The organism is Microbacterium rhizosphaerae (assembly GCF_034120055.1).
GTDB classification, from domain to species: domain Bacteria; phylum Actinomycetota; class Actinomycetes; order Actinomycetales; family Microbacteriaceae; genus Microbacterium; species Microbacterium rhizosphaerae.
Window position 1 is genome coordinate 3,704,312 of the sequence record NZ_CP139368.1, and the last position, 57,671, is coordinate 3,761,982.

A 57,671-nucleotide genomic window follows, 5' to 3' on the forward strand; every position below is an offset into this window, starting at 1 on the left:
CCGCACGTGCGGCGGGCGACGGATGCCGCGTACCTCCTCGAGTTCGAGTCGTACGCGCTGCGCTACCGGCGGCTCGGCATCCCCATCCATCGCCCCGCCGAGCTCCAGCCCGTCTATCCGTGGTCGATCGTGTGGCGCGAGGACCCGAATCCACCCGCCGTGGCCGACTTCCTCGACGTCGCCGCGGAGCAGGCGCGGGAGCGCGACTGGCTGACGCCGGAGTCGGCGGCGCCGCTGTGGCAGCCCTCGTCGGGGTGAGCCGTCGCCGGAAACCGACCGGCGTGTTTCGGCGGCGCGTATCGTCGGGGTCATGACTGCGCTTCGACTCCTCTTCCTCGGCGGCACCGGCACCATCAGCCACGCCTGCGTCACCGCGGCTTCCGCCGCCGGCCACGACGTCACCGTCCTCCACCGCGGGCGCAGCGACCGCCCGCTGCCCGACGGCGTGCGCACCGTCCTCGGCGATGTGCGGGACGCGACCTCGATGCGCGCGGCCGTCGGCGGCGAGCGGTTCGACGTCGTCCTCGACTTCCTGTCGTTCGTGCCCGCACACGTCGAGACGGTGCTCTCCGTGTTCGAGGGCCACGTCGGGCAGTACGTCTTCATCAGCTCCGCATCTGCGTACCAGAAGCCGCCCCGCTCCCTCCCCGTCACCGAGTCGACACCGCTGCGCAACCCGTTCTGGCAGTACTCGCGAGACAAGATCGCCTGCGAAGACCTCCTGGTGGGCGCCTACCGCGAGCGCGCGCTGCCGGTGACGATCGTGCGTCCCTCGCACACCTACGACGAGCGGCTGATCCCGACCACCGGCGGCTGGACAGACATCGCGCGCCTGCGCGACGGCAAGCCGGTGGTCGTGCACGGCGACGGCACGACCCAGTGGACGCTGACGCACGCCGACGACTTCGCCGTCGCCTTCACGGGACTGCTCGGCAACCCCGCCGCCATCGGCGAGGCGTATACGATCACCGGCTCGCACGCGCCGACGTGGAACGAGATCTACGGCTGGCTGGCCGAGGCGGCGGGCGTCGACGACCCGCAGTTCGTCCACATCGCGAGCGAGACGATCGCCGCCTTCGCCCCCGACGCCGGGCCCGGCCTCATCGGCGACAAGGCCCACTCGATGGTCTTCGATGCATCGAAAGTCACGCGTCTCGTCCCCGAGTTCCGCACGACCATCACCTTCGACGAGGGCGCCCGACGCATCCTCGCCTTCTACGATGCGCATCCCGAATCGCGGCGAGTGGATGCCGACGTGGATGCCGCGTTCGACCGGATGATCGCCCACGCCCGCGCAGCGGGCGCTTGACCAGGAAGTGGAGATCACAGCCATGCCCGACGACATCGATCTGAAGCTCGAGGCCATCGTCATCCCGGTCGCCGACGTCGACCGTTCCAAGGCGTTCTACGCACAGCTCGGGTGGCGTCTCGACGCCGACTTCGCGTTCGACAACGGCTTCCGGGTCGTGCAGTTCACCCCGCCGGGGTCGCCCGCCTCGATCCAGTTCGGGACGCGGATCACGCAGCAGCGGCCAGGGACGGCCGAGGGCGTCTACCTCGTCGTCAACGATGCGCAAGCGGCGCACGAGCGCCTCGCGGCGCTCGGCGCCGAGGTCGAGGATGTCTTCCACCCGACCGCACCCGGTGCGCAGTTCGGCCACGTCGACGGGCGCGAGGCGGGCGCCGGCGAGCGGGCCAGCTACGGCACCTTCGCGTCCTTCCGGGATCCCGACGGCAACACGTTCCTGCTGCAGGAGGTCACCACGCGCCTGCCGGGCCGCATCGACGCGCACGAGACTACCTACGCCTCGCAGGCCGACCTCGAAGCCGCGCTGGTGCGCGCGGCAGCCGCGCACGGCGTGCACGAGGCCGCCGACCTCGGCGGAGTCCGCGACGAGCAGTGGCCGCAGTGGTACGCGGCCTACATGGTCGCCGAGCAGCACGGCACCGACCTCCCCTGACCCGATCGGAACAGAGCATGCGCACGCTCGTGGTGTACGAACTCGTCTCGCTGGACGGCTTCGCCGACGACCCCGACCGGTTCGTGACCGACTGGGACGTCGAGATGGACGCGAATCTCGCCGCCGTGATCGGGGCTCAGGATGCCGTCATCCTCGGACGCCGCAGCTACGACGAGTGGTCGCGGTATTGGCCGACGAGCACGATCGAGCCCTTCGCGACCTTCATCAACACCGTGCCGAAGTATGTCGCCACGACGTCGCCGCTCGCGACCCCGTGGACGGATTCGCATACGCTCGACGGCGACCTCGTCGAATCGGTGCGAGGACTGAAGGAGAAGCCGGGCGGCGACATCGGCGTGCACGGGAGCATCTCCGTCGCCCGCGCCCTCCTGGATGCCGGTCTCGTCGACGAGCTGCGGCTCGTCATCGCTCCGCACATCATCGGCGAGGGCCGTCGGCTGCTCGACGGGCTGCCGGCGATGCGCCTCCAGACGATCCGGAGCTCGACCTCGCCGACGGGCTACCTCTTGGTGGACTACCTCGTCACGACGTGAACAGGTCGCGGTGCTGCCGCGGCTGCGATCGCAGGTACTGCGGCGCGACGCGCACCTGAGCCCCGAGCTCGGCCGCCGCGTGCCACGGCCAGCGCGGGTCGTAGAGGGCGGTGCGGGCGAGCGCGACGAGGTCTGCGTCGCCCGTGGCGACGATGGCCTCGGCCTGCTCATACCCCGTGATGAGCCCGACCGCGACCACGGGGATGTCGACGCCCTCCTTGACCGCACGCGCGAGAGGCACCTGGTAGCCCGGTCCGACCGGGATGACCTGCTGCGGGCTGAGGCCGCCGCTCGACACATGGACGGCGTCGCATCCGGACGCCTCCAGAGCCTGTGCGAACTCGACCGTCTGCGCGATGTCCCATCCCCCCGGCACCCAGTCCGTGCCCGAGACGCGCACCGACACCGGCAGCTCCGGCACGGCCTGCTTCACGGCGTCGAGCACCTCGAGCGGGAACCGCATCCGGTTCTCGAGCGAACCGCCGTACTCGTCGGTGCGCCGGTTCGACAGCGGCGAGAGGAACTCGTGGAGCAGGTAGCCGTGCGCTGCGTGCAGCTGCACGGCGTCGATGCCGATCCTCGCCGCACGCGCCGCGGCGTGCGCAAAGCCGTCGCGCACGCGCGAGAGGCCCTCGCGATCGAGCGCGTGCGGCGCGACCTCGCCCTCGAGGAACGGGATCGCGGACGGTGCGACGGTCTGCCACCCGTTCGGGTCGCGAGGCGGGAGCTGCGCGCCGCCCCGCCAGGGAACCTCGGTCGACGCCTTGCGGCCGGCGTGGGCGAGCTGCACGGCGATCGGCGTCTGCGACCATCGGCGGATGCGCTCGATCGTCGATCCCATCGCCGCCGCGGTCCGGTCGTCCCACAGCCCCGTGTCGGCGTAACTGATGCGACCCTCCGGGACCACGGCGGTCGCCTCGATCGTCAGCAGCGCCGCCCCGGACTGCGCGAGCTGGCCGAGGTGGATGAGATGCCAGTCGGTCATCTCGCCGTCCTCGGCGGAGTACTGGCACATGGGCGCGATCACGATGCGGTTGGCGAGCTCCAGCGAGCCGACGCGGATGGGCTCGAACAGCACGGGGTGTGGCACGGGGACTCCTCAGGGGTGCGCGGGCCCGATCGACGATACGCCGCTGCCGCAGGTGCGGGACGCGCGGGGCGCCCGGATGACGGATCCTTGCGGCGCCGCCCGCGGAGTGGGATCATTCCATTAATTCATCGAACGATGAATTAATGGAGCCCGAAGGCAGTCAGATGGATGCATCAGCACCGAACCTCATCCTCGATCTCGCGCGGGTCTCGGCCGCCGACCTGCCCGACGTGGGCGGGAAGGCCGCGAACCTCGGAGAGCTGATCGCCGCCGGATTCGATGTGCCACCCGGCTTCTGCGTCACGACCGAGGCCTACCGGCTCGCCGTGCGGGGGACGCCCGTCGAGTCCGGGAGGGAGGCGGATGCCGGGGCGGCCCGCGCGGCGATCATGGCCGCCCCCGTCCCGGCGGCGGTGGCCGACGCGGTCCGCGAGGCATACGCGCAGCTCGGCGCGGGCCCGGTCGCCGTGCGCTCGTCCGCCACCGCGGAGGACCTGCCGGGGGCGAGCTTCGCCGGCCAGCAGGACACCTACCTCGGCATCGACGGCATCGACGAGGTGCTCGACGCGGTGCACCGCTGCTGGGCGTCACTCTGGACCGACCGCGCCGTCGCCTATCGCGCCGCGCAGGACATCCCGGGCGCCGGCGTCGCCCTGGCCGTGGTGGTGCAGCGGATGGTGGATGCCGCGTCGGCGGGCGTCCTGTTCACCGCCGACCCCGTGACCGGTCGGCGGCGGCAGGCGGTCATCGACGCCGCGCACGGTCTCGGCGACGCCGTCGTGTCGGGCGCCGTGGACCCGGATCAGGTCGTCATCGACACTCGGAGCAGCCGCATCCTGGATCGTCGCCCGGGGGGCCCGGGCGACGGCGGGCCGGTGCTCACGGATGCCGAGGCCCGGGCGCTCGCCGCGCTCGGGGATCGGGTCGAGCGGCACTTCGGGGCCCCGCAGGACATCGAATGGGCCATCGACGCCGGCGGACACCTCTGGCTGACCCAGTCCCGCCCGATCACGACCCTCTACCCCGTGCCGGTGCGGGACGCGCCGCGGCGCGGCGACGAGACGCGCGTCTACTTCTGCATCACGCTCGCGCAGGGCCTGCACCGACCGATCACGCCGCTCGGGATCGCCGCGTTCCGGATCGTCGGGGCGGGCGGCCTGGACCTCATCGGCCGCCGGCCCCCGCGCATCGTCGACGGTCCGGGCGGCTTCGCCATCGGCGGGGACCGCATCTTCCTCGATGCCACTCCGATCGTGCGCTCCGCCTTCGGCCGCGAGATCTTCCCGCGCGCCCTCCAGGTCATGGAGACGCGATCGGCGGTGGTGCTGCGCGGACTGTTCGACGACCCGCGGTTCTCGGTGCTGCCCGGGTCGCGTCGCCGCTTCGCCGTCCCTGCGCTGCGGCTCGCGCTGCGCATCCGGCTGCCCCTGCTCGCCGTGCAGGCGGTCGCGAGTCCGCCGGCCGCGCACCGGCGCCTGCGTCGCCTGGCCGACGACATCCGGACCCGCAGCATCCCGGCCGGCGACATCCCGTCCCGCGTCGACGCGACCGTCGACCTGCTGTTCCACGCGACGCCCCTCGCGCCGCGCAGTCTGCCCGGAGCCGCCGTCGGCTTCGGGATGCTGGGACTCGCGGGGCGCCTGCTCGGGGATGCGGTGCGCCCCGGCGACCTTCAAGCGGTGCTCCGCAGCGTGCCCGACAACGTGACCACCGAGATGGATCTCGATCTGTGGCGCATCGCGGTGCGGACTCGCACGGATGCCGAGTCGGCCGCCGCCCTGCGCGACCTCTCGGCGCGCGACCTCGCCGACCGCTATCTCGGCGGTGGCCTGCCCGCGGGTCTGCAGCACGAGATGGCGCGGTTCCTGGAGCTGTACGGGCACCGCGCGGTCGCCGAGATCGATCTCGGGATGCCGCGCTGGGCCGATGACCCGGCGCACCTTTTCGGCGTGCTGTCGGGCTACGTGCGGCTGGACCCGGATGCCGAGTCCCCCGAGCAGCACTTCGCGGAGGGCGCTCGCGATGCCCGCGCCATGATGAACGAGCTGATCGGGCGGGCACGTCGGCGCAGCCGACTGCGCGCCGCGGCCGTGAGCTTCTGTCTCCGCCGCGCCCGGGCACTCATCGGCATCCGCGAGATGCCGAAGTTCCTCGTGGTCATCGCGCTGCGGACGGCGCGGACGGCGATGCTCGGCATCGGCGCGGAACTGGCGGAAGCCGGCCGGATCGAGACTGCCGACGACATCGCCTTCCTCGATTTCGACGACGCCAAGCGGGCCGCCGCGGGCGAGGACCTTCGCGCCGTGGTCGCCGAACGCAGAGCGCGTTACGACGCGGAACTGCGCCGCCGGCACGTTCCGCGCGTGCTGCTGTCGGACGGGACGGAGCTGGAGGCCCTCGCATCCCACGGCGAGACGGACGAGCCGGGCACGCTGCGCGGCACCCCCGCGTCGGCGGGCGCCGTGACGGCACGCGCGCGCGTGATCCTCGACCCCGTCGGCGCGCAGCTCGAACCCGGCGAGATCCTCGTCGCCCCCTCCACCGACCCGGGGTGGACGCCGCTGTTCCTCACCGCCGGCGGCCTCGTGATGGAGATGGGCGGCGCGAACAGCCACGGCGCCGTCGTCGCGCGGGAGTACGGCATCCCCGCCGTCGTCGGCGTCGCCCGCGCCACCGAGGCCATCCGCACCGGCGACGAGGTCACGGTCGACGGAGCCGGCGGTGTCGTGTCGATCACCGCCGGGGCCGAGGTGACGACGCCGGCGTGATCGCCGCATCCCGAGCCCCTGTCGGGAACCGATCGCACCACGTACAGTGAGCCTGTGAAGCGGAGCTGGCCTTACCTCGTGCCGGGCGTGATCCTCGCCCTCATCGGCCTGGTGTGGACCCTGCAGGGCATGAACGTGCTGCGAGGGTCGGTGATGAGCGGGTCGCCGCTGTGGGGCACGATCGGCCCGATCGTGCTCGTGATCGGCGTCGTGCTGATCGTCATCGGCATCGTCGTCGCCGCGCGGCGACGGCGCGCCGGGTCGTAAGTCAGCCTCGCGACCGAGAGCCGCTCATGCGGCGAGGTTCGGGCTTTCGGAGCGGCGATCCCGATCGGGGCCGCCGGTCGTAGCATCGGCGCCGTACACGTGTCACGACGCGGATTCGACCTCGAACCCGTCGGCGCCCGGATCGGGCCAGCCCGTCGGGAAGCCGTCGATGCTGTACCCGTTCTTCTCGTGCTGATATCGTCGCAGGCCGTCCGGGCCCTTGTGAGCGGCCCACGAGTCCATGAGCGTCCGCTGCTCCTGGTAGTCGAAGAGCGGCACGCCGAAGCCGCACGAGGTCTGAACGAGATCGATGTCGACGTCGAAGATGTTCCGCGCGCCCCGCATGGGCGGGAGGAGCCCGACGAGCTCCTCCCACTCCGTGTCGCCCTCGTGGATCGCGCGCGCCGTGCCGTAGAGGCGCAGGATGAGCGGCTTGCCCGACAGCGCACAGAACATCAGCGTCATCCGCGGCGAATCGAGGATGTGCGCTGCGGACTCATTGCCGCTGCCCGTGCCGTTGAGCCACACGACGCGGTTCGGCCCGAGGACGCGCAGCGAGTCCAATCCCTTCGGCGACACGTTGACCCGCCCGTCGCGGGCGGCGGTCGCGACGAAGAACATGTGCTGCGCCGCGATGAACCGGCCGAGCCGATCGCTGATCTCGCCGAACTGAGTCGCGACGGGTCCATTCTCGCAGTCGGCGGTGCGCCGGCGCATCGGCGCCTCGGCGTCCGTCAGTCGATGGCGCTGATCGTCCAGCCCGCCTCGAAGGACTGCCCGGGCTCGATCACGACGAGGCCGGTGTCGAACGGGTACACGGGCGCGTTGAACGCATCGGGGGCACAGGTCATGGGCTCGACGGCCAGGCCGGCGCGGTGCGCCGGGTTCGCCGGATCGAGGTCGGCGGTGTGGATCTGCACCCAGGGGCACGCCGCATCCCAGCGCATCGCCACACCGCGGCCGTCGGCATCCGTCAGCCGGACCGTCGCGATCCCCGCGTCATCCCGCTGCAGGTCGGTGTAGGCATGATCGATCGCGGCACCGGCGATCGTCCGCGGAATGCGGAAGTCGAACCGCTGCGGGTCGCCGTCGTCGACGGGACGCAGGACGGTCGGCGCGAGCCGCTCGTCGACGTGCAGGACGGATGCGGCGGGCAGGTCGAGCGTCCAGTCGTCGACGCGGCCCGCCCCGGCGACGAGGTAGGGATGCGGGCCGGTGCCGAACGGTGCCGGCTCGTCGCTCAGGTTCGTGGCGCGAACGGTCTGCACGAGACCGTCGGCGCTCAGCGTGAACGTCGTCTCGATCCCGACGCGGTACGGGTAGCCGGTCTGGGCCTCGACAACGGCCTCGAGCCGCACCCGATCCTCGCCGACGGACACGGCGCGGTAGTCGAGCCACACGGCGAGGCCGTGCAGGGAGTGGCCGCGCGCGGGCTCGGTCAGCGGAAGCTGCTCCTCCTGCCCGCCGAACGTGTACCGCCCGTCGACAACGCGGTTGGGCCAGGGCACCAGCGTCACGCCGCGGTAGCCCGGGCGCAGCGCGTCTGCCTCGTACGGCACGACGAGATCGCGTCCGTTGTGCTGGAACGAGCGCAGCGAGGCGCCGATGCTCGCCACGACGGCCGTGTCGGCGCCGCGGGTCAGCGTGAACTGCGTGCCCGAGAGCGGCGCGGGCATCAGCGGCCCCGCCCTTCGGCTCGAGCCGTCGGGACGACCATCGACGTCGGTCGGGGGTGAAGGAGACGCATGACAGCATCCTCTCGCACCCGCCGCCGCCCGATTCGCCACGTTGCGGACGACGGGTTCACCCACCCAGGCGATCGAGCGCGGTCCGCGCGGCCTCGAGGTCACGCTGCGCCCCGGCGACCGCGTCGCCCGCGGCCGTCCGGCGCTCGTCGAGCTCGGGGGCGCGGGACTTCGCCTCCCCGAGCTCCTCGCGGGTCGCGTCGAGCTGCGCCTGCAGGTCGCGCTCGCGCGCGGCCAGGTCGTCGACGCGGCGGGCGAGATTGCGCACCTCGCTCTCGACTTTCGTCTCGTCGCGCTGCGCGCGGAGCACCTCCTGCTCGGCGTTGTGCACCGCCGCCTCGGCCTCGCGGCGTTCGCGCCGCGCCTTCACCTCGTCGGTCGGCGGCGGCGCGACCTCCAGCGGCTCGGGACGACCGCCGCCGACTGCGACGTCGAGATCGACGGGGGTGGATGCCTCGAGCTCGCGGACCAGGCGCCCGGAGGCGACGGCGGCCGCCGCATCCGCGTCGAAGAAGGCGGCCGTGATGGTCTGCTGCACCGCCTCGCCGGTGGCCGGCGTGACCCGCTCGCCGCGCGAGGACGCCAGCCCGACGGCCTCGCGAGCGAGTTGCGCGGTGAGTGCACGGCGCTGGCGCCCCAGCTGCGCGAGGGTCGCGGCATCCAGGTCGTCCTGCGCCTCGCGCAGCTCCTGCGCCAGCTGCAGTGCCTGGCCGAGCTGCACGGTCCGCTCCTGCGCGAAGACGTTCACGACCCACGCGGCGATCGAGGGCTTGCGCAGCGCCTTGATCTGCGCCGCGAGCGCAGAATCCGCGACCTCCGTGGCGCGCGCATTGCGGGCCGCGACGAACGCGTCCGGCGGGCCCGCGTAGAGCTCCGCGGCGATGTCCGCCAGCGATGCGTCGGCCATCGCGTCCTCCCGGCCGTCAGGCGAGCGCCGGTCGCGCGCGCATGAAGAGGCTAACGGGATGCCGCGCCGCCCGCACCGGCATCCCTCCTCCGCCTCTGCGCTAGCCCCAGATCGTGTACCAGGTGCCGTAGACGCCCGCGACGCACATCACCGCCGTCGTGATCCAGCCGAGCCACTGCGCCAGAGGGCCGTTGCGGTACCGGCCCATGATGCCGCGATCGCGGGAGATCAGCATCATGATCACCAGGAACGGGCCGGCCGCGATCCCGTTGACAGTGGCGGACAGCACGAGGATCTGGATCGGGTTGTGGATGAAGACCGCGAGCAGCGTGCCCGCGACGATCCCGACGCCGAGCAGGATGTAGAACAGCGGAGCCTGTTGCGGCGACTTCTCGAGCCCCCACTGCTTGTCGAGCAGGCCGGCCATTCCGGCGGCGCCGGCCGCGGCGAGCACCGGCACGGCCAGGACGCCAGAGCCGATGAAGCCGACCGCGAAGAGCAGACTGGCGTAGCTGCCCGCGATCGGCTGCAGCGCCTTCGCCGCCTCGGCGGCACTGCTGACCGACGTGTGGTGCGCGCCGAGCGTGGCGGCGCTCGCGGCCATGATCGCGAACATGATCAGCGCCGAGAAGACCATGCCCGTGAAGACGTCGATCCTGCCCGTCTTCAGGCGACGCCGAGCGCCCTGCTGCGAGCGGTCGTCGAGCGCCGGAGCGTGGTCGCCGCCGAGGTCCTCGTCCCGCAGCTCCTCGATCCGCTGGGCGGTCTGCCAGAAGAACATGTACGGACTGATCGTCGTGCCGAGCACGGCCACGACCAGAGCCCAGTAGGCGGGCGAGCCCGCGATACTCGCGCCGACCAGGCCTCTGAGTACGTCCGCCCAGTGGACGTGCGTCACGAACAGGACGGCCACGTAGACGAGCAGGACGAGGCAGAGCCACTTGAAGATCCGGCCGATCCACTCGAACGAGCCCGCGACGACCGCGACGCCGATCGCGACCCCCGCGATCGCGGACCACAGCGCCGCGGGGCCGGCGTGGAGCAGCCGCATCCCCTGCCCGATGGCCATCAGATCGGCCCCGAGGTTCAGCGTGTTGGCCACGATGAGCGCGGCGATCAGCACCGCGATGATCGTGCGCGTCCCGTCGTGGAAGCGCCGACGGATCAGCTTGCCGAAGCTGTCGCCGGTCGCGAGCGTCATCCGGTCGCAGATCTCCTGCGTCGCCATCATCATCGGCAGGGTGGCCGGCACGGTCCACAGCATGCTGTTGCCATAGGTCGCACCGGCTTGGGAGTACGTCGCGATCCCCGACGGGTCGTCGTCGGCCGCGCCCGTCACCAGGCCCGGGCCGAGGAGGCCGAAGAAGCGCATCACGGGGTTCCTGCGCTTCTGCGGGCCCTCGTCATCCGTCGGACCCGCTCCGGTTCCTGGTCGTGCCACGACTCCTCCTCTCCCGGAAGCGAAAGTAGTCGCGGGAAAGGGCGGACACAGAGGGCATTGCGTCTGCATCCATCACGCGCTACTGGACGCAGCTGCAGCCCATGGATCGCGTCATCCGCCGTTCGCAACCCCCTGCGGAAACACCGGGCTCGGCGGATAGCCTGCGGTGTCGGATGAATTGGGGAGGCGAGGGCAGCCATGACCGACGACGAGAGCGGCGATGTGGCCCCGGACGGCCGCGACGAGACCGCGGCTCAGCGTGCGGACCGCAATTGGACGGAGATCCTGCAGGAGCTGCGGGTGACCCAGACCGGCACTCAGGTGCTCGCCGGATTCCTGCTGACCGTGGCGTTCCAGGCCAGGTTCCCGCAGCTGCTTGCCTACCAGCAGGTCGTCTACCTGGCCCTTGTCGTCCTTGCGGCGGCGACCACGACCGTGGGGCTCGTGACCGTGAGCCTCCACCGGCGGATGTTCCGGCGGCGACAGAAGCCGGAGCTCGTGCGCCGGGGCGACTTCCACCTCAAGCTCAACCTGGCGCTGCTGAGCCTGCTCAGCGCCGGAGTCGTGTTCTTCCTCTTCGACGTGGTGACGACGCTCCCGATCGCCGTCGTCGCGGGCATCATCGTGGCGCTCGGGATGCTCGGCGGCATGCTGGTCTACCCCTTGGTCACCGTGCGGGGCGGTCCGAGGCAGCGGGGCTGAGGTCGGCACCTCCGGTCAGACGGCGGAATTCTTCCGCCATGGCGCGAGCGAAGTCGTCTCCGGGCACGGTGTCCGCATCGAAATGGACACCGCAGCAGAGCCGCTGGTCGTACGAGACCGCAGCGACCCCCAGCCGGACATTCGCGGCCAACACCGCCACGGGCCACAGCGCGGCTATCGGGGCGCCGGCAAGGCGAAGGGTCCCGGGCGGTCCGGGAACGTTCGTGACGAACCCCGCGACCAGGTGCTGCCGGTGCGCAAGGTGATCCATCATCCGCGCACCGGCGGGACCCCGCATAAGCTCGAGCGTTCCCTGTCCGCGCGCCCGCTCCTTCTCGGACCGGGTCTGGGCGGCGATGAGGCGTAGCCGCACATCGGGGTCCGCCTCCCCTAGCGGCAGGCGCACCAGCATCACTCCGACCCGGTTCGCGACGGTCCCTCGCCGCGGCAGCGCCACGGGCACCGAGACCGGCAGGCGATCGGGGATGGACTCGCCCGCGCGCGAGAGCGCCTTTCGATATCCCGAGGACACGGCGGCAAGGAGGGCATCGTTGATCGTCGCTCCCGCGTCTCGGCTCCGAGCCTCGAGCATGCCGAGATCCGTACTGAGAAAGCGCACACTGCGGTGGGGACTGCGCTCTCCCAGCAGCACCGTCTCGCCGACTTCACGGCCGAAGAGAGTCATCCGCACCCGCTCGAGTCCGTATCCGATCCGAGCCCGGCCATCCGGTCGCTCTCGCCCGCCCGTCAGCGGCGGTGGCGGCGGGTCCGGCCCGACCGGTCCGGCGTGATCGAACAGCCGTTGGATGATCCCGACGGCAGCCATGCCGTCGGCGATGGCATGGTGGATGCGGAGAATCAGACCGACGCCACGGGGGCTCGCTCCGGGAACCAGGAGCAGCTCCCACAACGGACGATCGCGAGGCAGCGGCACGGTCATGAGCTCTCCGCACACTCGCTCGAACCCTGCTGGTCCGTCCACACGGGCGATGCTGCGCACGTGATGATCGAGATCCGGCGTGGCATCGCGCCAGCGATGTCGACGGCCGTGACCGACGGGCACACACCGGAGTTGAGGCAGCTCAACGATCCGCTCGGCGATCACCGTGCGGAGCAGATCCAGATCGGCCTCGCCGTGGCCGAGGAATCCGCCCTCCTCCGGGACGAGCACACCGGCGACAAGGAACACATTGGTCTGACCGGCGTGATCGAGCACGAGATTGGCTTCGTCGACCGGTGCGAGCCGCTGCTCCTGCCGCGACGGCATCTCACGCCACCAGCGCGAGCGCGATGAAGACGAAGATGACGACATCGCTGAGGAAGTGGATCCACCACGCCCAGAAGAGGCCACGCGTCTCCAGCATGGCCTTGCCGAGCATCCACCCCATGAAGATCGAGAGCATCACGCCGAGCGGTCCGCCGGGAGTGCCGAAGTAGTGCGCGGCGCCGAACAGGACGGCCGACTGCCACAGCGCCTGGCTGCTTCCGACGGCCGGTTCGAGCGTCGCCAGCATAGGCGCCCGATAGATCATCTCCTCGCTGAAGGCGTTGAGCGCTGCGTACATGATGATCGACGGGATCATCGGAACGAGGGCGGCGAACTCGGTTGCTGTGGGTCGGACCGCGAGATACTGCGCGACGCCGAGCGCACCCGCGATCCCGAACCCCCAGATCAGTCCGAAACGGCGCCAGGAGTCCGCATGCGGGAAGCCGAGCAGCGGAACCGGACGGATGGGGGCGGTGATGTTGCCGAGACGCAGGAAGAGGTCCCGCGATCGCAGTCCCGTGAGCAGCAGCGAGACGATCATCACGAGCGCGACAAGGAGCTTCGCGGTCTGCTCCGCCTGCATGCGGCCGTCGAAGGAAGTGGCACCGAGCAGCGACTGCAACGGCGCGATCGTCAGATCCACGAGCGGCAGGACATCGATGAGGATGAGCAGCAGGCACATCGTCAGGCCGAATCGCCAGAGCGGCCGCAATCGGCGAGAGAGGATCGTCGCGACGAGGAGGGCGGACGGGACGGCGATCTGCGCGATGGTCAGCCATGCCGGTACCCGCCCGACGAACTCCGTCCACAGGATGGCCGGGACGGTGCCGGCCAGCAGAGTCGTCGCCCACGATGCCCACACCGCCCAGGTTGCAGGCGCCGGTCGGGGCTTCCACGCCTCCGCTGCTCCGGCTCGTGAGCGTAGGACCCCGAGGTCGCGCCTGTCACTCATCTTCGGCCGCTCCTCGTGATCGCCCGGCGGGGCGAGTAAGGCGTCACGCCGATGTTCCACGGCCGTACTCGCACCGCTGCCCGGATGGTGCGAGCACCAGCTTCCGGCAGGCGCGGTCCGCAGCAGAAGGTCGAAGGTCCCGCCGGCCGACGCCCCAGCCACGCCATCGCCCGTCATGGACGAGCTCTGCGCGTAGCGATCGTCAGCGGCGATATCCCCACGAACCGCGATTGTCAACGGTTCGGCTCGTGTGGCGGGTTGCGGGTACGGTCGTCCGTATGAGCAAGCGCCAGGAGCCCGGCCGGAGCATGTCGAAGGGACCGATCCGCGTCACCCGCCGTGAGGCATCGGCATCGGCTGCCGTCGTCTCGGTCGCCTGGACGTACGACAACGAACGCGGTCGGACCGTGTGGCTGCGCCCCGCGAGCGGGATCGAGATCGCCGGTCGTCCCCATCCGTCGCTTCGGTGACCTCGGCCGTCATCTGTTCGCCGGTCCGTGATCGCCCGGGATACCATCATCCACTCGGTCGCGGGGCCCCGGATGCCAGCGCTCGGTGCTGGCCCGCCGGAATCAGCGCGGGCTCGATGACGACGTGCCGATGGATGTGACCGACGCCCTCGTCGATCTCGCTCAACAAGAGTCTGACGGCGTGCTCGCCCACGACCTCGCCCATCTGGTCGACGGTGGTGAGGGGGACTCGGCTGTTCCATGCCGCCCGATTGTCGTCGTAGCCCGTGATCGCGATCTCGGCGGGGACGCCGACGCCTTCGGTCTCCAGAGCTTGCACCAGCCCCATCGCCAACAGGTCCGCCGCGCCGACGATCCCGTCGGGACGGGCCTCTGGCGGCCGCGCGGCGATGGCGACGCCGAGCCGGCGGCCGTCCTCCACCTCGACGTCCGCTGAGGGCAGGATCTCGAGGGTCGAAGCGCCGTTCGCCTCCCGCACCGCGCGCACGACTCCCCGCAGCCGGTCGTGCACCACAGGCGCGATGCCCTCGCCCCCGGCGAATGCGAGGCGTCGCCGCCCGCGTTCGAGCAGGTGTCGGGCAGCGAGGTAGCCGCCACGTTCGTTGTCGGTGGTGACGTTGCAGAAGTCGCCGCCGGCATCGTGATTGACCACCACGACGCATCGCCCGGGCGCGCGGAACTGCCGAAGGTCGTCCAGCGTGCCCCGCACGGGGGCCACGAGCATCCCCGAGACGTGCTCGGTACCGAGCAGCCGCAGATAGCCGCGCTGGGTGACTGCGGTGTTGTCCGAGTTGGCCAGGAGGAGCCGTGTCCCGACCGCTTCGCCATACGTCTGCGCCCCTCGCGCGATATCCAGGAAGAAGGAGTTCTCCAGATCCTCGACGACGAACCCCACCGTCGCGGTCAGTCCCGTCACGAGGGTTCGGGCGGCGCGGTTGGGCACGAAGCCCGGCGCGAGGATCGCTCGCTCTACCCGTTCGCGCGTCTGCAACGCGACCAGGGCAGGCCTGTTCAGCACGTTCGACACGGTGCCCGTCGACACCCGTGCCATCGTCGCCACATCCAAGACGGTGGGGCGACCCCCTCCGCTGCGCTGGGCAGTCGCTCGCATCCTCGTCTCCCGTATGCGTCGGCGTTCGTGAAGTCCGAAGAGCTCCCGCGAGCCGGATGATCCGCAGATCACCCGGTTCGCGGGAGCCCGGATGTCCCGCTTGGGCCACCACGGCCCTGCCGGTCGTCCTAGCTCTGCGGTGCGCCCGCCGCGTTGAGGAAGAGCACGAGCTGCTGCGCGCTGCTCACGATTCGACCGGCCTCGGGTGAGGAGACGATCCCCGCTTGGCCGAACCCGGCGACCTGGGTGATGAAGTCTCCCAGTACGACCGCCGCTTCGGACGGCTGGTCGCTCGCCTGCAGCTTCTTCACGTGATCGAGCTTCACGGTCAACGCGGTGGCGCGTCCCTGGTTCAGCCCCAGCCCGGCCACCGTGGAGCGGAGGTCGGCCAACTCGGACGCGAAGCCCGAGAAGTACCAGCCGTCGCCCCCGCCGACACCCGTCTTGCCGCCGGTGATCGTGTTGTAGCCGCCCCAGTAGTAGTCGTACGGGTTCTGCGTCTGCCCGTCCGACACCTTCAGCGAATACGGGTCGGTGTTCAGGCGTGCCGACTCTTCGGCGGTCAGCGTCTTCGTGCCGTAGAGCAGATCGCTGAGGTAGTGGCCCTCCGGCGTCGCGCTCGCCGCACCGTGCGGGTCGCCCGACGACACGTAGTTGCCGCTGTTGAACTTCACGAAGTCGGATCCGTTGACGCCCATGTTGTCGTAGACGCTCTTGGCGATCTCGAGGCTCATGTTGTCGGTGACGGCGCCGTCGTTGTAGTCGTTCAGGTTCGTGTCGATGATGATCGCTCGATCCGGAGCGAGGGTGGCCACCAGATCCGCCTGGTCGAACGGGAGCCGGCTGTAGTCGCCGTACCCGTACGAGCCGTCCTGGTGGTCGTACTCGTGGCCATAGGGAAGGAAGTGACGGAACAGCTCCGTCTCACGGACGCGGTTGTGCCGGTAGCTGTTGCCCGGACCCTCCGTACCGTGGGAGACGATGTTCTGCGCGCCCGGGTTGTCGTACGCGGTTCCGCTGAAATCGAACTCCTGCCCTTGGGCGTTGTACCGCCAGTTGGCCGGACCTGTCGCGCCCGCACCCCCCGCGACCACGGCCTTCACCCGGTCGTCGAAGACCGCGGCGACGAACGCCTCCTTCCCGTTGATCGAGAAGCCTTTCGTCACGGCGGTGGCCGGGTCGATCTTGGCTGCGAGCGCCGCGTTGGCGGCGACGGCTGCCTGCAGCGCATCGAGATAGACCGAGACCGCCGTCGCGTTCGCGATCAGGATGCTCGAGTCCGCCGACGTGCTGTTCCGCTGGTACGGGAAGAGCGTGTAGAACGTGCCCACCCGGTTCGGGTTGCCCCAGGCGCCCGCGTCGGTGCGATTGTCGCCGCCCCAGTTCGGGAAGGTGACGTTCGCGATGCCGTTCGCCGTGAAGTTCGTGCTGAAGCCCACCGCCGCCTCTCCTCCGCCGGGGACCGACGCCGGAAGCGTGATCGGGATGGAGATGTTGACCGGGACGCCACCGGCGAAGTTGGCGTTCGTGGGTACGACCTGCGCCGTCACGACGGGATTGCCGGTGCCGTTGTACGCGTTGCCCGTCACGTTGATCGTGTAGTCCACGCCGAGCTGCGGCTTGTACCCGTACTCGTAGAACTGCGCGAGGTCGAGGATCTCCTTCTTGCGCTTCTGCCATTGCGCCGCGTTCGTCACCTGACCGTTCGTGCCCTTGGTGGGGTCGAAGAACGTGTAGGCGCTCGGCAGCGTCTGCAGCTGCGGCAGATCGTGCGGATCCGGATACTTCGTGTCCGCCCAGCGCAGCCCGTCGAAGGCATCCGTCACCGCCGTGACTGCGGCCTCCTTGTCCGCACGGGATGCCGTCGCGGAGTCCTTGATCGCGAGGTACGCATTCTTCGCGCTGACGAACGCGTTCTTGGATGCGGGCGTCCACACCGCGCTGCCGTCACCGTTCGCGCCCGGCTGGGTGCCGTTGCCCGAACCGCCCGGGTTGCTCTTGGAATTCCAGAACCGGATGTCCTCGTCCGCGCTCCACCCGCTGTAGGCGAACGGGGTCTTCTTGTCCCAGCCGTCGAGGGTGACGACGCCCCAGTCGCGGTTCGGCGTCCGCTGGGCGTCCGGCAGGTTGGAGCCGTCCTCCAGGCCCGTGTAGTACTGGCTCTTGCTCCAGTAGGTGAAGGAGTTGCCCTGGTCGTAGGCCCCCACCTCGAGGCCCACCTTCGTGCCGTCCGTCAGCTGACGGTTCGGCTCATCTCCCCAGCCTTCGATCTGCAGCGCGAACTCGTAGGTGTAGTTGACGCCGTCGCCCGGGGTGTACCCCGACGACTTGAACGCCTTCAGCCGCGTCGAGTAGTCCTGATTGGTGGGATTGAAGAACGACCCCAGCGAGGGAATCGTCGGGTTGTTGTACGACGTCACCGAGGTGAGGTTCGGGTTCGCGCTCAGGAAGAACGTGCCCTGGGTGTCGGTCTCGAGTCCCCACTGGTCGTTGTAGACGTCCATCGACACGTAGATGCCGTCCGTGTTCGCGGCATAGCTCGGGGTGTTCCAGTTCGGCGTAGCACTGTCGGACTCCGTGCTGTCGCCGCTCACCTGCACGAGCCCGTAGAGCACGGGGCCGTCCCACATGAGACGCACGGTGCCCGTGGTCGTGGCGCTGGGGTCGTCGCCGGTCATTCCGGCGTTGAACTTGTGCTCGATCGGATAGCTCTGCGCGTCGTTCCACGAGGCGTCCTTCACGCCGTCGACCGTGGGCGCCTGCGTCGCGAACGCCGCGTCGGCCTGCGCGCGATCGGCCACGACCTTGTAGCTCTGGTTGTTGCCGCCGTCGGGCGAGAAGCGCTCGAGCACATCCGTGTTCGTCACGTAGTTCTTGTCGCCCGGCTGGTCGTAACCGTATTGTCCGGGCGTGTCCGCGGCGTTGGCCGGGGTGACGATTCCGAACAGCAGCACGGCGGGCGCGATGATCGCTAGCGATCGTGAGATCGTCTTCACGCTTAGTCCTTCACTGTCGATGTCCTCGGACCGTGCCACGCCCCCGATCGGACCGGGGTTTCGTTCGTCCGCGCTTCATGAGCGCACTGAAGCGTCGGCGCGCGCCGGACTCGTGCTCCGTCGCCATCGTCGTGCGTGCCTGCCGGGGCGACCTTCTCGGTCCCGCCCCGCGGGGTCCAGCGGTGGGATTGAATGAGTGTGAAACCGCTTTCTCGCAAAGTAGCACCGCGCGCCGGAAAGTGTCAACGGCTGATCGTGCGCCATGCGCCATTGTGCTGAACTAGCACGAGAAACCGCTTTCTTGCTACGGTAGGCAGGCCTCGGCGTCGCCCGGCATTGCAGCCGCGTCGTCGATCAGATGCCGAGAGGAGAGGACGGATCGTGTCGCAGTGCGATGAGCCCGTGCACCAGCGTCAATGGATGCTGCACATCCGCCCCTTCACTGAGAGCCCCGCGTACTCGAACATCTTCCGCACGACGATGATGCAGTCGGCGACGCCGGACGAGATGCGCGGGCGCCTGCAGGGCATCTTCACGCTCGTGCTCGCCGCGGGACCGCGTCTGGGCGATGTGCTCGCGGGCTTCACCGCGGCCCTCATCGCCCTGTGGTTCCCCCCGATCGCCGGTGGGATCCTCATCCTTGTCGTCGTGGGGGCGCTGTATGCGACTCGCCGCCGATTCCGCCACTACGACGCACTGGAGCCCGTCCCGTGATCATCGCATCCGACCGACCCCAGAAGATCGCGCGCCTCGTCGCTCTCATGGACGAGCGCTGCGCGCCCGCCGTCTCGCTGACGACGGCGGAGTCCTTGTCTTGGCTCTTCGACGGTGCGCGTGTCACGGTCCCTTACGGCGGCGCCCCCGTCTGCTCGGCGATCGTCGACAGCGACGGCAGCTGCCTGGTGACCGCATACGCGAACGAGGCCGAGCGGCTTCTCGCCGAGGAGCTCGGTCCCGGCGTCGAGGTGCGCGCCGTCCCGTGGCATCGCCCGCTGCCTGCTCCGGGGCGCGGGGTCCTTCGCGAGGACGAACATCTCGCGACGATGCGACGGCTCCGGGCATCGCTCCTGCCGGGTGAGCGGGCGCGATATGCGAGCCTCGGCCGTGATGTCGCGCGGTCGGTGAGCGCCCAGCTGCGCGAGGTCTCGCCCCATGAGAGCGAGCACGATCTCGCCGCGCGCCTGCTCCACGCGATCGCCGCCGCGGGCGCCGAGCCCGTGGTCGTCCTCGCAGCGGGCGAAGCCCGAGGCGAGGTGCCGCATCCGCTCCCCACCGCAGCCGCTCTGGGGCGGCGGGCGATGGCGGTCGTCGGCGCACGACGCCAGGGGCTCGTCGCGAATCTGACGCGATGGGTCTCGTTCGACGGTCCCCCGAGCGCCGACGTCGAGGCACGGCTGCGCGAGGTCGAAGCGGACGCGTTCGCGGCGACCCGACCCGGGCGGCCGCTCGGCGAGGTGCTCGCCGACATCGCGGCCGCATACGAACAGCACGGCTTCGGCGCGGATGCGTGGCAGGCCCACCACCAGGGCGGCCCGACCGGCTACCTGGGGCGCGATCCGAAGGCGACCCCGGGCGCAACCGACCGCGTGCAGTCCGGTCAGGCCTTCGCCTGGAACCCGTGGGTGCCGGGGGCCAAGCTCGAGGACACGGTGATCGTCGATCGATCCGGCATCGAGGTGCTCACGTCGGACCCGGAGTGGCCTGCCGCCGAGGTGCACGGCATCCCGCGCCCGCTGACCCTTCTCAGAGCCTGAACGAATTCCTGTCGAGAGAGGACGAACATGACAGACCTTCCCTGGCTGCGAGTCTCCGGAGCCCACATCGTCGACGAGAGCGACCGGACGGTCCGCCTCACGGGCGTCGGTCTCGGCGGCTGGATGAACATGGAGAACTTCATCACCGGCTACCCCGGCAATGAGGAGAACATCCGGCGTGTGCTGCGCGACCGGATGGGCGACGACGCGTACGAGGCGTTCTTCGACGAGTTCTACACCGCCTTCTTCGACGATGCGGATGCCGCGTTCGTGGCTTCGCTCGGGATGAATTCGGTACGGATCCCGGTCAACTACCGCCACTTCGAGGACGACGCCCGCCCGTTCGAGTTGAAGGAGGAGGGGTTCGCCCGCCTCGATCGCGTGATCACCGCGCTCGCACGCCACGGCGTGTACTCGATCATCGATCTGCACGCCCTCCCGGGCCGGCAGAACCAGCACTGGCACAGTGACAATCCGACGCACATCGCCCAGTTCTGGGACCACCCGCACTTCCAGGACCGCGTCGTCCACCTCTGGGAGGCGCTCGCGGACCGTTACAAGGATCGCCCGGAGGTGGCCGGGTACAACCCCATCAACGAACCCGCGGACCCCACCGGCGAGGTGCTTCCGGTGTTCTACGACCGGCTCGAGAAGGTGATCCGGGCCATCGACCCCCGGCACATCCTGTTCCTCGACGGCAACAAGTACTCGACGGACTTCAGCTTCCTCGACCGGCGGTCGGAGCCCCTGCCCAACAGCGTCTACACCGCCCACGACTACGCGCTCCCGGGCATCACCAGCGCAACCGAGTACCCGGGAACGACCAGGGGCGAGTACTTCGACCGTGGCGTCGTGGAGCAGACGTTCCTGCGGCGCACGGAGTACATGCGACGCACCGGGACGCCGATCTGGATCGGGGAGTTCGGACCCGTGTACTCGCAGGATCGCACTCAGGATGCCTGGCGGTACCGGCTCCTGCGCGACCAGCTCGAGATCTACCGGGAGCATGGCGCGAGCTGGGCGCTGTGGACGTACAAGGACATCGGCCTGCAGGGGCTCCTGTTCGCCGACCCGGCGAGTGACTACATGATCCTGACCGCAGAGGACCGGGCGACGAAGACGCGTCTGGGCGTCGACTCGTGGGGCGGATCGGATGCGGGGGTGCGCGACATCCTCGATCCGATCGATGCCGTGTTCGACGCCGAGTTCCCCGGATACGCACCGTGGCCGTGGGGGCGTCAGCCGCACATCGCGGTCTTGGTGCGGCACATCCTGCTCGCCGAGCCGCTGGCGGAGCGCTTCGGGGACCGCTTTCGCGGAGTCTCCCCGGAGCGAGCCCGGGCGCTCGCATCGGCGTTCCGGCGCGAAGCCTCCATCGAGCGCACGGGTCTCACCTCATTGCTGCGCGAGCATCTCACCGGGCGATGAGTCCCGCTCGTGGCTCGTCGCCGCGCTCAGGCGTGCGGGGCGACGAACCCGGGCGCGCTCCGCGACACGACGTCCAGTCCGCGCACGTCCACCCGTTCGTTGGGTGAGAGCGTCAGCGGGATGGATTCGCTCCCCCGGAGCAGCTGTCCGCTCACGGCGCCCGCGGCCACGCACACGACGGAGCGGAGTTCGCCGGACCGGTCGGTCACGACACGCCAGCCGCGCGGGAAGCGCACGTGGACGGCGCCGTCGCGCAGCACGACGACCTCGTCGTCGTCGGCCGCCGATTCGAAGTGCACGCCGTCGATCGTCCGCGAACTCGCGACGGCGCGAGCGGCGGCGCCGTGATCGAGCCGCGTGGGCGACAGGCACGTGAACCACAGGTCGCCGTCCGGCCTCGGAAGGATTCCCGTCCACCGCTCGATCGCGTCCAGGAACCACAGGATCGACGGCGAGTAGACCTCGGTGAAGCCGGCTTCGCCGCTCCAGGGATCCAGACACTGCGGAAACCGATCCGCGAGCGCGACCGCGCTGAGAACCGGCATCGAGGCGACACCCAGCTCGGCGACGCGTCCGTGCGCCTCGAAGGCCTGCGGAACCCGCAGCAGGGCGAGGAAGTTGACCGGACCGGCCCAGGAGTTGCGACGGAAATCGTGGTCGAAGCGCGGATCGTCCATGGCGAGCGATGTGAAGCCGTAGTGCGCGAGGAACCTGCCCGTGTGCATCAGGTACCGCTCGAGCGCACGACCGAACACGTCGTCGTCGCCGACCTCGCACGCGAGCACCCGTAGCAGCACGTCGGAGACGATGCGGACCGGCGCGCCGTCCTTGGCCCGGTCGTAGAAGGTCTCGTCCGCCGCATCCCAGCACTCCCGCCAGAGCGCGGTGAGAGATGCGTCGGCCTTCCGCCGCCACGGCTCCGGATCGTCGCCCAGCTCCTCGGCGATGAGCGCGAGATATGCGCGCTGACACGCGATGTTCGCGGTCAGATCGGGAGCGATGTACGGAAGAACAGGGGATGCCGGGTCCACCCGCGCCGCGTCACCGCGATAGCAGCGATCAGGGGCGAACCAGAACCGCGGCGATAGATCGTGCCCGGTGTCGAAGGTGCAGAACGCCTCGACACCGCCCGTTCCCCGCGTGTCGCGATGGACGGCGAGCCAGGTGTCGTTGCGGCTCATCGCGCCGTACATCGCGGCGAGGAAGCCGCGATCCCGTCCGGAGAGCAGATAGTGGTTCCAGACGCTGCGCGCCAACGGCGTCACGATCTGGATCTGGGTGAACGCCTCGCCGTCCGCGGTCACTTTGTAGGGGATCAGCCCGTCGTCCCTCTGATGTCGGGCGAACTGCAGGAACGTCTCCCGCGCGACCGTCGGAGCGAATCGCGTCAGCACCTCGGCGCTGATGGTCCCGGTGCTCTCGATCCAGCTCCCCCGGTACACGCCTCCCTCGCTGAGCACGGGGGCGTCCCCGTCCCCCAGCGCTCCCACGCAGGCTCCGAGCTCTGCCACGGCCTGATCCCACCGGGCCTCGAGCGGCCCTCCGATGGCCGCGAAGCCGATCCCGTGGGACCGGAACTCCTCGCCGATCGGACCCGGAGCCTCCGCTCGTCCCTGTCTCAGCCGCGTCAGGGCCTCATCGATCACCGTCATCCGCTTCTCCGCATCTCCTCGGCACAGTCGATCGGCGGGCGACCCCTCGAGGGCCGCCCGCCGATGGACGATGGGCTTCTCAGCCCTGGCTCTGCGCCAGGTCCGTCGACAGCTTCTGGATGAAGTCGTCCGCAGCCTGCTGAGGCGTCTGCTTGCCGAACAGCACCTGCGTCTCTCCGTCCTGCGCGTACTTGTTGAAGTTCGCGCCCCCGTTGGGCTGCGGCGGGGCGACCGTGCCGCTCTTCAGCGTCTGGGCGACGTACTCGGCAGCCACCTTGTTGGGCCCCTGGAGCAGCGGGGTGACGATCTTGGCCTGTTCCGGGTTGAACGGCACGCCGCGGGTGTCGAGGATGAGCTTCGCGGTCTCGGGGTCGTTCAGGAACCAGTTCATGAGCTCCGCGGCCGCGGCAGGGTGCTTGGTCTGCGCGTTGATCGCCCAGAACGCGGAGGGCAGCAGTGCAACGCCGTTCTTCTTCGTGTCGGTGGGCGGGGGAAGGATCTGGGTCGTGCCCCCGGCAGAGTACGAACCGACGAGGTTGCTGTAGCCGAAGGTGATCGCGGCCTGTCCCAGCGTGTACAGCTGCTGGTTCGGCGGCAGCGCCGCACCGGCTGTCACGATCGAGGGGTCGGGAAGGCCCTTGCCGTCGTTGAGCCGCTTCTCGATCTTGTACCAGTCGGCGATCGTGCCGGCCTTGATGGCGAGCTTGCCGTCGGGGCTGTAGACGCCGTACTTCGTCTCCTGGGCGGCGAAGGTGCCGAGGATGTCGGCGACACGCAGGTCTAGGCCGTAGATCGGCTTGCCCTGCGCGTTCTTCAGACCCATCGAGCCGATCTTGTCGGCAGCAGAGATCAGGTCGTTCCACGTCCACGTGGAGTCGGGTACCGGAACGCCGGCCTGCGTGAAGATGTCGGTGTTGATGAATGCCGCGGTCGCGTTTCCGCCGGTGGGCAGGCCGTACAGCTTGCCGTCGACCTCCGCGCTCGTGAGGGAGAAGTCGGGGTACTTGTCCGACTGGACGATGTTCTTCACCGTGCCGAGATCCAGGAGCGCGCCGGCCGAACCGTACTCCTGCGGCTTCGCCCCGCCGAGTGCGAAGAGGTCGGGGGCCGTCTCGCCGCCGCCGCCGAAGTCGGTGGCGAGACGGTTGAAGAGGTCGTCGGGGCTTCCGACCGGCGTCTCCTTGACGGTGACATTCGGATATTTGTCTTCGAATTGCTGGATGACCTTGTGGAACAGGGCCGCGCGCGTGTCGTCGCCCCACCACGACGCCTCGAGGGTGACCTTCTCCTTGGGGTTGAACGTCGTGCCCGCGTGCGGAGTGGTCGAGCCGCTCGAGGTGCCGGAGCATCCAGCCAGGATGAGTGAGCCGACGAGCGCGGCACCGACCGCGACCTTCCGGGCGATGGAACCTGCATTACGCGTCATTGCGCCTCGTTTCGTGAGGGGTGGCATGCCACCGCGTGTGTGCTGTGGGCCGATGGACTCACACCATCGGTCGCGGCTCGAGAAACCGCTTTCTCAGAAAATAGCAACCGTCGGCGACAAAGTCAACGCAGTCGTTTCAGGACCGCGGCTCGCCCGTCGAGCGGCGCTGCTCCACGCGTGGCTGGAAGACCACGTCGTGTCCCGGGACCTCGCCGGCCAGCAGCGCCCTCATGCGCAGCCACGCCTGGCCGCCGAGCTCCTCGTGCGGGACGGACACCGTGGTCAGCGGGGGCGTCGTGTAGCGGGCGAAAGGGATGTCGTCGAATCCCGTGACCGAGATGTCCTCCGGTACGCGCACGCCGAGCTCGAGGAGGCCGTTCATGGCTCCGATCGCCACAAGATCGTTGTAGGCGACGACAGCCGTCGCCGATGACGCCGTCACCGCCCGGGCCGCCGCCGTGCCGCTCTCGATGCTCGCACCGGCGGGGATGCGATCCACGACGAGATCCGGGTGGAGGCGCTGCATCTCATCCAGACCCGCGAGGCGGTCACGGTTCGACGCGCTCTCCGGTGGTCCGTCGAGATAGACGAGGTGCCGGTGTCCGAGGTCGTAGAGGTGACGGACGAGATTGCGGATGCCGGACTGGTAGTCGATCGACAGCGATGGCGCATCCAGACGCGAATTCGCGCGGTTTATCAGGACGAGCGGCTTCAGACCGGCCCCGAGGTGGACGAGTTCCGCGTCCGTCATCCGCGGGGCGCACAGGACGATCGCGTCGCACCGCCCCCGCACCTCGGCCACCAGCAGAGGCTCGTCCTGCGGAGACTCCGCGGAGTCCGCGACGAGCACCCGGTAGCCGTCTTTCGCGGCCGCTTTGCTGAGGCTGGAGAGCATCGCCTGGAAGGCGGGGTTCGCCAGATCGGGGACGACGAAGGCGATCGCGTGCGTCTGCCCGAGGGCGAGGCTGCGGGCGAGATGACTCGGAGAATAGGCCAGCTCCGCGGCGGACTGACGCACACGCTCCGCGACCTCGGGCTCGCCCGCGAACCTGCCGTTCATGACCCGCGACACCGTGGCCGGCGACACGCCCGCGTGCTTGGCGACCTGAGTGATCGTCGCGGCCCCCGAACTCCTCGTCACGCTCCCGTCCTTCCCGATCGGTGCAGATGTCGTCTCATTGTCCAGCGGACGGCGGGGTTTGACGACCAGCCGGGCACCATGTCACAATCGACGGATGCGGTGAAACCGCTTTCTTGGCACTCCAGAAAATATCACGACCGACGAGGAGGTTGACGTGAGCAGTCTCGGCGAGCTGCGATCCATCGCGATCAGTAACCGGCAGCTGCGCGCCGCGAAGCAGGCGGGGCTGCCGCGCCCGAAGAAGGAGAAGCGCGACAACCTCGCGGGGTTCCTCTTCCTGGCGCCGTGGCTGGTCGGACTGGTGGCGTTCACCCTCGTGCCGATGCTGGCGTCGCTGTGGTTCTCCTTCACGAACTACAACCTGCTGAAGTCCCCCCTCAAGTTCCCCCCGACCTTCATCGGATTCGGCAACTACATCCAGATGTTCCAGGACGGCGAGTTCTGGAACTCCCTGCGCGTGACCCTGGTCTACGTCGTGACGGCGGTGCCGCTGCAGCTCGCCGTCGCCCTCGGGCTGGCCGTGCTCCTGGACCGCGGCATGCGCGGCCTTCCGTTCTACCGTTCGGTGTTCTACCTGCCGAGCCTGCTGGGCGGATCGGTTGCGGTGTCGATCCTGTGGCGCGAGCTGTTCGCGAAGGACGGGCTGCTCAACAGCTTCCTCGCACTCTTCGGCATCAACGCGCCGGGCTGGATCGGAGACCCCAACTATGCGCTGTGGACGCTCGTGCTGCTGCACGTGTGGACCTTCGGCTCTCCCATGGTGATCTTCCTCGCCGGTCTCCGGCAGATTCCCGACATGTACCTCGAGGCGGCCGAGATGGACGGCGCCGGACGCTGGCGACGCTTCTTCACGATCACGCTGCCGCTGCTGACGCCGATCATCTTCTTCAACCTCGTGCTGCAGATCATCTTCGCGTTCCAGACCTTCACCCAGGCGTACGTCATCTCCGGCGGCACAGGCGGACCGGCGGACTCGACGATGTTCTACTCGCTGCTGCTCTACCGGGTCGGATTCCTCGAATACCACATGGGCTACGCATCCGCGATGGCCTGGTTCCTCGTGGTGGTGATCGGCGCCTTCACCGCTGTCAACTTCTGGTTCTCGAAGTATTGGGTGTTCTATGACGACTGAAACCGAACTCGTGGTCACCGCGCCGGCGCAGTTGCGCCACGGTCTGGACGCCGTGCGGCGCGCTCCCGCCGCGCCACGGACCCGCAGAAGGTGGCCCTCGATCCTCAAGCACGCGGGGCTCATCGCACTCTCGCTCCTGATGGTGTATCCGCTGCTCTGGCTCGTGGCATCCAGCCTGAAGCCGAACGGCGACATCTTCAAAGACCTCACGATCTTCCCGTCGCACGTCACGCTCCAGAACTACGTGACCGGCTGGAACGATCTGCAGCTGCCGTTCGGCGTCTTCATCCTGAATTCGACCCTCATCGCCGTCGGCTGCATCATCGGCAACCTGGTCTCCTGCTCCCTGGCCGCCTACGCGTTCGCCCGGGTGCGATTCCGGGGCCGCGCGATCTTCTTCGCGATCATGCTGGGGACGATCATGCTTCCCTTCCAGGTCGTGATGGTCCCCCAGTTCACGATCTTCAAGGAGCTCGGCTGGCTGAACACCTTCCTCCCGCTGATCGTCCCCAAGTTCGTCGCCGTGGACGCGTTCTTCATCTTCTTGATGGTCCAGTTCATCCGCGCCCTGCCCAACGAGATCTTCGAGGCCGCGCGGATCGACGGCGCCGGACATCCCCGGATGTTCGCGCAGATCACCCTGCCGCTTATGGTGCCGGCGCTGGCCACGACGACGATCTTCACGTTCATCTGGACCTGGAGCGACTTCTTCGGGCCGCTGCTGTACCTCCGGCTGCCGTCGACCTTCACGGTGTCGATCGCGCTCAAGGGGTACCTCGACGCCCAGTCGACCTCCGACTACGGGTCGATGTTCGCGATGTCCGTCGTCTCGCTCCTGCCCCTGTTCCTCATCTTCCTCGTCGGTCAGAAGTACCTCATCAAGGGCTTCGCGACCACGGGCATCAAGTGATCGGATACCCATGACGAATCGTCTGCGCTACGCCCTCATCGGCACGGGATCGCGCGCCCAGATGTACCTCGATGCGATCGCCGGCCCGCACGCCGAGCGCGCTGAGCTCGTCGCCGTCGGCGACACCAACCCCGGTCGGGTCGAGTGGTCGGTCCAGCAGCATCCCGCGCTCGGGACGCCGCTCCGGTTCGAGCCCGACGACCTCGCCGACATCGTGCGCACCCAGGCCATCGACCGGGTCATCGTCACCACTCCGGATCTGACGCATGCCGACTACATCGTGACCGCCTTGTCGGCTGGTGCGGATGTGGTCGTGGAGAAGCCGCTCACGACGACGGAGGAGGGCGTGCGGCGCATCGCCGAGGCGGTCGAACGCACAGGGCGCAGCGTGCGCGTCACCTTCAACTACCGGTATTCGCCGCGCAACAGCGCCCTGCGGCGCGTCATCGCATCCGGGGAGATCGGCGACGTCACCTCGGTCCACTTCGAGTGGGTGCTCGACACCGCGCACGGCGCGGACTACTTCCGGCGCTGGCACCGCGACAAGGCGAACTCGGGCGGCCTGCTCATCCACAAGGCGTCCCACCACTTCGATCTCGTGAACTGGTGGATCGCCGACAGCCCGACGCGTGTGTTCGCCAGCGGAGGACTGCGCTTCTACGGCGCCGAGAACGCCGCCACGCGAGGACTGAGCGCTCGGCCTGAGCGCGGCACCACCGACTCGCCGCTGCGCGACGCGTTCAGCCTCGATCTGCGGCAGGATGCTGCGCTGCGCGGGCTGTATCTGGAACAGGAGGGCTTCGACGGCTACCTCCGCGATCGCGACGTGTTCGATCCCGGGATCACCATCGAGGACAACCTCTCGCTCGTGGTCGACTACGCGAGCGGTGCCACCATGTCGTACTCGCTGAACGCGCACTCTCCGTGGGAGGGTTACACCGTCGCCGTCAACGGCACCCGTGGCCGCGCCGAGCTCGTGGTGGTCGAGCGCGGAGCGGTGCTTCTCGACGAGGCCGGCCGTGCGGTGGTGGATCCCAGTGCCCGTCCCGAAGGCGTCGCCGATGACGAAGCGCGGCCGGTCGGCGAGCGCCTTCTCGTGCAGCGCCACTTTGCCTCCGCCGTCGAGGCGGAGATTCCCGTCGCGGACGGAGGCCACGGCGGCGGCGATGCACAGCTGCTGCGCGACGTCTTCGTCGGCAGCGACCACGACCCGCTTCACCGGGCCGCCGGCTGGGAGGACGGCGTCCGCTCGGTCGTCGTCGGTCTGGCCGGAAACCGCTCGCTCGCGACCGGGCTGCCCGTCCACGTGGCCGACCTCGATCTCGGCTCCGCCGCGGCCGCCACCGCCTCCCCCGCGCGCGCCCTCGAGCTGTCGCAATGAGCCGCATCGTCGTCACGGGCGGCGCGGGTCGCCTCGGCCGCAGCCTCGTGGTCGGCCTTGCCGACGCCGGCCATGAGGTGCTGTCGCTCGATCGCCGCACCTCTCCCGCCCTGCAGCGCGAGGGGATCACCCAGCGCCTCGCCGACCTGAGCGATGCGGGTGCCGCGGCCTCCGCGCTCGCCGAGGCCCGAGCCGATGCGCTCATACACCTCGCCGCCATCGCTGTGCCCTTCAGCGCCCCGGAGGACGTCATCATGAGCACCAACGCGGGCATGGCGGTCGCTGTGCTCGGCGGGGCGGTGCGGGCAGGCATCCCGAAGGTGATCGCCGCATCCAGCCCCACCGTGCTCGGCTACGGGGCACCCACGGGCTGGGTGCCCGAGCGCTTCCCGCTCGACGAGACGACCCCGCCGCGCCCGTGGAACGCCTACGCACTCTCGAAGCTCCTCATCGAGCAGACCATCGGGATGCTGGCGCGCCAGACGGGCGACGCGGTCCGATTCGCCGCGTTCCGACCGTGCTACGTGATCGCCCCCGAGGAATGGGCCGGCGCCCCGACCCAGCAGGGGCACACGGTGCAGGAGCGCTTGGACGATCCTGCGCTTGCCGCACCGGCGATCTTCAACTATGTCGACGCGCGGGATGTCGCGGCCTTCGCCGACACCCTGCTCGGCGCGATGGGCGACATCCCGAACGGCGAGGTGTTCTTCGTCGGCGCGGATGACGCGCTCGCTCGCGAGCCCCTCGCGGAGCTCATCCCCCGATACTTCCCCGGAACGGAGCGGGCGGCCGCCGCACTGACCGGCACGGCGCCGGCCTTCTCGTCGGCGAAGGCCCATCGTCTGCTGGGGTGGCGACCGCGTCACGCATGGCGCGACGAACTCGTTCCGACCGCCGCAGCAAGGAGCTGATGTGGACTTCGACGGCATCCTCTTCTTCCCCGTCACACCGTTCGACGAGCGGGGCCGCGTCGACGAGGAGCTGCTCGCGCAGCATGTCGCCGACGGCGTCGCCCACGGCGCCGGCGGAGTGTTCCCGGCGTGCGGCACGGGCGAGTACCACGCCCTGTCCGCCGGCGAGGCTCACTCGGTCGTGCGCACGGCCGTCGGCGTCGTGGCGGGGCACGCACCCGTCGTCGCGGGTGCGGGCGGCGCGCTCGGACACGCGATCGCGGTGGGTCGCGGTGCGGCGGAGGCCGGCGCGGACGCGCTGCTCGTGCTGCCGCCCTACTTGGTCGGCGGCCCGCAGGACGGCCTCGTCGCCTACGTCGAGCAGATCGCCGCCGCATCCGGGCTCCCGGTCATCGTGTACCACCGCGCGAACGGGCAGTTCACGCCGGCCGCGATCCGCCGCCTGGCCGAGAACCCGCGCGTCGTGGGATTCAAGGACGGCGCGGGAGATCTGGGCGTGACGCAGCAGATCGTCCGCGTGGTCGCCGAGAGCGGGCGCGACGATTTCGCGTTCTTCAACGGCCTGCTCACCGCCGAGCTCACCCAAGCCGCGTATCGCGGCATCGGCGTGCCCCTCTACTCGTCGGCGGCCTTCGCGATGGTCCCCGAGGTGGCGAACGCGTATTACCGCGCGTACGTCGACGGCGACGAGGAGCGACGCCTGGCGCTGCTCGACGGCTTCTACCGTCCGCTGGTCGCGCTTCGCGACGAGACCCCGGGATTCGGCGTCTCGCTGATCAAAGCGGGCCTGCGGCTGTCCGGCATGCCGGTGGGCGGCGTGCGGGCACCGCTGGTCGATCCGACGCCGGCGCAGCAGGAGCGCCTCGCCGGCGTCCTCGCGGCGGGGCGCGCGCTGCTGTGACCACGATCCGCGGGTTCGACGCCCGGCTGGTCCGTGTGCCGCTGACGCGCCCGTGGGCCTCCGACGTGACGAGCGTCGGCGTGATCGCCACCCATGTCGTCCGCTCGGACGGCGCGCAGGGCTGGGGCTTCTCCTGGACGCCGCAGATCGGCGCCGAGGCCGTGCTCGCCCTCCTCGCACACGACATCGCGGGGTTCGCGATCGGACGGGATGCGGCGCCCGGTGCGCTCTGGGACGACCTGTGGCGCCACCTACACGAAGCCGGCAGCGGCGGGATCACGACCATCGCCATGGCAGGGATGGATCTCGCCCTGTGGGACGCGGAGGCGCGCAGGCAGGGTGAGCCGATCTCCGGGCTGCTCGGCCGCGAACGCGACGCCGTGCGGGTGTACGGCAGCGGCGTGAACCTGCACTACCCGATCGACGAGCTCGTGGCCCAGGTGCGCCGCTGGGTCGGCGGCGGGTACGAGGCGATCAAAGTCAAGGTGGGCAAGCCTGACCTCGCCGAAGATGTCGAGAGGATCGCGGCGGTGCGTGAGGCGCTCGGGCCCGACCGCGCACTCATGATCGACGCGAACCAGCGCTGGAACCTGGACCAGGCCACGCGTGCGCTCGACGCGCTCCACGGGTTCGACCTCGCCTGGATCGAGGAGCCGCTGGCGGCCGACGACCTGCGCGGCCACGCCGAGCTCGCCCGCCGCATCGATGTGCCGATCGCGCTCGGCGAGAACCTGTACACGACGTACCGCTTCCGCGAATTCCTGGATGCCGGCGCCGCGCAGATCGTCCAGCCGAACGTCGTGCGGGTCGGCGGTATCACCCCCTTCCTGCGCGTCGCCGAATCGGCCGCCGAGCACGGCGCGCCCCTGCATCCCCATGTGCTTCCGGAGCTCTCCGGTCAGCTCGCGCTGGCGCTGCCCGCCTGCGGCGGCGTCGAGCCGTGGACCGAAGACGTCGAGGATGCGGGCTTCGGCGCTCTCGGCGCACTGCGCGATCCGTCACCTGTGCGCATCGTCGCAGGCCGCCTGGCAGAGCGGCCGCACGATGGCCTGGGCATCCGCTTCGCCTGACCCCCGATGTTCCCTCCGGTCGGCGAGCGGGACTCGCCCCCGGCCGACGACCCGAAAGGACCGCCATGACCACCACTTCGCGAGAGCTGGATGAGATCGCCGCACGAGCAGCATCCGCCGTCCCGGCCTGGAGGGAATCGGATGCTGCGACCCGCGCCGGGTGGCTCGGCGCTGTCGCGGACGCGCTGGATGCGACCGCCGACGAGCTGGTCGAGATCGCCGAACGCGAGACCCGTCTGGGCGCACCGCGGCTGCGTGGTGAGGTGGCGCGCACGACCGGCCAGCTGCGGCTGTTCGCTGCGGTGGTCCAGGAGGGCTCGTACTTGGAGCTGACCGTCGACGATGCGGACGGGTCGGCCGTTCCGCCGCTCCCCGAGCTCCGGCGCATGCTCGTGCCCGTGGGACCGGTCGCCGTCTTCTCGGCCTCGAACTTCCCGTTCGCCTTCTCGGTCTGCGGCGGCGACACCGCATCGGCTCTGGCGGCCGGGAACCCGGTGATCGTGAAGGCTCACTCCGGGCACCCCGAGCTCTCGCGCCGCACCGCCGAGGTCGCGTCGGCGGCGTTGTTCGCCGCGGGCGCGCCGGTGGGCTCTGTGGCACTCGTGGAAGGGCGGGAGGCCGGCAATGCGCTCGTGCAGCACCCCGTCGTGCGCGCGGCAGGGTTCACGGGGTCGCTGACGGGCGGCCGTGCGCTGTTCGACCTCGCCGCCGGGCGACCGGATCCGATCCCGTTCTACGGCGAGCTCGGCAGCGTCAATCCGGTCGTCGTGACCCCGGCCGCCGCTCACGCGCGTGGCGACGAGCTCGCGCGTGGACTCGTGGGTTCCTTCACGCTCGGTGCGGGCCAGTTCTGCACGAAGCCCGGCGTCGTGTTCGTGCCGGCGGATGCCGGGTTCGAGGCATCCGTCGCCGCCGCCGTGACATCGGCCGCCGGCGGACCGCTTCTCACCGACCGCATCACCGCCGCATTCCCCCAGGGTGTCGCGCACCTGGAAGGCGACCCGTCGGTCGCCGTGCTCGCCGAGGGCGCACCGACTCCGGACGGCGCCCGCCCGATCGTGCTGACGACGGATGCCGCGGCCGTCGCCGAGCGCCCGGAGACCCTCCTCGAGGAGTGCTTCGGACCGGTCACGCTGCTCGTGCGGTACGCGTCGGAGACGGACCTCCGCGAGGCGCTCTCAGCCGTCCCCGGGAGCCTCACCGCGACCCTGCACGCCGAGGGGGGCGATGACGTCGCCGACACGCTGGCACTGCTGCAGGCCCGTGCGGGCCGCGTGCTGTTCGCCGGCTGGCCCACCGGCGTCGCCGTCACGTGGTCGCAGCAGCACGGCGGCCCGTGGCCGGCGACCACGTCGCTGCACACGTCCGTCGGAGCGACCTCGATCCGTCGCTTCCTGCGTCCCGTCGTCTTCCAGGACGCGCCGGAACGGCTGCTGCCGATGGCGCTGCGGGACGACGCGCTGGCCCGCATCCCGCATCGCCGGAACGGCGTGCTGCGCGTCCCTTGAGCGCTGACGGTGGACCCGGACGACACCGGCGGGGCATCCCCGAGGGCTTGTCGGGCGGGTTCTTCACGGCGGGCTGGACGTGTTCGATGTTCATCGGATCCCGCGTTCCTCGGGCGTCATCGTGGGCGTCATCCGTCCGCGGGCGCATTCTGAGGCTCGACCGCCGGCCGCGCGGAAGAGACTGCCCAACTGCCGAGCACGCGGAGCGCGTCGGCGGATGCCGATCCGGGTTCGGCGGTGTAGGTGGACAGTGTGAGACCGGGGTCGGCGGGGAGTTCGAAGGCTTCGTAGGTGAGTTCGAGATCGCCGACGACCGGATGGTGGAGACGTTTCACGCCGCTCCGGTGATAGCGCACGTTGTGCGCCGCCCACAGGGTGCGGAATCGCTCTGACCGCGTCGACAACTCGCCGACGAGATCGGTGAGGCGCTTGTCGTACGGGTTTCGACCCGCCTCGCCGCGCAGGGTCGCGACCAGCTCTTGAGTTGTCTTCTCCCAGTCGACGTAGAAATCCGGGGCGGCAGGGTCGAGGAACGCGAACGTGGCGCTGTTGGGGTGCGGCTCGTCGAAGATCGGGCGGTACAGCGCTCGACCGAGCGGGTTGGCGCCGAGGTAGTCGAAGTAGTTGTTGCGCACCAGTGCAGGCGCGTCGGTGATCGCGTCGAGCACGCGCTGGATGCTGGGGCGGATGGCCTCTGCACCCTTCCGCGGCTTCCGCGACGTCGCAGACGCACGGGCCGTGCGGGCGAGATCGAACAGGTGCGCCGTCTCCGCGTCATCCAGCTGCAGAGCGCGGGCAAGGGAGTCGAGGACGCTGTCGGACGCCCCGGAGATGTCGCCGCGTTCGAGCCTGGTGTAGTAATCCACGCTGACCCCGGCGAGCATCGCGACTTCTTCACGGCGCAGACCGGGAACACGTCGGTTGCCGCCGTATGCGGGAAGGCCGGCCTGGTCAGGGGTGATGCGGTCCCGGCGGCTGGCCAGGAACTCTCGCACGTCACGACGATGATCCATGATCCTTCGACGGTACGCGCCTGCGAACACGCACGGGAGGGTCTGGCAGTACCGGGGACGCATCCTCGCCGATGGGGGCTCCGCCAGCCCCTCCCTCTGCGCCGACGCGCGACCTACCGTTGACGCGTGATCACCATCACGAAGAAGGTCATCGCGACCGAAGAATCCGCCCGATGACGGGCCGGGAGGAACCAGCCATGCAACTCACTCTCAACAACGGCGTCACGCTTCCCGCGCTCGGGTTCGGCGTCTTCCAGAGCACACCGGAGGCGACCGCCGCCGCGGTCGAGACGGCGCTGCGGGTCGGCTATCGTCACGTCGACACCGCGGCGGCGTACGGCAACGAGCGGGAGGTCGGCGAAGGCATCCGCCGGTCTGGCGTCGACCGCGAAGAGGTCTTCATCGAGACGAAGGTCTGGGTGTCGGACTACGGGTACGACCAGACCCTGCACGCGTTCGAGAAGTCCACCGGCAAGCTCGGCGTCGACACCCTCGATCTGCTGATCCTGCACCAGCCGGCGCCCAGCCGGTGGGAGAAGACGATCGCCGCCTACACGGCACTCGAGACGCTGCTCGCGGAGGGCAAGGTACGGGCGATCGGCGTCAGCAACTTCATGCCGCACCACCTCGACCGGCTGCTGACCGAAGCGTCTGTGGTCCCGTCGATCAACCAGGTCGAGCTGCATCCCTATTTCGCCCAGCCGGACGTGCAGAAGGCGGATGCCGCGCACGGCATTCTCACGCAGGCTTGGTCGCCGATCGGCGGGATCACGTTCTACCCCGGACCGTGGGGCGATGAGCGTCGCAGCGTCATGGACGACCCCACCCTCGCCGAGATCGCTGCCGGGCACGGCAGGACATCGGCCCAGGTGATGCTCCGCTGGCATCTGCAGGAAGGGCGCTCCGCCATCCCGAAGTCGGTCAACCCGGGTCGGATCGCGGAGAACTTCGACGTGTTCGACTTCGAACTCTCCCCCGACGAGGTCGCCCGCATCGACGCTCTCGACACCGGCGTGCGCAGCGGCCCCGACCCCGACCAGCCGCGCGACGCGATGTTCGACCGGGTCATCCCCGAAGCGTGAGCCCCCGGCGCGTGTCCGGATACGGGATGCGCTGCCCGGGCCTCGGTCGCGCCACCGTGAACACGGCGTCTCCCCCGCCGAGTTCGCACTGGGTTCCGTCCGGAAGGAACAGCGTCCCGCTCGTGTGGGCGGGGAGCCGAACCGTGATGTCGATCTGGTCATCGCGGACCTCCCATCGACTCCGGATGAGGCCGTGCCGGGTCAGCAGCGTCCCTTCCGCCCAGGTCAGGCGCGCGTCGATCTGCGGACGGATGTCGACCCGGTCATATCCCGCTGAGGCGGGGCGGATGCCGGCAACATACTCGTGGAGGAACGCGATGACGGCGCCCTTCGAATAGTGATTGAGAGATTCGTGGGGGTCGCCGTCTCTATCGATGCCGTTCCAGGCTTCCCACACGGTGGTGGCTCCGCGCTCGAGCATGACGAGCCAACCCGGTTCGTCGGTCTGGAAGAGCAGGTTGTAGGCGACATCCGCGTAGCCATGGTCGGCGAGCACAGGCAGCAGCATCCCGGTGGACAGGAAGCCGGTGGCGAGGCGGGTTCCGTTCTCCTCGATCAGCCGGACGAGCAGGTCGGCCGCGCGATGCCTCAGCTCTGCGGGAATGAGCTCGAATGCCAGGGCGCGCGTGTAGTTGGCCTGAGTCGGGATGGTCAGCGAGCCGTCGGGGCGGAGGAACTCTGTTCGCCACGCATTCGCCACGTCGTGGGCCAGCCGGCGGTAGTGCTCGGCGACGGGCAGGTCGCCGAGCACGTCGGCGGCCTCGGCGGTGAGTCGGGCGGAGTGGGCGAGGTAGGCGGTCGCCACGATCGCCGGATCGGCCTGCGGGTTGAACGCCGTGTCAGGTTCGAGCCATTCACCCCAGTGCCATCCCGTGTCCCACAGGAACTTCTCGTGGGGGGCGGCCTCGACGCCGCGCGCACGGCGCGATGCGTTCCTGTCGGCGGCTGCCATCGCCGCGGCGTAGTCGACCCAGCGTCGCATCATCGGGATGAACTCGTCGAGCACCCGCGGGTCGCCGTACGCGCGGTAGAGCTCGGCGGGGACGATGGTGGCGGCATCGCCCCAGCCGGCTGATCCGTCGAAGGAGATGGGGATGACCGGCACCGGTTCGATACCGCAGTCGGGCGCGACGTTGGTGATCATGCCATCGACATGCTGGTCATCCGCGAGGGAGGTGAGCCACTTCCGCGCGAAGCCGGAGATGTCATCGAGGTACGCGGCGCTGCGGGCGAAGATCTGGAAGTCGCCGGTGTAGCCCCAACGCTCTCGTTGCGGGCAGTCGGTGGGGATATCGAGGGTGTTCGCCTTCCAGCTCGCCACCGCGATGCGGTGCAGGTCGTTGACGCGTGGGTCGCTGCACGCGAAGGTGCCGGTCTGCGACAGGTCGGTGCGCACCTGGTGCGCGGTGATGTCCGTCGGGACCAGTTCGTCGTCGAGGCCGTCGATGGCGACGTATCGGAAGCCGTGACTGGTGTGCCGTGGCTCGAAGACATCCCCGGCGACCCCGCGGGAGATGACGGTGTCGACCTGGCCGACGGGCAACGGCGGATGGCCGGGCGCGATCGTGATGTTCAGGTGCTCGAGTGTCAGGTCGCCCGCCGCGTCGAGGGCTTCACCGTGCGTGAGGGTCAGCCTCGCGCCGTACGGGCCGAGGTGGGCGAGCTCGACCCATCCGTTCAGGTTCTGGCCGAAGTCGACGATCTGACGGCCGGAGGGCCGACGGATGATGCGCCGGGGACGGTAGCATTCGATCTTCCGAACCGGTGGGGCGGGCGACCATGCCAGCCGGTGAACGTCGCGGGTGAGCGGGTCCGAAGCGGGGATGGCCGGGGTGCCATCGATGCGGCGATCACGCCGGCGCATGTCGGTGGTCTGGCCGTCCATCAGATCAGCCGCCAGGATCGTGCCGACATCGCAGGTCCAGCTCGTGTCGGTGACCACCCGGAATGTCTGCGCCGGCGTCTGGGCGGTGAGCGCGGCGATGATCGCCGTCTCGGTGCCGAAACTGTCCGCGACCCGGTGTGCGCCGACGCGGCCGCGGAACCACCCATCGCTGAGTGTGAGGACGAGCTCGTTGTCCCCCTCGCTCAGGAGGTCGGTGACGTCGTACTGCTGTACGTACAGCGTCGTGCGGTAGCTCGTGATTCCGGGCGTCAGCTGCTGATCGCCCACGCGTCGCCCGTTGACGAACGCTTCGTACACGCCGTGCGCAGTGACGACGAGGTGGGCGTCCTCGGGTGCCCCGTCGATCGTGAAGTCGCGCCGGAACTCGTAGGCGGGCCGCTGTCCGGCAGGCGGCACGGGATCCGGCGTCGTGATCCACGTTGCGCCGTCGAGCAGGCCCTGCGGGGTGCGGGCGAGCGCAGGGGCGATGTTCTTCACGGTGAGCCTCGCAGGGCGCGGACGATCGCGGCGAAAGCGCGCGCGCCCTCGGGTGTCGTGTTGCCGAGCAGTCCGACGGCGTGGTTGCCGTCGGGGCTGTAGGTGAGGGAGCCTGCGTTCCCCGCTGCGGCGAGGAGGCGGTGCGCATCCATCGCGTCCGGCATGAGCAGGTCGCGCCCCTCGGTGACGATATGGACCGGCGGCAGTCCGTCGAAGCTCCCCCGCAGAGGGCTGACGGCCGGGTCACCGGTCGACAGGTCTCCGGCCCAGACCTTTCCCCACGCCCGCAGTTCGTCGATGTGCAGGATCACGTCCCAGTCCTCGATGACGGATGCCGCCGGATGCCGGATCTCCACGTCCAGCCAGGGGTTGAGCAGCACCGCCGCGCGCACCCCGTCGGGATGCCGCTGCAGAGCGCTCAGCGCGAGCCCGGCGCCGGCGGAGTCGCCGGCGAGGAGCACCTCTCCGTGCCCGTAACGCGTGATCGTCCGGGCGAGCGTCTGTGCGACGAGGCGGTGGGCGCGCTCCGCGTCTCCGACGGGTGCGACCTCGTAACAGGGAACGACCGCATCGATATCGGCGGCGCGGGCGAACCGCGCGATCGCGGCCCAGTGCTGTGCGGAGATCGGCTGCGCGTACCCGCCGCCGGGCAGGTAGACGACCGCGCGGCGACGCTGGCCTCCGGGATGGGTCAGCCTGACGACCGGCGAGTCCTCCTCGCTGGAGGTGGCCACGTCGAACTTCCTGCTCACCCCCTGCGGCACGGGCGCGGCAACGGGGTGGGTGCCCGCGCGCCGTCGCGCGACCTCCTCGCGAACGTCGGCGTTGCCGTTCCCGCGGGCGAAGACGCGCTTCAGGATGCTGTCGAGAGCCAATGCGCGCACTGACATGTCGCCTCCGCCTTCTTACCCGGGGCTGCCGACGCGGCTCAGCTCGATCAGCTGCTCCAGCGCCTCGTCGGGGATCTCCACGCCCGGGAACCGCGCGAACTGCCCCATCGGCATGGACTCGACCATCTTGAGCATGTTCTCGTTCTCGGATGCCGCGGCGAGTTGCTCCTCGGACGCGCCGGCCATCATCGCCTGCATGAGCGCCGGTCCGACGAGGGGGTGGCCGAACCAGCTGCCCACCGTGGAATCGAGGGTGAGCGGTTCCGGCGAATCGATGTCGCCCTCCAGTGGCAGATCCGCGGACGCGCTGATCTCGACCGAGGATCGTCCGAGCTCGACACGGTAGGTGCCCGGCTCGACGCGCCACCGACCCTTGGCGACATCCCAGTAGGCGAATGCGCGCCGGTCCAGAGGGATCTCGATCACCGTGGACTCACCGGGCTCGAGCTCCACCTTCGCGAAGCCGGCGAGTTCCCGCGCCGGACGCCGGACCGGCGAGGCAGCCGGTGCCACGTAGACCTGAACGACCTCCGCCCCTCCCACGTGGCCCGTGTTCCGGACGATGACGCGCGCACGGGCCGAGTCGGGTCCGGATGCTTCGACCTCGAGTTCCTGCGTGAAGCCGGTATAGCTGAGGCCATGGCCGAACGGGTACCGCACCGGGCTCTCGGCCGTCGTGTACCAGCGGTAGCCGACGAAGACGCCTTCGCTGTACCGGACGATCTCGTTCTCGCCAGGGAAGGTGAGGTAGGACGGGGTGTCCTGCAGTCGGAACGGGATCGACTCCGCGAGTCGGCCGGAGGGATTCACCGCTCCGGTGAGTACGTCGGCGATGGCGCTGCCGACGGCCTGGCCCAGCGCCCATCCCTCGACGATCGCGTCGACCGAGTCGTGCCACGGTTCCAGCGAGACGACACCCCCGTTCGACAGCACCACGACCGTCCGCTGTGCCACGGCCGCAACGCTCTGGATCAGCGCCACGTGCTGGGGCGGGAGGTCGAGGTGGGTGCGGTCGAATCCTTCGGACTGGTCCTTCTCGTACAGTCCGACGAACACCACGGCCACGTCCGCTTCCTCAGCCGCGGCTCGCGCGGCGCCGAGGAGGGCAGTGTGGTCGGCCGAGGGATCGGTCGAATAGCCGGGAGCGTACGAGACGTCAGCCAGAACCCGGCGCAGCTGCTCGAGCGGGATGTCCAGACGGGTGGGATTGACGTGCGAGCTGCCGCCACCCTGGTACTGCGGCGTCGCGGCCAGTTCGCCGAGCACAGCGACCCGCTGGCCGGCGCGCAGCGGGAGCGTGCCGCGCTCGTTGCGCAGCAGAACGATCGCCTCGCCTGCGGCGCGACGTGCGAGGGCGTGATGGGCGTCTTCGTCGAAGGAGGGGTCGGCCGCGCTCGGCCGTGTGCGATCGGCGAGCGCCCGCAGCCGCTCCAAGGATCGATCGACCAGTCCACGGTCGATGCGCCCGTCGCGCACAGCGTCGACGATGGCGTCGCGCCCCGCGTCTCCCGTGCCGGGCATTTCGAGGTCGAGGCCCGCGCGCAGCGCCTCGACGCGGTCCTTGATCGCGCCCCAGTCGGACACGACCAGACCGTCGAACCCCCATTCGCCGCGGAGCAGGTCGGTGAGCAGCCATTCGTTCTCGGATGCGAAGACGCCGTTGATCGCGTTGTAGGCGCTCATCACCGTCGTCGGGTGCGCCTGCGTGACGACTCGTTCGAAGGCGGGCAGGTAGATCTCGCGAAGGGCACGGTCGTCGACCTCGGCGCTGACGCGCATCCGGTCGGTCTCCTGGTTGTTGACGGCGAAGTGCTTCAGCGATGTGCCGACACCGGTGGACTGCACGCCCTGCACATATCCGGTCGCCAGGATGCCGGTGAGCAGCGGGTCCTCGGAGAAGTACTCGAAGGTTCGGCCGCCCAGCGGTGACCGCTTGATGTTGATCGCGGGACCGAGCAGCACGTCCACATCCAGGGCGCGGGCTTCGCAGCCCAGCGCTTCGCCCACCTCCCTGATGAGCGCAGGGTTCCAGGTGGATCCGAGACCGGCCCCGGGCGGGAAGCACGTGGCGGGCAGGCTCTCATTGAAGCCGAGGTTGTCGGCGGTCCCGGTCTGGCGTCTGACGCCGTGGGGACCGTCGACGAGCACGAGCGAGCGGATGCCGTCGCCCTCGCGGGTGGACCAGAAGTCGCGGCCGCTGAGCATGCCCGCCGCATCCACGAGGTCGTCGTCGGCCGGGGACGGCGCGGCCTCGAAGAGGTCGACGGGGATCGGTTCACCTGCGGTCACGGCGGCGAAGCCTCGCTCGAGGTCGGCGAGGAAGTCGTCGGAGTGCGGCATCATGCCGGCGATCTGCCGCGGGGTGACGTCGTCGCGACCGTTCAGTCCTCCGCTCATGTGCGCCGCAGCCTCGGGCACGTACTTCGTGACCACCCCCACGAAGACGCTCATCGCCTCGGCGTCGTCGATCAGTGCCCCCATCGGGGTGTCGACGGTGACCGCGGGTCGCTCGACAGGATCGACCTCGAACGGCTCACTCCACTCGTACGCCCCGTGCTCGACGGTCACCGAAGCTCCGGAGGGAAGGATGACGTCGGCGACGGCGCCGACCGGGACCGTCGCCGAAAGAGTCATCCGAACGTCGGCGAGCGTCCACGAGACGGATGCCTCCCCGTACGGTGTCTGCAGCCGGGCGGCCGCGGACGTCACGCCGCGTCGGGGCGGCTGCGGGGCGATGCGGATGCGTCGGTAACCGGGCTCTGCGGGCGCGAGGCCGGCCACCACGCGGTGCAGCCAGTCGGCGACCGAGCCGAACGCGTAGTGGTTGAACGAGGTCATTCCACTCGGGTTGACCGTCCCGTCCGGCAGCAGCGAGTCCCACCGCTCCCAGATCGTGGTCGCACCCTGCGTCACGGTGTACAGCCACGATGGCGCCTCGGTCTGGAGGAGCAGGCGGTAGGCCACATCGGCGTGGCCGTTCGCGGACAGGGCGTCGCACACAAGCGGTGTGCCGATGAACCCGGTCGAGATCTTGTAGCCGTTGCCGCGCACGAGCTCCGCCAGCCGGCCGGCAGCGTGCGCACGCGCCGGTTCACCGTCGACGAGGCCGAACTGCAGCGCCAGGGCATACGCGGTGGCGGAGTCCGACAGCAGGCGCCCCGACCCCGACACGTACTCCCGGTGGAACGCGCCCCGCACCTCCTCCGCGAGCCTGCCGTAGCGGGCGGCGTCTTCGACGCGGCCGAGGAGGGCCGCGGCATCCGCGACGATCCGCGACGAACGGGCGAAATAGGCGGTCGCCACGATCTCCGGGTACGTCTGCGCGGCCTCAGGCCGGCCGGCGGGCGCCGTGGGGTCGAGCCAGTCGCCGAACTGGAATCCCTTCGACCAGATGCGGTCCTCGCCCGCTGCGGCGGCGACTTCGTCGACCCACGCAGCCATGCTGTCGAACTGGGCCTCCAGGATGCCGAGGTCGCCGTAGGCGCGGTAGATCGACCACGGGACCACGGTGGCGGCATCCGCCCATCCGGCCATCGGCCCCTGATACCCGGTCGTGATCGCCGGGACCACCATCGGCGTACCGCCGTACCGGCGCTGCTCGGCGGCGAGGTCGCGCAGCCAGGAGGTGAGGAACCCGGCCGAGTCGTAGAGGAACTCCGCGGTGGGCGCGAACACCTGCAGGTCGCCGGTCCAGCCGAGCCGCTCATCCCGTTGCGGGCAGTCGGTGGGCACGTCGACGAAGTTGCCGCGCATGCCCCACACGGCGTTCTCGTGCAGCCGGTTCACCAGCGGGTCGGAGGATGCGAACCAGCCGGTGCGATGCAGGTCCGAATGCAGGACCTCCGCGACGATGTCGTCCGGCTGGAGGTCTCCGACCCACCCCGTGACCTCGGCGTAGCGGAAGCCGTGGAAGGTGAACCGCGGCGCCCACTCCTCGACCCCTTCCCCGCGAAGCGTGTACGAGTCGGTCGCCTTCGCACCGCGCAGTGGAGCGGTCGCCGGTTCGCCGTGCTCGAGCACCTCCGCATGGCGGAGGGCGATCGTCGTTCCCGCCTCCCCGCGGACGCGAATCCGAAGCCTGCCGACGAGGTTCTGGCCGAAGTCCAGAATCGTGGCACCGCTCGGGCTCGTCAGCACCTCTCTCGGGTGCAGCGTCTCGACGTGCCGGACGGGTGGGCCGTCGGGGGCCACCAGTTCCGCGCCCCCGAGGTCGCGCACCTCGACCGGCGTCCACGCGCCGTCGTCGAAGCCCGCCGCAGACCACTCGCGTTCGATGTTGCGAGCGTCGAAGTGCTCCCCGTTGTACAGATCGGCCGAGCTGATCGGACTCGCCGCCGACACCCATTCCGGTCCGGATGCCACGACCTGGCGCTCGCCGTCCGCGTACTCGACCTCGAGCTGCACCAGCACACCCAGGTCGGTTCCATAGAGCTCCCGGCGACCGTCCCACCCGAGGTAGCCCCGCCACCAGCCGTCACCGAGCCACGCGCCCACCGCGTTCGCGCCGGGAGTCACGAGGTCGGTCACGTCGTAGGTCTGATAGCGCAGCCGACTCTCGTAGGCGGTCCAGCCCGGCGCCAGCTGCTGATCGCCGACCCGGGCGCCGTTCAGCTCCAGCTCGTACAGACCGTGCGCGGTCGCGTAGATGCGCGCGCGGCGGATCGCAGCATCCCGAATCGTGAAGGTGCCGCGCACCAGCGGCGCCGCGATCCGCGAATCGCGGGGCCCCACCAGATCGGCCTGCCAGTCCGCTCGCTCCAGCAAGCCGGCCTCCACCGTCGCCCAATCGCTCCACTCCGACATCGAGCCGTCTTCGCCCACGACACGCACCCGGAGCTCGCGCCGCTCGCGCGACGAGAGGGGCGCGAACGGCCACGGCACGAGCACGGACTCGGGCCTGTCCACGACCGCCGTTCCTGCGGCCGCAGCTTCGATCTCGTACCGGGCCTGACGCCATCCTGCGGGTGCGTGGTCGACGATCCAGCTCAGGCGGGGCGCAGACTCCCCGATGCCGAGGGCGCCGCGGTGGTGTTCGAAACGGATGGGGGTGACGGAGACGGTCATGACGAGCCTTCGTGGAATCAGCGGACGGAGCGGATGCGGAGGATGACGAGACCACCGAGAAGGACCAGGGCCGCGGCGACGAGGAAGAGCAGCGTGTAGTTCTTCTGGCCTCCGGTGACCCCGATGAGAAGGATCGCCGACGCGACCAGCGGGGCGACCGACTGCGGGATGGAGGTGGCGAAGCCGGTGATGCCCATGAAGCGGCCCGCGTCGGTGTCCTTCTCCGGCAGGACGTCCAGCAGCAGGGCCTGGTCCACGGCGGCGAAGAGTCCGATTCCGACCGACACCACGAGGGACCCGGTGACGAGGAGGGGCAGCGAGGTGGAGAGGGCCATGGTCGTCATGCCCGCGGCCATGACGGCACCGCCGAGCACGAGGAAGACGCGGCGCCTGCGGAGCCGGTCGGAGAGGAAGCCGCCGCCGATCGCGCCCACGGTCGTGGCGAGCACGCCGATCCCCCCGAGAGCGGCGATGACGCCGGCCACCTTGTCGACGGTGACGCCCAGGCGCTCGGCGAAGAAGAAGGCCGTGAAGGTCGTGTTCAGCGTCAGACCGAAATAGAACAGGAAGCGCCCGAGCCAGTTCCAGGAGAAGTCCGGGAAGCGCGACGGCTTGTAGACGTACTTGCGCAGAAGCCGTCCGAGCGTCAGCTGGTCCTTCGGCAGCCCGCGGCTGTCGTCCTCGTGCACGAGAGTCACGAACAGCGTCACCAGGACGACACCCACGGCGCCGGGGACGAGGAAGAGCAGGAGAGCATCAGAGGTGAAGAACTGTGCGATCACGACACCGAACACGGGTGCGATCTGCGTTGCGAAGCCGGTCAGGCCGCCGACCTTGCCGCGCTGCGACTCCGGGAGCCGATCCGCGGTGGAGATCTGCAGGTTGCTCAGCACGGTGCCCCATCCCCACTGCGCGAGGACCCACCCGACCCCGAGCAGCAGGACGGACGGGGCGACAGCCATCCACACCAGGGAGATCACGCCGACGACCATGCCGCCGATCATGAACGGGCGGCGACGGCCGATGCGGGTGCGCGTGCGGTCGCTCCACACCCCCATGAAGGGGGAGCTCAGCATCACGAACAGCGCGCCGGCGCCGGTGATGTAGCCGAGGTACTCCGCGTGGCCGGGCGCGAGACCCTGGACGCGGATCGCGAGCGAGATCGCGATGGGGGTGATGAAGGCCATGAAGACGCCGAACTGCGCCAGGACCATGAACCAGATGTAGCGGGCACCGACCTTCGGCAGGTCTGCGCCGGGATGCTCGGCGAGCTCCTCGAGAGTGGTGGCGTCGACGACCGGCATCGGAACGGCGGCGGGACGCGGGGTGACGAGCGGTTCGTCGTTGCTCGGGGTCGGCATACGGGGACTCCATTGTCGTATCGGGTACGCTAGCGCGTGCTAGTGAATGAAGAGGATGCTACGGTATGGTCACTAGCGCGCGCAAGTCATGGGGAGAATCGGATGCCGGCAGCGACCGTCAAGAGGGTTACCGCCGCGGATGTCGCGCGCTCGCTCGGCCTGTCTCGGGCAACGGTCGGCTTCGTCCTCAATGACACTCCCGGGCAGACGATCCCCGAGGCCACCCGCCAGCGGGTGCTCGCGGAGGCCAAGCGCCTGGGCTACCGCGCGAACACGGCCGCGCGAGCGCTCGCCAGCGGCCGGAGTCGCATCATCCTGCTGGTGCTGCCGGACTGGCCGCTCGACTACAGCATGCGCAGCCACCTCGACGAGGCATCGCTCGCACTGGACGAGGCCGGATACTCCCTCGTGACCATGACTCCCCACCCCGGCGGTCAGGCGCAGCCGCTGTGGGAGACGCTCCGGCCCGACGTGGTCATCGGCATGACCCCGTTCGATGCCGGTCGGCTCGAGGACATGCGCGCCAGCGGCGTGCAGCACATCATCCCGCCCACCGCCGCGGGTGAGTCCGGGTCGTCAGGAGAACTCGGCTACGCGGAGGGTCCGCGTCTTCAGATCGAGCATCTCCTCGAACGCGGCCGCACCCGACTCGCTTTCGCCGGCTCCCCCGACCCGCGCGTCGCCGACCTCGTCGATCAACGGCGGGCGCTGGCATCCCGCACACTCGCCGACCACGCGGACACCGCCTTCGTCGCGGATGCTGCCCTCACCGAGCAGAACGCTCTGGCCATCGTCGCCGAATGGGCGAGCATCGGAGTCGACGGCGTCGTCGGCTACAACGACGACATCGCAGCCCTCGTTCTGGGCGCCGCGCTGCGTACCGGCATCCGCGTCCCGGACCAGCTCGCGATCGTCGGCCACGACGACACGCCGGTGGCCCGGCTCCTCGTCCCATCCCTCTCGAGCGTGCGCATCGACAGCGCCGGACTCGGCCGCTATCTGGCCGACCTCGCATTGAGCGCTGCGACCGGCTCACCCCCGCCCTCGGCGGGCCCGGAGACCGACGCCCACCTCGTCGTCCGCGAGACGAGCTGACGCCGACCTGGGATTCATGTGGCGGAGACGGAGGGATTCGAACTCTTCTGCAGAACGCCGGACTGGATGCGGTTGACCGCCAGTTCATTGATTTCACGCGGGCTCGTGAGCACCATGAGTCGCGTTCGCGTGCGTTTGGTGAGGCTCGCTCAGACTGGTTTCTGTTCGTTCGCCCCAAAGCGCTCCCCCGGACGAGGCCCCCGTCCGCGTCGATCTCGCAGACATCGTCACCCGCCAGACCGCGGCGCCTCCGCTCGCGCCGATCGTCTCGACCGCGAAACCCAGCTTCTGGCCGCGGGCGACGCCGGAACCGCATCTCGCGCGAGGGTCTCCGCGACGCGGCCGATTTCCTGCGACGCCCCGCGACAAGGCGAGCCCAGACGGCCTATCCCTTGGTGCCGCCGGCGAACATGCCGGCGACGAGGGAGCGTTGGGCGAAGAGGAACAGGACGAGGACGGGGATGACCGACAGCAGGATGGCGAGCGCGAGTTCGGGTGATTCGATCCCCAGGTTCGCCGTGCCGCCGGGGTTGAACGTCGCGGACGAGGCCATGAGCTGGCTGAGTCCCACCTGGATGGGCTGCTGCGTGCTGACCGGCATGACGAGGTAGGGGAGGAAGAAGTTCTGCCAGTTGGCGACGAAGCTGAAGAAGGCGACCAGGGCGATGATGGGGCGGGCGAGCGGGAGGGCGATGCGGAAGAAGATCTGCACCTCGGTGGCACCATCGATACGGGCCGCCTCGAGCATGGAGCGCTGCAGGCTGGTGGAGAAGTAGATGTAGGTGAGGTACACGCCGAACGGGAAGAACGCGAACGGGAGGATCAGCGCCAGAGGGGTACCGATCAGTCTCATTGCGTTCAGCTCGAGGAACAGCGGGATGACGAGGGTGGTCGCCGGCATGATCATCACGATCAGCGTCACCATCAGCAGCAGCTTGCGCCCCCGGAATCGGGTGAGCGCGAGCCCGTATCCTGCTGGGACACTGCAGATCAGCGACAGGGCGAGTCCGCCGAATGCGTACAGGGCGGAGTTGCCGAACCACTGATAGATGATTCCGCCCTGGAAGGCGGCGAGGTGCTGCCAGGCCTGGCCGACGGCGGCGAACGATCCGAAGCTGAACGGGAAGGTGTGCTCCAGGTCGTATGCGGTCTTCGTGGGTGCGAGCAGCAGCCACACCATCGGCAGCGCGAAGAACACGGCGAAGGCGATCAGGGCCAACCAGACCAGGACCCCTCCGGGCGAGAGGCGGCGGCGGCGAACGGCGGATATGACGGACCAGCGGCGCGCAGAGTCATCCGTCCGACCGGCCGTGATCAGGGTGCGCGTCTCGCTCATCAGTCTTCCGCCTCCACGGTGAACAGCCCGGAACGGGTGACCAGCAGCACCGCGACGACCAGCCCGACGGCGAGCAGCAGCACAGAGAGTGCGGCCGCGGCGTTCGCGTTCGACATCGGTCCGAACGCGAACTGGTAGGCGAGCTGGTTGGGCGACCACGTGATGTCCACCTGCTTGCTGGCGACGCCCAGCATCTGCGGCTCGACGAAGATCTGCGTGCCCGCGGCGAACGCGAGGATCACCATGTACACGATCCACTGCCGGATCATGGGGATCTGGATGTGCCATGCGAGCTGCCACGAGGACGCGCCGTCGATCCTGGCGGCCTCCATGACTTCGTCGGAGATGTTGTTCACGGCGCCGTACATGATGATGATCCAGCCACCCGCGCCGACCCAGAACGCCATCACAGTGAAGATGGCGGGCAGGTTCTGCGGCTGCACGATCGTGCCGAAATCCGTCCAGCCGATCGCGTGCAGCAGCGGGGCGACCGGGCTCACCTGCGGCGAGAGCATGAACATCCACACCAGAGCACTGGCTACCCCGGCGAGGGCGCCTGGCAGGTAGAAGAGGAACCGCCAGAAGACCGACATCCGCTGGTTCACGCGGTTGCGCAGGATCAGCGCCAGTCCGACGGCGAACACAACGATCGCGGTCAGCCACAGGGCGATGTAGGCGCCCAGGTTCGCCATGGAGCGCGCGAACCGGAAGTCGGTGACCACGACCATGAACTGCCCGAGCCCGGTGAACTGCCACTGATCGTTCGTGAACGCGAGTGCCAGGGCGTAGACGGTGGGGACGACCCCGAATGCGACCAGCAGGATGGTGTATCCGGCGACGAACAGGTAGCCGGCCTTGTTGCTGCGCTCGGGCGAGAGCGAGCGCTTCGCCGACTGCGCGTGTGTGCTCACGGGTGCAGGCCTCTCTGATCAGGAGCGGTGCGTCCGTGCGAGGCGGTGACGCCGTCTCGCACGGACGCATCCACGGTGCCGCTACTGCACGACCTTGTAGCCGGCTGCCTTCGCGGTGTTCGTGATCTCCGTCTGCCAGTCCGGCAGCAGCGACGTCACGCTCTTGCCCGCGTTGATGCCGGTGAGGATGACGTTCTTGAACGGATCCTGGTCGGAGAAGGTCGCGAACGCCCAGCCCTTCCACACCTGGTCAGCCGCCGTCTGCAGCGGCGCCTTGACGTCGGTCGCGAAGTACGCGATGTTCTCCGGGTTGGTCAGCCAGGCTGTCGCCGCCGCCTTGTTCGCCGGGTACGTGGGCGCCGACTTCTGGAAGCCGGCGTCACTGGTCGCCCAGGTGACGAGATCCGTCGCCGCTTTCAGGTTCTTCGAGTGCGAGGAGACCATCCAGACTCCGCCGCCGACGTTCCCGTTCGACGCCGTCGACTCCCCGGCCCACTGCGGCTGGTCGGCGACGCCGATCCGGCCCGCGGGAGTCTTGTAAGTCGCGTCGAACAAGTACTTGCCGAACCATGACGGCCCGACTGCCATCAGCACCTTCGACCCGTCCAGACCCTTCTCGAAGTAGCTCTGCTTGCCCATGACTCCTGCGTCGAGCAGGGTGTCCAGCAGCTTCGCCATCTTCGTGCACTCCGGGGTCGACGTGTTGACCTTCAGGGTGTCGGGCTTGTCCGTCGTCTCCTGGGCCGGGCAGCGGCTCGCCCAGAAGTACACATCGAGCGCGTTCGGGTCGCCGAACTGGCCGACGAGATACCCGGGGTGCTCCTTGGCGACCTTCAAGCCCAGCGCCTGGAAGTCCTCCCAGGTCTTCGGGACGGCGTATCCCCACTGGTCGAACAGTGTCTTGTTGTACCAGGTCACCGTCTGTGCGAGGTCGTTGCGCAGACAGTATGTGTTCCCGTTCGACTGACATGGAGCAAGCGACCCCGTTGCCCATCCGTCGAGCGTCGACTGCGGGATGAGCTTCTGGTTGAGAGGCGCGGCATACGGCTGCGCCCCGCTGCCGCTGGACTTCGACGCCCACGCCACATCATTCGTCGCCGGCGAGAACACCACATCCGGCCACCCGGATCCGGACTTGTCGTACAGCGACATCTTGGCCTGCAGCCCCGTGCCGTCGAAGGTTTCCACCGTCAGCTTCACATCCGGGTGCGCCTTCTGATACGCCTCGACCGCGGCCTGCCGCGTCGGATCGACGAGGACGTTCAACGCCGCCTTCCCGTCCTGCGCGACCGGCGTGAAGCCGCTGACATCGCTCGCCTTCGTGGGCGTGACGCTCGCGCAGCCGGCGAGAACGACGAGCGCGCTGATTGCTGCGAGCACGGTTGCCCCCTGACGGAGACAACGCTTCTGTGGGAGGTGCATGATTGCCTTTCTTGATGACTGCCGGGCTGCGCCTATGCAGCCCGCGCGAGATGACGAACGGCCTCGGGGTAGGCGAGGCCCGGTGGAAGCGCGATGCCGGGTTCGGTCGGAGCGTGCAGGAGTCCGTCCGCGTCCACCACGGATTCACGCGTGACCGCGGTGGAGGTGACGAGCGACTCGTAGTACGTCGTGTTCGAGATGGCCATGCACAGGTGCTCGGCCGTCACGCCTCCCCCATGGACTTCGGCGCGGACGCGGAACGAGTCGGCGAGGTGCGCGGTGCGCATGGCGCCCGTCATCCCGCCGCGAAGCCCTGCACTCGTGCGCACCCCGAACGTGGCGGCTCCGGCCGCGATGAAGTCGGCGCTGTTCATATATGCGCCGTCCGAGGTCTCGGCCGACAGCAGCGGCACGTCGACCGCGCGGGCCAGCTCGCGGTAGGCGTTCACACTGAACTCGCGCATGGGTTCCTCGTACCACCGGTAGTTCGCATCCGACAGCGCCTTACCCAGGTAGATGGCATCCGGCAGATCGAACCCGGCCGACCCGTCGTACATGAGGTCCATCTCGTCCCCCACGTGCTCCCGCAGCGCGAGACACAGCGCCGCATCCCGCTTCGCATCGCCCCATGCGTGGAGCTTGATCGCCGGGTAGCCGAGCTCGATGCACTGGGACGCGACATCCAGGAACTGCTCGGTCGTGTCGAACGTGACCGTGGACGCGTACGCGGGAATCGATTCGCGCATGCCGCCCATCAGCTTCCACACCGGCAGGCCCGCCGCGCGACCCGCGAGATCCCACAGGGCGATGTCGATCAGTCCGAAGACAGGGAGCGGGAACTCGTGCAGGCGGTCGAGCTCCCACATGCGGTCATAGTGCCACTCCCGCAGCAGTGGGTCCTTGCCGAGGTACTCAGGCCGGTACACGCGCTCGACGAGATGCCCGACCACATCACGAGCACCCAAGCGCGAGAAGAATGCCGCTCCATCCACTCCCTCGTCCGTGCCGACCCGCAGCACTACGCCTTCGCTCGGCCCGTACTCGGCGCTGCCGGGTAATCCTGCGCGCCAGCGGAACGGGGGGTCGACCGGCGGAACGGACACCGCGTGCACCTCGATGTGCGTGATCTTCATTGAGCACTTCCTCGTCGGCATCCCGGCGTGGATGCGATAGGACAGACGTTACACGTTTGATGTTTGGCAAGGCAAGTGTCAATACATCACTCGTTTCATGTTTCGTAGACGGTAGCCTCTTCCCAGGGGAACCGAAGGGAGGGGTGCCGATGCCACGGGTGGAGACCACGTACGCAGGATCACCGGTACGCCGCCCAAAGCGCCTGAGCACGTCGATCGCCGACGAGTTGCTGCGCCGCGTCGTGTCCGGGGCGTACCCCGTGGGCACCCCACTGCCGGCCGAGCCACTGCTCGTCGCGGAGTTCGACGTCAGCCGGCCCGTCGTCCGGGAGGCCGTCAAGTCGTTGGAGACGGCGGGGCTCGTCTCGATCCGCCAGGGCGACGGCACGATCGTGCGAGATCGAGGCCTGTGGAGCATCCTCGACCCCCGAGTCCTGCGCGTCGCCCTCGCCTACGACATCGGCTCACGCCTGACCGACGACGCGACGGAACTGCGCGCCGAACTCGAATGCGACCTCCTCCGGCAAGCCGCCGCGCACCTCACGGAGGCCGATTTCGCCGCCATGCGGGAGTATCTGGAGACGATGGACACCGCCACCGGCCTTGCGGAGCTGGGGGACGCGGACCACGCGTTCCACGGGACCTACCGGGCGAGGGCGGGGAACGAGCTGAAGTCGAGCATTGTGAAGCTGCTCGTCGAGGAGATGCCCGCGCCGGAACGCGTCAGGAGCGAGCCGCGCGCCATGTACGACGGCGCCAACCGCGATCACTGGGCCATCTACAACGCGCTCCGGGAGGGCTGCGTCGATGACGCCGTCGACACCCTCGGGCGCCACATCCGCGAAAGATGGATCTCAGCGCCCACGACGCAGGGTCACGATGAAGCGCTGTCATCACCAAGATCCGGCTGAAAACGATCGACCACCCTTGGCTGGCAGCGGTCGTGTTCGAGCATGTTCCGGGTAGCCGAACTCTCGAAGACTCACGGGGCTCTAAGTCGTGGTTCACGGCCGGGCTCGCCCCCGATGACTCTTCACGAACTCCGACGCACCGCTGCATCGCTCGCGGTTCGATCCGGCGCGACGGTGACGGCGATCCAGCGGATGCTCTGCCACAGCTCCGCAGCGATCACGCTGGATGTCCACTCAGATCACGCGGATCCTTGCGAGGGGAAGTGGCGGAGACGGAGGGATTTGACTTGTTCTGGCAGAACGGTCAGTTCAGTCGCGTTGGCCGCTGCTTCGTTGATTTCACGCGGTTCGGTGGCGCCGGTGCCTCCTTTTGAGCAGGGTCCGACGGTGCTCGCACACGCACGATTGTCTTCATTTCTTCTCACGGCGTTCCCGCGAGCAACAGCTGCGAAGACCTTAACGGCGTGGGACAGCGCACCGGAATCATGCGGAGGTCCGCAGTTTTCGCCACACTGTCGCGATCAACCGCTGTGAAGGCCGAATCAAAGAGCCTGAAAGAAGGAAGGACCCGGGAAGTGGTGGCGGCTCCGGTCGTGCGAACTCGGGATCGGCACGACCGGAGCCGCGGTCTCTCAGCGCGCGAGCGGCGTGACCGTCAGCTGCGAGAGCTGAGCGGTGCCACCTGTCGCGGTCGTCGCGATGCCCGTGCTTCGGACATCCGGGAACACGAGCTGCGTCATCGCGACGCGGCCGTCCTGCGCGAAGACCTCGATCGAGTTCGCATCCACGTAGATCCGCAGGTTCAGCTGCCCCTTATCGAGCGCGACCCTCGCGCTGTCGACGACCGGGAAGGCCGGGTTGAAGCCCGTGTTGCCGCTGTGCGTGCGGTCGAGGCTCAACGTGCTGGTGCGTGTGTCGTACTTCAGATCCACGCTCTGCGTGCCGTCTGCCGACCGCAGCAGCTGCAGTCCGAACGTGTCCGCGGTACCCGGCGTCAGCACGGCGTCGACACGGGCCGATCCCGTGGTCGTGCCGATCCCGAGCGCCCGCGTCCCGGCGATCGGCCCCGACTTCGCCCTCTGCGCGTCGCGGTTCACCGCGAGCGCGTCGATACCGGGTGCCACGGTCTGCACGATTCGTGGCTTGCCGTCCACCGTCTGGAGGGAAAGGATGCGAGGCGCCGACTGCTGTCCACGCCACGGAGATGTCGGGATCGCGTTCGCGTAGTCCCAGTTGTTCACCCACCCGATCGCGATGCGCTGGCCCTTGGGCGCGTCGTTGTACGTGACGGCGGCGTAGAAGTCGTGACCATTGTCGAGCCAGTGGGCGCGCTGAACTGCGCTCTGGGCCGGTACGTCGGCGAGCGTCGGCTCGTCGGCGATCAGATGACCCCATCCGCCCGTGTTCAGGTCGACGAACTGCAGCTGCGCCTGCGCGCCTTGCAGGTCGCGGACGTCCCAGCTCGCCCAGTCGAGGCCTCCGCCGTCATTGCCTGTCGCACTGCGCACGACCTGCCCGCCTACGAGGAGGTTCACACCGGTCTCGGTGTTCCACGGTTGTGCGATCGTGTCGGCGAACACGATCTCATCGACCATGAAGTGCCCCCATCCGGTGCTGCCGTCGTTGTCGTCGACAACCTGCAGGCTCGCCTGCTGGCCGACGTACTTCGACGCATCCAGGTGCACCCAGTCCATGTTCGGGGTGCCGTTGCCGGTGACGCTGTCGACGACCTGCCCGTTCACCACGAGGTTGACCGAGGTGGGGTTCGCCTGGCCCCAGGGGTGGTTGCCGCCCGCTGTGAGCAGGTCGATGTACGGATGCGTGACGGTGAACGACGGCGAAGTGATCGTCCCTGTCGAGGCGTCGCCGCTGCCGAAAGTGTCGAGCACGCCGGTTCCGACCTGGCCGCTCAGCGTCTCGTGTGACGGCGCGATGCCGGCGAAGGCTCCCGTTCCCGTCCAGCCCGGCAGGGATGTCCCCTCGAAGTCCTGGAAGACCTCCCCGGCGGGCGGCGCCGTGGATCCACCGGGCACGTACGGGTGGTTCCCACCGGCGATGAGGAAGTTGAGATAGCCCTTATCGATCGTGAATGTGGGCGAGGTGAGTGTGCCGGTCTCGGCGTCGGCGCCGTGGAACGTGTCGATGTAGCCGGTGCCGATCGCCCCGGTCACGCCTGTGTCACGCGCGGGGCCGTCACCGAACGCGGTGCCGGTCGTCGTCCAGCCCGCGCCGTAGGTCGCGCCCTCGAAGTCGTTCAGCACGGATCCCGTCGGAGGCGTGTACGCGCCCTCGCTGTTCGTGAACGTCTTGCCGTCGAAGTCGCCGACGAAGTACTCCGCCTTGCCCGCGACGTTGACGGTCAGGACCCACTTCGTCTGGTCCTTCTTCCCGTCGAGCTGCATCGGGAAGAGATCAGGGCACTCCCAGACGGCGCTCGCGACGCCGTCGGGGCCGAACTCGCTGAGTTCCGTCCAGCTCTTGAGGTCCGGTGAGCCGTAGATCGCGGCCTTGTGCTGGTCGGAAAGGGCGACGATCATCCGCCACTCGTGGGCCGGCGCGTACCAGAACACCTTCGGGTCGCGGAAGTTGTGCGAGCCGATGTCGATCACGGGGTTGCCGGAGTACTTCGTCCACGTCGTCCCGCTGTCGTTGCTGTACGCGATGGACTGGCGCTGCACGCCGGTGGCCTTCACCGCGCTCGTGTAGACCGCGACGAGCGGGCCGTGCCCGCCGGTTCCGAGTCCGCTCGTGTTCGACTCGTCGTTCACGACGCTGCCCGACCACACCTCTTCCGTCGCGTCCATCGGAATCGCGATCGGCAGTTCCGTCCAGTGCGCGAGGTCGGTGCTGACCGCATGCCCCCACGACGCGTTGCCGCCCGTGTTCCCGAGCGGGTTGTACTGGTAGAAGAGGTGGTACTTCCCTCCGGTGTAGATGAGCCCGTTGGGATCGTTCATCCAGTGCTGCGCCGGCGCGTAGTGGTAGACGGGCCGCCCGTCGCCCGCGGACGGGGAGGGGGACGGAGACGCGATAGACGCGGACTGCGTGGCTGTCGGCGCCGCCTCGGCGAATGCGGGTGCGACCCCTGCCGCGGCCAACCCTACGGCCGCGGCGAGCGCGATCAGTGTCCGGCGTTTCGAAAGTGTCGTCATCGACGTGACCATCCTTCATGGGTGGAGGGAGAGGACCAGAACCCGGTCCCGGATGCCGCGGCGGAAACCGCGGAGTCAAGAGGCGCAGGCCGACGTCGGGCAGCGCGCGCAACGGCTGTCAGGCGGGTGCCGGCGCGCTGTCGCTGAGCGCGCGCTCCAGTTCTGCGGCGGTCGGGGGGACGGCACCTGCGCGGCTGACGGTGATGCTCGCCGCCACGGCGGCCACGTGCCCGATCGATGCGAGGTCGGCCGGCTGGAGGGTCTCGGCGAGCACACGACGCACGCCGAGACGGGAGACGATCGCGGCGATGAGCCCCGTCATGTATGCGTCCCCGGCGCCGATGGTGTCGATCGCGCGCGTGGGCCGGGCCGGCACATGGACCGTCGCACCCTCGGTGTGGAGCGTGCTGCCTTCGGCGCCTGCGGTGACGGCGACGAGGCGGGCGCCGCAGGCGAGCAGTCTCTCGGGCACACCCCCGTCCGGGTAGAGCCACGCAGCATCCTCGTCGCTGAGCTTCACGACCGGGGCGCGGGCGGCGTAGTGTTCGACGAGCACCCGCGTCTCCTGCCGGGACGGAACGAGCGCCGGACGGATGTTGGGATCGAAGGTGACGAGGACATCCTCGGGCAGTGCCTCCACGAGCGCGAGCACGCGGTCGGCGCCGGGGGGGCGCAGGGCTCCGATCGACCCGACGTGCACGGCGATGACGTCTGAGACGACCGGCGTCAGTGTGAAGTCCCACTCGAGGTCGAACTCGTAGGAGGCCGATCCGTCCGCACCGATGAGGGCGCGGGCGGACGATGTGCGCCGGTCTGCGGCATCCGTCCGCTCGATCCGCACACCGGCCGACGCGAGATGGCGGACGATGTCGTCCCCGTCCTCATCGTCGCCGAACTCGGTCGCGAAGACGGTCGGGATGCCGAGGCGCCCGAGTCCGAACGCCACGTTGAGCGGGCTTCCGCCGACGTGACGGGTGAGCTCACCGCCGCGATCGACGATGTCGATGAGCGACTCCCCGACGACCAGGATGGGGTGCCCATCCGCGGCGGACGCCGGAGCCGTGTCCGAAAGAGGGATCGAGGTCATACCGGCACGGGTTCCAGCCACGTGAGCGTGGAGCCGCCGCCCACGACGAGTGGCGCGAACGCCTCATTGAACCGGGCGCAGTGCGGCGACGCGAGATGCGCGTCGAACGCTTCCTCGTCCGCGTATTCCTCGTACACGAAGAACCGATCCGGCTCGTCGGCCAGACGGTGCGCATCGAAGCGCACATTGCCCGGCTCCGCTCGCACGTCCCGTCCGTACCCGGTGACGAGCGATGCGACCGCATCCCCGGCACCGGGCGTGGCCCGGAACTCGGCGTACAGGTACTTGCCGTCGCTCATGCCGTCCGAGCCCCCGTCATGATCCCGACCGCTTCGGTCATCGTGTGTGACGACGGGGTGATCGTCGCCGCCCGCTTGCCCAGACGCTGGATGTGGATCCGGTCGGCCACCTCGAACACGTGCGGCATGTTGTGGCTGATGAGGATGACAGGAACCCCGCGCTCGCGCAGGCGCTTGATGAGGTCGAGCACCTGGTTGGACTCGCGCACGCCCAGCGCCGCGGTCGGCTCGTCCAGGACGACGACCTTCGATCCGAATGCCGCCGCGCGCGCCACGGCGACCGCCTGACGCTGACCGCCTGACAGGTTCTCGATCGGCACGGTGACGTCCTGCAGGGTGGAGATGCCGAGCTCGGTCAGCTCTGCACGGGCGTTCTTGCGCATCGTCTTCGTGTCGAGCATGCGCAGCGTCGATCCGAGGAAACCGGGGCGTCGCAGCTCGCGGCCCAGATACATGTTGGCGGCGACATCCAGCGCCGGCGAGACCGCGAGAGACTGGTACACCGTCTCGATGCCCGCCTCCCGGGCGTCCTGCGGCCGGCGGAAGTGCACCGGCCGTCCGTCGAGGCGGATCTCGCCTTCATCGGGGATTTCCGCTCCGGTGAGGCACTTGATGAGCGTCGTCTTGCCGGCGCCGTTGTCGCCGATGATGGCGAGCACTTCGCCGGCGTACAGGTCGAGGCTGACCCCGTCCAGTCCGACGACGTGCCCGTAGGTCTTCACGAGCCGGCTCGCCGAGAGAACAGGCGTGCGGGTCTCGGTTGTCGTGTCGCTCACTAGCGCACCTTCCGAATCCACTGATCGATGGAGACCGCGACGATGACGAGGATGCCGACAGCCAGGGTCTGGTAGAGGACGTCGAGGCCTGCGAGGGCCAGGCCGTTGCGGAACACGCCGACGATGAGAGCTCCGAGGAGGGTGCCCCACACGTTGCCGCGACCGCCGAAGAGGCTCGTGCCACCGATGACGACGGCGGTGATGGCGTTGAGATTCGCGTCCACCGCCGCGTTCGGGCTCGACCCGAAGTCGCGGCCGATCTGGATCCAGGCGGCGAGGGCGACCACGGCGCCCGCGACCACGTAGACGCT

47 protein-coding genes and 1 pseudogene (2 of these 48 running past the window's edge) are annotated in these 57,671 nt (G+C 69.3%); 21 read left to right on the plus strand and 27 right to left on the minus strand.

Going from position 1 to position 57,671, the window contains the following annotated elements; all coding sequences use genetic code 11:
- The 4 genes in view from SM116_RS16855 to SM116_RS16870 are tightly spaced (at most 52 nt apart) and all read left to right on the plus strand, a layout consistent with a single transcriptional unit that may run on beyond the window.
- Positions 1-258: the end of a LysR family transcriptional regulator gene (locus SM116_RS16855; protein WP_320942122.1), read on the plus strand. 681 nt of this gene lie to the left of the window's left edge; 258 of the gene's 939 nt are visible here — the last part of the coding sequence; the start codon falls outside the window, past its left edge; it ends in the stop codon at positions 256-258.
- A 52-nt stretch (positions 259-310) separates the two neighbouring features.
- Entirely contained in the window at positions 311-1,309 is a 999-nt protein-coding gene (locus SM116_RS16860; protein ID WP_320942123.1) for an SDR family oxidoreductase, read from the plus strand.
- Positions 1,310-1,331: 22 nt separating this feature from the next.
- On the plus strand, positions 1,332-1,961 hold the full coding sequence (locus SM116_RS16865; protein ID WP_320942124.1) for a VOC family protein: 630 nt from the start codon (positions 1,332-1,334) through the stop codon (positions 1,959-1,961).
- Positions 1,962-1,978: 17 nt separating this feature from the next.
- Positions 1,979-2,515 (plus strand): dihydrofolate reductase family protein, encoded by a 537-nt coding sequence (locus tag SM116_RS16870; protein WP_320942125.1) that lies wholly within the window; start codon positions 1,979-1,981, stop codon positions 2,513-2,515.
- On the opposite strand, the gene SM116_RS16875 is transcribed toward SM116_RS16870, so the two are convergent.
- Positions 2,505-3,605, minus strand: a complete 1,101-nt coding sequence (locus SM116_RS16875; protein WP_320942126.1) for an NADH:flavin oxidoreductase/NADH oxidase — start codon at positions 3,603-3,605, stop codon at positions 2,505-2,507. The genes SM116_RS16870 and SM116_RS16875 overlap by 11 nt on opposite strands.
- 164 nt (positions 3,606-3,769) lie before the next feature.
- Here SM116_RS16875 and SM116_RS16880 point away from each other — a divergent pair, with 164 nt between their 5' ends.
- Both SM116_RS16880 and SM116_RS16885 read left to right on the plus strand, forming a co-directional pair.
- A complete protein-coding gene (locus SM116_RS16880; RefSeq protein WP_320942127.1) occupies positions 3,770-6,373 on the plus strand; it encodes a PEP/pyruvate-binding domain-containing protein in 2,604 nt (867 codons plus the stop codon).
- A 54-nt stretch (positions 6,374-6,427) separates the two neighbouring features.
- Positions 6,428-6,640, plus strand: a complete 213-nt coding sequence (locus tag SM116_RS16885; RefSeq protein WP_320942128.1) for a hypothetical protein — start codon at positions 6,428-6,430, stop codon at positions 6,638-6,640.
- Positions 6,641-6,742: 102 nt separating this feature from the next.
- On the opposite strand, the gene SM116_RS16890 is transcribed toward SM116_RS16885, so the two are convergent.
- The 4 genes from SM116_RS16890 to SM116_RS16905 form a co-directional block, all read right to left on the minus strand.
- Entirely contained in the window at positions 6,743-7,357 is a 615-nt protein-coding gene (locus tag SM116_RS16890; RefSeq protein ID WP_320942129.1) for a pyridoxamine 5'-phosphate oxidase family protein, read from the minus strand.
- A 17-nt stretch (positions 7,358-7,374) separates the two neighbouring features.
- Complete coding sequence (locus SM116_RS16895; RefSeq protein ID WP_320942130.1) at positions 7,375-8,316, minus strand: aldose 1-epimerase family protein; 942 nt, start codon at positions 8,314-8,316, stop codon at positions 7,375-7,377.
- A gap of 127 nt (positions 8,317-8,443) precedes the next feature.
- The gene (locus SM116_RS16900) at positions 8,444-9,292 is read right to left on the minus strand and encodes a transposase (protein WP_320942131.1); all 849 of its coding nucleotides are present in this window, start codon (positions 9,290-9,292) and stop codon (positions 8,444-8,446) included.
- 100 nt (positions 9,293-9,392) lie between these two features.
- A complete protein-coding gene (locus SM116_RS16905; protein WP_320942132.1) occupies positions 9,393-10,733 on the minus strand; it encodes an Nramp family divalent metal transporter in 1,341 nt (446 codons plus the stop codon).
- 198 nt (positions 10,734-10,931) lie between these two features.
- On the opposite strand from SM116_RS16905, the gene SM116_RS16910 reads away from it, so the two are divergent.
- Positions 10,932-11,435 carry a DUF6328 family protein gene (locus SM116_RS16910; RefSeq protein ID WP_320942133.1) on the plus strand — a complete coding sequence of 168 codons (504 nt, stop codon included), beginning with the start codon at positions 10,932-10,934 and terminating at the stop codon, positions 11,433-11,435.
- Here the strand turns inward: SM116_RS16910 and SM116_RS16915 are convergent.
- The 3 genes and pseudogenes from SM116_RS16915 to SM116_RS16925 form a co-directional block, all read right to left on the minus strand.
- Positions 11,401-12,120: a WS/DGAT domain-containing protein gene (locus SM116_RS16915; protein WP_320944204.1), complete on the minus strand. Its 720-nt coding sequence runs from the start codon at positions 12,118-12,120 to the stop codon at positions 11,401-11,403. The two genes, SM116_RS16910 and SM116_RS16915, sit on opposite strands and share 35 nt — an antisense overlap.
- Before the next feature lie 156 nt (positions 12,121-12,276).
- Positions 12,277-12,747, minus strand: a pseudogene (locus SM116_RS16920) (wax ester/triacylglycerol synthase domain-containing protein); the annotation flags it as partial.
- Complete coding sequence (locus SM116_RS16925) at positions 12,704-13,654, minus strand: CPBP family intramembrane glutamic endopeptidase (RefSeq protein WP_320942134.1); 951 nt, start codon at positions 13,652-13,654, stop codon at positions 12,704-12,706. The gene SM116_RS16925 and the pseudogene SM116_RS16920, both read right to left, overlap by 44 nt.
- Before the next feature lie 278 nt (positions 13,655-13,932).
- On the opposite strand from SM116_RS16925, the gene SM116_RS16930 reads away from it, so the two are divergent.
- On the plus strand, positions 13,933-14,124 hold the full coding sequence (locus SM116_RS16930) for a hypothetical protein (RefSeq protein ID WP_320942135.1): 192 nt from the start codon (positions 13,933-13,935) through the stop codon (positions 14,122-14,124).
- 46 nt (positions 14,125-14,170) lie between these two features.
- Here SM116_RS16930 and SM116_RS16935 read toward each other — a convergent pair whose 3' ends face one another.
- Together SM116_RS16935 and SM116_RS16940 are read right to left on the minus strand one after the other, a co-directional pair.
- Positions 14,171-15,235 carry a LacI family DNA-binding transcriptional regulator gene (locus tag SM116_RS16935; protein WP_320942136.1) on the minus strand — a complete coding sequence of 355 codons (1,065 nt, stop codon included), beginning with the start codon at positions 15,233-15,235 and terminating at the stop codon, positions 14,171-14,173.
- 128 nt (positions 15,236-15,363) lie between these two features.
- The gene (locus SM116_RS16940) at positions 15,364-18,231 is read right to left on the minus strand and encodes a glucuronyl esterase domain-containing protein (RefSeq protein ID WP_320942137.1); all 2,868 of its coding nucleotides are present in this window, start codon (positions 18,229-18,231) and stop codon (positions 15,364-15,366) included.
- 420 nt (positions 18,232-18,651) lie between these two features.
- Between SM116_RS16940 and SM116_RS16945 the strand changes: the two genes are divergently transcribed.
- Genes SM116_RS16945 through SM116_RS16955 form a run of 3 tightly spaced genes read left to right on the plus strand, consistent with a single transcriptional unit; the run spans position 18,652 to position 21,413 of the window.
- Complete coding sequence (locus SM116_RS16945; protein WP_320942138.1) at positions 18,652-18,945, plus strand: hypothetical protein; 294 nt, start codon at positions 18,652-18,654, stop codon at positions 18,943-18,945.
- Positions 18,942-19,985, plus strand: a complete 1,044-nt coding sequence (locus tag SM116_RS16950; protein ID WP_320942139.1) for a M24 family metallopeptidase — start codon at positions 18,942-18,944, stop codon at positions 19,983-19,985. The genes SM116_RS16945 and SM116_RS16950 overlap by 4 nt, the downstream gene beginning before the upstream one ends.
- Positions 19,986-20,012: 27 nt before the next feature.
- Positions 20,013-21,413: a glycoside hydrolase family 5 protein gene (locus SM116_RS16955; protein WP_320942140.1), complete on the plus strand. Its 1,401-nt coding sequence runs from the start codon at positions 20,013-20,015 to the stop codon at positions 21,411-21,413.
- Between the two features lie 26 nt (positions 21,414-21,439).
- Here the strand turns inward: SM116_RS16955 and SM116_RS16960 are convergent, their stop codons facing one another.
- The 3 genes from SM116_RS16960 to SM116_RS16970 form a co-directional block, all read right to left on the minus strand.
- Positions 21,440-23,065 (minus strand): MGH1-like glycoside hydrolase domain-containing protein, encoded by a 1,626-nt coding sequence (locus tag SM116_RS16960; RefSeq protein ID WP_320942141.1) that lies wholly within the window; start codon positions 23,063-23,065, stop codon positions 21,440-21,442.
- Positions 23,066-23,144: 79 nt separating this feature from the next.
- The gene (locus SM116_RS16965; protein ID WP_320942142.1) at positions 23,145-24,491 is read right to left on the minus strand and encodes an ABC transporter substrate-binding protein; all 1,347 of its coding nucleotides are present in this window, start codon (positions 24,489-24,491) and stop codon (positions 23,145-23,147) included.
- A gap of 136 nt (positions 24,492-24,627) precedes the next feature.
- Positions 24,628-25,632 carry a LacI family DNA-binding transcriptional regulator gene (locus SM116_RS16970; RefSeq protein ID WP_320942143.1) on the minus strand — a complete coding sequence of 335 codons (1,005 nt, stop codon included), beginning with the start codon at positions 25,630-25,632 and terminating at the stop codon, positions 24,628-24,630.
- A gap of 202 nt (positions 25,633-25,834) precedes the next feature.
- Between SM116_RS16970 and SM116_RS16975 the strand changes: the two genes are divergently transcribed.
- From SM116_RS16975 to SM116_RS17005, 7 genes are all read left to right on the plus strand, one after another.
- Positions 25,835-26,764, plus strand: coding sequence for a carbohydrate ABC transporter permease (locus tag SM116_RS16975; RefSeq protein ID WP_425563206.1), 930 nt, complete (start codon positions 25,835-25,837; stop codon positions 26,762-26,764).
- Complete coding sequence (locus SM116_RS16980; RefSeq protein ID WP_320942145.1) at positions 26,754-27,674, plus strand: carbohydrate ABC transporter permease; 921 nt, start codon at positions 26,754-26,756, stop codon at positions 27,672-27,674. Before SM116_RS16975 ends, SM116_RS16980 begins: the two co-directional genes overlap by 11 nt.
- 10 nt (positions 27,675-27,684) lie before the next feature.
- The gene (locus SM116_RS16985; RefSeq protein WP_320942146.1) at positions 27,685-29,055 is read left to right on the plus strand and encodes a Gfo/Idh/MocA family protein; all 1,371 of its coding nucleotides are present in this window, start codon (positions 27,685-27,687) and stop codon (positions 29,053-29,055) included.
- A complete protein-coding gene (locus SM116_RS16990) occupies positions 29,052-29,966 on the plus strand; it encodes an NAD-dependent epimerase/dehydratase family protein (protein ID WP_320942147.1) in 915 nt (304 codons plus the stop codon). Before SM116_RS16985 ends, SM116_RS16990 begins: the two co-directional genes overlap by 4 nt.
- Before the next feature lies 1 nt (position 29,967).
- Complete coding sequence (locus SM116_RS16995) at positions 29,968-30,867, plus strand: 5-dehydro-4-deoxyglucarate dehydratase (RefSeq protein ID WP_320942148.1); 900 nt, start codon at positions 29,968-29,970, stop codon at positions 30,865-30,867.
- Positions 30,864-31,937, plus strand: a complete 1,074-nt coding sequence (locus SM116_RS17000; RefSeq protein ID WP_320942149.1) for a mandelate racemase/muconate lactonizing enzyme family protein — start codon at positions 30,864-30,866, stop codon at positions 31,935-31,937. The genes SM116_RS16995 and SM116_RS17000 overlap by 4 nt, the downstream gene beginning before the upstream one ends.
- Positions 31,938-32,002: 65 nt before the next feature.
- On the plus strand, positions 32,003-33,445 hold the full coding sequence (locus SM116_RS17005; protein WP_320942150.1) for an aldehyde dehydrogenase (NADP(+)): 1,443 nt from the start codon (positions 32,003-32,005) through the stop codon (positions 33,443-33,445).
- Between the two features lie 128 nt (positions 33,446-33,573).
- Here the strand turns inward: SM116_RS17005 and SM116_RS17010 are convergent, their stop codons facing one another.
- Positions 33,574-34,458: a helix-turn-helix transcriptional regulator gene (locus SM116_RS17010; protein WP_320942151.1), complete on the minus strand. Its 885-nt coding sequence runs from the start codon at positions 34,456-34,458 to the stop codon at positions 33,574-33,576.
- 197 nt (positions 34,459-34,655) lie between these two features.
- Here SM116_RS17010 and SM116_RS17015 point away from each other — a divergent pair, with 197 nt between their 5' ends.
- On the plus strand, positions 34,656-35,540 hold the full coding sequence (locus tag SM116_RS17015) for an aldo/keto reductase (RefSeq protein WP_320942152.1): 885 nt from the start codon (positions 34,656-34,658) through the stop codon (positions 35,538-35,540).
- On the opposite strand, the gene SM116_RS17020 is transcribed toward SM116_RS17015, so the two are convergent.
- From SM116_RS17020 to SM116_RS17035, 4 genes are read right to left on the minus strand one after another with little or no spacing between them, the layout of a single operon-like run.
- A complete protein-coding gene (locus tag SM116_RS17020; RefSeq protein WP_320942153.1) occupies positions 35,524-37,923 on the minus strand; it encodes a family 78 glycoside hydrolase catalytic domain in 2,400 nt (799 codons plus the stop codon). The two genes, SM116_RS17015 and SM116_RS17020, sit on opposite strands and share 17 nt — an antisense overlap.
- Complete coding sequence (locus SM116_RS17025) at positions 37,920-38,813, minus strand: alpha/beta hydrolase (RefSeq protein ID WP_320942154.1); 894 nt, start codon at positions 38,811-38,813, stop codon at positions 37,920-37,922. Before SM116_RS17025 ends, SM116_RS17020 begins: the two co-directional genes overlap by 4 nt.
- A gap of 15 nt (positions 38,814-38,828) precedes the next feature.
- Positions 38,829-43,877, minus strand: a complete 5,049-nt coding sequence (locus SM116_RS17030) for a family 78 glycoside hydrolase catalytic domain (RefSeq protein WP_320942155.1) — start codon at positions 43,875-43,877, stop codon at positions 38,829-38,831.
- A 17-nt stretch (positions 43,878-43,894) separates the two neighbouring features.
- A complete protein-coding gene (locus tag SM116_RS17035; RefSeq protein ID WP_320942156.1) occupies positions 43,895-45,238 on the minus strand; it encodes an MFS transporter in 1,344 nt (447 codons plus the stop codon).
- A gap of 102 nt (positions 45,239-45,340) precedes the next feature.
- Between SM116_RS17035 and SM116_RS17040 the strand changes: the two genes are divergently transcribed.
- On the plus strand, positions 45,341-46,333 hold the full coding sequence (locus SM116_RS17040; protein WP_320942157.1) for a LacI family DNA-binding transcriptional regulator: 993 nt from the start codon (positions 45,341-45,343) through the stop codon (positions 46,331-46,333).
- 385 nt (positions 46,334-46,718) lie between these two features.
- Here the strand turns inward: SM116_RS17040 and SM116_RS17045 are convergent, their stop codons facing one another.
- The 4 genes from SM116_RS17045 to SM116_RS17060 all read right to left on the minus strand — a co-directional run bounded on the left by SM116_RS17045 (position 46,719) and on the right by SM116_RS17060 (position 51,135).
- Positions 46,719-47,669 (minus strand): carbohydrate ABC transporter permease, encoded by a 951-nt coding sequence (locus SM116_RS17045; protein WP_320942158.1) that lies wholly within the window; start codon positions 47,667-47,669, stop codon positions 46,719-46,721.
- Positions 47,669-48,580 carry a carbohydrate ABC transporter permease gene (locus SM116_RS17050; RefSeq protein WP_320942159.1) on the minus strand — a complete coding sequence of 304 codons (912 nt, stop codon included), beginning with the start codon at positions 48,578-48,580 and terminating at the stop codon, positions 47,669-47,671. The genes SM116_RS17045 and SM116_RS17050 overlap by 1 nt, the downstream gene beginning before the upstream one ends.
- 81 nt (positions 48,581-48,661) lie before the next feature.
- Positions 48,662-49,960: an ABC transporter substrate-binding protein gene (locus tag SM116_RS17055; protein ID WP_320942160.1), complete on the minus strand. Its 1,299-nt coding sequence runs from the start codon at positions 49,958-49,960 to the stop codon at positions 48,662-48,664.
- Positions 49,961-50,034: 74 nt separating this feature from the next.
- Entirely contained in the window at positions 50,035-51,135 is a 1,101-nt protein-coding gene (locus tag SM116_RS17060; RefSeq protein WP_320942161.1) for an enolase C-terminal domain-like protein, read from the minus strand.
- Between the two features lie 149 nt (positions 51,136-51,284).
- On the opposite strand from SM116_RS17060, the gene SM116_RS17065 reads away from it, so the two are divergent.
- The gene (locus tag SM116_RS17065; protein ID WP_320942162.1) at positions 51,285-52,046 is read left to right on the plus strand and encodes a FadR/GntR family transcriptional regulator; all 762 of its coding nucleotides are present in this window, start codon (positions 51,285-51,287) and stop codon (positions 52,044-52,046) included.
- Between the two features lie 632 nt (positions 52,047-52,678).
- Here the strand turns inward: SM116_RS17065 and SM116_RS17070 are convergent.
- From SM116_RS17070 to SM116_RS17090, 5 genes are all read right to left on the minus strand, one after another.
- The gene (locus SM116_RS17070; protein WP_320942163.1) at positions 52,679-55,198 is read right to left on the minus strand and encodes a glycoside hydrolase family 32 protein; all 2,520 of its coding nucleotides are present in this window, start codon (positions 55,196-55,198) and stop codon (positions 52,679-52,681) included.
- 118 nt (positions 55,199-55,316) lie between these two features.
- A complete protein-coding gene (locus SM116_RS17075) occupies positions 55,317-56,285 on the minus strand; it encodes a carbohydrate kinase family protein (RefSeq protein WP_320942164.1) in 969 nt (322 codons plus the stop codon).
- Positions 56,282-56,584 (minus strand): putative quinol monooxygenase, encoded by a 303-nt coding sequence (locus SM116_RS17080; RefSeq protein WP_320942165.1) that lies wholly within the window; start codon positions 56,582-56,584, stop codon positions 56,282-56,284. The genes SM116_RS17075 and SM116_RS17080 overlap by 4 nt, the downstream gene beginning before the upstream one ends.
- On the minus strand, positions 56,581-57,360 hold the full coding sequence (locus SM116_RS17085; RefSeq protein WP_320942166.1) for an ATP-binding cassette domain-containing protein: 780 nt from the start codon (positions 57,358-57,360) through the stop codon (positions 56,581-56,583). Before SM116_RS17085 ends, SM116_RS17080 begins: the two co-directional genes overlap by 4 nt.
- Positions 57,360-57,671 carry the 3' end of an ABC transporter permease gene (locus tag SM116_RS17090; protein WP_320942167.1) on the minus strand. Its footprint extends 738 nt past the window's final position, so the window shows 312 of its 1,050 coding nt (coding positions 739-1,050); its start codon lies off the right edge, out of view; the stop codon is at positions 57,360-57,362. The genes SM116_RS17085 and SM116_RS17090 overlap by 1 nt, the downstream gene beginning before the upstream one ends.

Excerpts from the sequence above, each read along its gene's own strand:
- SM116_RS16860 (WP_320942123.1), top strand. The coding sequence starts at position 311 with ATGACTGCGCTTCGACTCCTCTTCCTCGGCGGCACCGGCACCATCAGC.
- SM116_RS16865 (WP_320942124.1), top strand. The coding sequence starts at position 1,332 with ATGCCCGACGACATCGATCTGAAGCTCGAGGCCATCGTCATCCCGGTC.
- SM116_RS16870 (WP_320942125.1), top strand. The coding sequence starts at position 1,979 with ATGCGCACGCTCGTGGTGTACGAACTCGTCTCGCTGGACGGCTTCGCC.
- SM116_RS16880 (WP_320942127.1), top strand. The coding sequence starts at position 3,770 with ATGGATGCATCAGCACCGAACCTCATCCTCGATCTCGCGCGGGTCTCG.
- SM116_RS16890 (WP_320942129.1), bottom strand. The coding sequence starts at position 7,357 with ATGCGCCGGCGCACCGCCGACTGCGAGAATGGACCCGTCGCGACTCAG.
- SM116_RS16895 (WP_320942130.1), bottom strand. The coding sequence starts at position 8,316 with ATGCCCGCGCCGCTCTCGGGCACGCAGTTCACGCTGACCCGCGGCGCC.
- SM116_RS16900 (WP_320942131.1), bottom strand. The coding sequence starts at position 9,292 with ATGGCCGACGCATCGCTGGCGGACATCGCCGCGGAGCTCTACGCGGGC.
- SM116_RS16910 (WP_320942133.1), top strand. The coding sequence starts at position 10,932 with ATGACCGACGACGAGAGCGGCGATGTGGCCCCGGACGGCCGCGACGAG.
- SM116_RS16915 (WP_320944204.1), bottom strand. The coding sequence starts at position 12,120 with ATGACTCTCTTCGGCCGTGAAGTCGGCGAGACGGTGCTGCTGGGAGAG.
- SM116_RS16925 (WP_320942134.1), bottom strand. The coding sequence starts at position 13,654 with ATGAGTGACAGGCGCGACCTCGGGGTCCTACGCTCACGAGCCGGAGCA.
- SM116_RS16930 (WP_320942135.1), top strand. The coding sequence starts at position 13,933 with ATGAGCAAGCGCCAGGAGCCCGGCCGGAGCATGTCGAAGGGACCGATC.
- SM116_RS16935 (WP_320942136.1), bottom strand. The coding sequence starts at position 15,235 with ATGCGAGCGACTGCCCAGCGCAGCGGAGGGGGTCGCCCCACCGTCTTG.
- SM116_RS16945 (WP_320942138.1), top strand. The coding sequence starts at position 18,652 with ATGCTGCACATCCGCCCCTTCACTGAGAGCCCCGCGTACTCGAACATC.
- SM116_RS16955 (WP_320942140.1), top strand. The coding sequence starts at position 20,013 with ATGACAGACCTTCCCTGGCTGCGAGTCTCCGGAGCCCACATCGTCGAC.
- SM116_RS16960 (WP_320942141.1), bottom strand. The coding sequence starts at position 23,065 with ATGACGGTGATCGATGAGGCCCTGACGCGGCTGAGACAGGGACGAGCG.
- SM116_RS16965 (WP_320942142.1), bottom strand. The coding sequence starts at position 24,491 with ATGACGCGTAATGCAGGTTCCATCGCCCGGAAGGTCGCGGTCGGTGCC.
- SM116_RS16980 (WP_320942145.1), top strand. The coding sequence starts at position 26,754 with ATGACGACTGAAACCGAACTCGTGGTCACCGCGCCGGCGCAGTTGCGC.
- SM116_RS16985 (WP_320942146.1), top strand. The coding sequence starts at position 27,685 with ATGACGAATCGTCTGCGCTACGCCCTCATCGGCACGGGATCGCGCGCC.
- SM116_RS16990 (WP_320942147.1), top strand. The coding sequence starts at position 29,052 with ATGAGCCGCATCGTCGTCACGGGCGGCGCGGGTCGCCTCGGCCGCAGC.
- SM116_RS17005 (WP_320942150.1), top strand. The coding sequence starts at position 32,003 with ATGACCACCACTTCGCGAGAGCTGGATGAGATCGCCGCACGAGCAGCA.
- SM116_RS17010 (WP_320942151.1), bottom strand. The coding sequence starts at position 34,458 with ATGGATCATCGTCGTGACGTGCGAGAGTTCCTGGCCAGCCGCCGGGAC.
- SM116_RS17015 (WP_320942152.1), top strand. The coding sequence starts at position 34,656 with ATGCAACTCACTCTCAACAACGGCGTCACGCTTCCCGCGCTCGGGTTC.
- SM116_RS17025 (WP_320942154.1), bottom strand. The coding sequence starts at position 38,813 with ATGTCAGTGCGCGCATTGGCTCTCGACAGCATCCTGAAGCGCGTCTTC.
- SM116_RS17030 (WP_320942155.1), bottom strand. The coding sequence starts at position 43,877 with ATGACCGTCTCCGTCACCCCCATCCGTTTCGAACACCACCGCGGCGCC.
- SM116_RS17035 (WP_320942156.1), bottom strand. The coding sequence starts at position 45,238 with ATGCCGACCCCGAGCAACGACGAACCGCTCGTCACCCCGCGTCCCGCC.
- SM116_RS17040 (WP_320942157.1), top strand. The coding sequence starts at position 45,341 with ATGCCGGCAGCGACCGTCAAGAGGGTTACCGCCGCGGATGTCGCGCGC.
- SM116_RS17045 (WP_320942158.1), bottom strand. The coding sequence starts at position 47,669 with ATGAGCGAGACGCGCACCCTGATCACGGCCGGTCGGACGGATGACTCT.
- SM116_RS17060 (WP_320942161.1), bottom strand. The coding sequence starts at position 51,135 with ATGAAGATCACGCACATCGAGGTGCACGCGGTGTCCGTTCCGCCGGTC.
- SM116_RS17065 (WP_320942162.1), top strand. The coding sequence starts at position 51,285 with ATGCCACGGGTGGAGACCACGTACGCAGGATCACCGGTACGCCGCCCA.
- SM116_RS17070 (WP_320942163.1), bottom strand. The coding sequence starts at position 55,198 with ATGACGACACTTTCGAAACGCCGGACACTGATCGCGCTCGCCGCGGCC.
- SM116_RS17075 (WP_320942164.1), bottom strand. The coding sequence starts at position 56,285 with ATGACCTCGATCCCTCTTTCGGACACGGCTCCGGCGTCCGCCGCGGAT.
- SM116_RS17080 (WP_320942165.1), bottom strand. The coding sequence starts at position 56,584 with ATGAGCGACGGCAAGTACCTGTACGCCGAGTTCCGGGCCACGCCCGGT.